Genomic DNA, 53,746 nt, shown 5'->3' with positions numbered 1-53,746 from the left:
CCGCGGCCGCCTCGTTCATCGCACGTCCCTGTCGATTCGGCGTCATGGTGGCCCCGGCCGGGGCCACCGCCGCCCCGGCACGGACCGCTGCCCGGTACGCGTACCGCGGCCCTGTTCACGGTAGGCCGCCGGCCCGCGCGGCACATGCGTCCACCGTCTGATCGCGCCGGGCCGGGATACGCCCGCAGGAGGAGTCCCGATACCTCCCGTGGTCGCAGTGCGGCCGCCGATCCGGCGTGCTCGACTGCTGCCGCGGTCGTACGGGGATGTTGCGCGGTTTGCGACCCCGGTCGCCCACGGCGGCGACCCGTGATCGATGCGGCGGCGCACGCCCGGCGCCGAGCATGGCCGGGTGACCGAGAACATCGCGGGACTGCCCATGTCCCCCCTGGAGATCCTCGCCCTGCTGGGTGCCGTCGCGCTGGTGGCGGCGCGCTGGCTTCCCCCCGCCGCCCGCCCGCGCGTGACGATCGCGGCGGGGGCGCTCCTCGTGCCGTCCGCGCTCGCGCTGGCCGTGACGGGGATCCGCTGGCAGCTGCTGCCGGTCCTGGCCGGCGCCGCCCTCGCGGCGCCGTTCGCCCTCTCCCCCCTGCTGCGGCGCCGGCGCCGTACCGGCCGGCCGGCGTGGCGGGCCCGCTGGTGGCTGGCGCTGCCGGGATCGGTGGCCTGCGCCGGCCTGATCGCCACCGGCCCGGTGGCCGCCTGGGCCTTTCCCGTGCCCGTGTTCCCCGAACCGTCGGGCGCCTTCGCGGTCGGCACCCGTGTGCTGCAGTGGACCGACCCGCGCCGCCCCGAGACCTTCACCGCCGATCCGAACGACCTGCGCACCGTCGTGGTCCAGCTCTGGTACCCGGCGCGGAAGAGCCCCGCGGGCACGCGGCGGGCCCAGTACCTGGGACGCACCGAGCGCGAGGCGCGCACCGTCTCCGAGGCCCTCGCCCGCGGCGTCGGCCTGCCGGGCTTCCTGGTCGACGGTGTTCCGCGGGCCCGCAGCCGTTCGGTCTTCGACGCCCCGGTGGCCGGCGGTGGCGAACGGTTCCCGGTCGTGCTGTTCTCCCCCGGGTCGGGCGGGGTGCGCACCCAGAACACCGCCTGGGCGGAGGAACTGGCCAGCCACGGCTACGTGGTCGCCGCCCTCGACCACCCGTACGACTCCGCCGCCGTCGTCCTCGCCGACGGCCGGACGGTCACCACCGAGACCGCCTCCAGCGGCGACCGGGACAAGGACGACGAGCTGGCGGCCGGCTGGACGGCGGTGCGGGCCGCCGACCTCGGCTTCGTCCTCACCCAGCTGGACACCCTGGACCGGGGCGGGATCGCCGACCCCCTGACCGGACGCCTGGACACCGGCCGGGTCGCGGTGAGCGGCCACTCCATGGGCGGCGCCGCCGCCCTGCAGGCGGCCCGGCAGGACCGCCGCTTCGCCGCCGTCCTCGACCTGGACGGCTACCCCCACGGCCCCACCACACCCGCCCTCGACCGGCCCACGCTCGCACTCACCCAGGCCCTCACCCCGGGAACCGACCCGCGCTACCTGCCCCGCCTCACCGAGGCACTCGACTCCAGCACCGCGACGAGCTACCGGCTCACCGTCCCCGGCGCCGCACATCTCACCTTTATGGACGGCCCCCTGTACCTGCCGCCCGTGCCCTCGCTCGTCGGCTCCCTGGGCCGCACCGAGAGCCCGCGCGTCGTCGCCGCGGCCACCCTCGCCTTCCTGGACGCCGTTCTGCGGGACCAGCCCGGCGACCCGGCTGGCGCCCTGCGGGCCTACGGCGACCTGAGCGTCCACCGCCCGGGCGGCCATGGGTGAGGCCGGGTGACGGGCGGCCCGGCGTCGGCCCGGTGACGGGTGGTTCAGCGCCGGCCCGGTGACGGGTGGTTCAGCGCCGGCCCGGTGCCGGGTGGTTCAGCGCCGGCCCGGTGCCGGGTGGTTCAGCGCCGTACGGGTGAACGAGCCGGGCGGCCCGCTCAGTGCCGGGCGACCGGTTCGGCCGTGAGCGCGCCGAGGAGGCCGAGCGCCTCCTCGGCCCGGCTGCCGGGCGCGGCCGTGTAGACGACCAGCAGGTGGTGCGCGGTGCCGGGGGCACGGAAGGTCTCGTAGTCGAGGGCGACCTCCCCGACGGCCGGATGGTGGAAGCGCTTGCGGCCGTGGCTCTTCTCGTGCACATGGCGCCCGGCCCACAGGGTGCGGAACTCCTGGCTGCCGAGGGAGAGTTCACCGAGCAGGCGGACGAGTTCGGGATCGTGCGGCCGTCGCCCGGCGGCCATCCGCAGGATGCCGACGGTGGTGCGGGCGGCCTCCGCCCAGTCGAGGTGGACCTCGCGCGCGTCCGGGTCGAGGAAGAGCCGGCGGGCCATGTTCCGTTCGCGCGGCGGCAGACGGGGGAAGTCGGCGATCAGCGCGGCGGCCATCCGGTTCCAAACCAGCACGTCGTTGCGGTCGTTCATGACCAGGGCGGGGGTGTCCGCCATCGCCTCGACCACCCGCCACAGCGCCGGGCGCAGCGCCTCCGAGCGCCCCGCCGTCCGGCCCACCGCCCGCCCCGCCGAACGCCCCGCCGCCCCGCCCGCCGCCCGGCGCGGCGGGCCGTCCAGGGGCAGGTGGACCCGGCCCGGCGGGAGGCGCTGGCGGCCGGGTTCACCGGGGCCCTGCACGTCCTGGGGGTCGTCCTGGCGGTGCTGTCCGCGGCGGGGGCGGTGCTCACCCACCGGGCTCTGCGGGAGCGGGGCGGGCGGGATTCGAAGGTGCGCCGGGGGTGAGCCGGGGGTGCGCCGGGGCGGTGCGCCGGACGGGCCGATGCCCCGTTGACGGCCGTGCCGCGCCCCTCTACAACGGAGCACAGGCCCCGATCCGCAACGGAGCACCGGCCCCGGACAGGCCGGCCCCGCCGCGGGGCACCACCGTCCACCGGGGCGGGCCCGACAGGTCCCGAGAGTTCCTGAGAGTTCCCGATTTCCCGACAGGTCCCGAGAGTTCCTGAGTTCCTGAGTTCCTGAGTTCCTGAGTTCCTGAGAGCTCGTGAGGAGCAATGCCATGGCTCCAGACGACAGCCGCTGCCCGGTGCTGGACATGACCGCCCGGCGCGTCCACCAGCAGAACGCGGAGCTGCGCGCCGCCGGACCCGCCGTACGGGTCGAACTCCCCGGCGGCATCATCGCCTGGTCCGTGACCCGCAGCTCGGTGATCCGCGCCCTGACCGGCGATCCCCGGATCTCCCGCGACCCGCGCAGGCACTGGCCCGGCCTGGCCTCGGTGCCCGAGGGGTGGCCGATGGGGCCGATCGCGTTCCAGCAGAACTTCTTCAACCTCTACGGCCGCGAACACCGCTCGGCACGACGGCAGATGGCGCCCTCCTTCTCGCCCCGCCGGGTGTCCGGGCTGCGGCCCCGGATCGAGGCGACGACCGCCGCCCTCGTCGGCGCGTTCCGCGGCCTGGGTCCCGGCGAGGCCGTGGACGTCCGCCGGGCCCTGTCGCTCCCGCTGACCATGACGGTGATCTGCGACCTCTTCGGCGTGCCCGCCGACATGCGGCCGCGGATCGGCACGTCGATGGACGCCCTGCTGACGACGACGGCCACGGCCGAGCGGATGACCGCCTCCCGGGCGGCGATCAACGTGGTGCTGACCGACCTGCTGGAGCTCAAACGGCGCTCCCCCGGGCCCGACCTCGCCACCGACGTGGCCGCCGTCGACACCGGCGACGGGACGGGCCGCAGCGAGGAGGAGTCCCGCGACATCCTCTTCCTGATGCTGGGCGCCGGGTACGAGACCGCGGTCAACCTCATCACCAGCGCCGTCCAGGCGCTCCTCACCCACCCCGGCCACCTGGCCCGGGTCCGCGAGGGCGGCCTCGGCTGGGGGGACGTCATCGAGGAGACCCTGCGCCACGAGAGCCCGGTGATGCACATCCCGCTGCGCTACCCGCTGGAGGACATCGACCTCGGCGAGGGCGTGGTCGTCCGGCGGGGCGAGCCGATCCTGCTCGGCTTCGGCGCGGCCGGCCGGGACCCGGAGGTCCACCCGCAGCGGCCGGACGACTTCGACCCGACGCGCCCCGACAAGGAGCACCTGTCCTTCGGCCACGGGCCGCACTTCTGCCTGGGCGCGCCGCTGGCCCGCCTGGAGGCCGAAGTGGCCCTGGAGGGGCTCTTCGGCGCCTACCCGGGCGCCGTCCTGGACCCGTCCAGGGCGGCGCCGGCCCGGTTGGAGTCCGTCATCATCAACGGCCCGTCCGAGCTCTGGATCGTCCCCACGCCCGCCCCGGCCGCCTGACCTCTGCCGCGAACGCCCGTTGTGCGCACGGTCGTTGCGGTACGGGCCGGCCGGCCCGGGAACCGGCCGAGGAAGGACTACGGGGTCACGGGTTCACGGGGCCGAAGATCGTGGTCGGCCTCGTCTGCTTCGGGGTCTCCAGGCTCTGCAGGCAGAGGGTGTACTTGGTGCTGCTGCGCTTGTAGGTGAAGTAGCCGTCGGCGGTGGAGAACTTCCTGCACGCGGCCTCGCCGTCGTCGGTGTCCTCCTCGCGGCCCACGACGCGGGCCTCGGCCTTGGGGTCGGAGCAGGGCACCACTTCGACGTCGGGGTTCTTGTCGACGAGGCCGGGCAGGGCGGCGGCGATCGGGTTGTTGTTGTGGATGCAGTCGCCGGCCTTGGCGAACTCGGGGTCGCGCTTCGCGACGAGGTAGATCACCGTGATCAGCAGCGCCGGGATGAGCACGCCGAGGATCGTGGGCCGCAGGTACACCGGCTTGCCGGGGTCCATCGGCGGGCGGGGCGCGCCGGGCAGCGGCTCCGCCAGCTTGTCGACCTTCAGGCGCTGCGGGATGTTGATCAGCATGATGATCGGGTTGACGATCATCGAGGGGATGCCCCACCAGCCCTGCCAGAGGCTGTCGGAGGTCATCTCGCGGTGGGTGGCGATGCCGCAGCTGCGGCAGAACGGCCCCCGGGTCTTCAGGTACTTCAGGATGATGATGAGGCCCAGGTGCCCGCGGAAGGTCGCGTCCACGGCCGGGACGGATCCGCAGTGCCGGCAGCTGAGCTGCCCCTCGCCGTAGCCGGGCAGGCCCGGGCCGGGTGCCGGGGCCTCGGAGGCGGGCTCGGTGGGCGCAGCGCTCTCGGGCAGCTCGGCAGACTGAGTGGAAATGGTGAAATCCCCCGTGACGGTCACGAATATGTGCGTCGGGAAACCTACCGCTGCCGGGGAGCCGGGAGGACCGATTTATTCACCGGCCGACGGAAGGTCGCCGAACCGTGATCACAAACCGGCCGATCGATGCCGAAACCTCCCCGGTCGGGCGTCCGACCGGCCCTGTCGGTGGCCCCGCGTACGGTCGTCCCATGGATGACCAGCAGGAATCGCACACGGCCGGAACTCCGGCGCACGGGGCGGCGCACGGGCCGGGAGACGACGTACGGCGGGCGTGGGGCCGGGTGACGGGGTGGCTGGAGCGGCACGACCCGGCGGTCTTCGCCTCCCTCGGCGGCCCGGCGAGCCGGGAGGACGTCGACCGGGCCGAACGGCGCATGGGCCTGACGCTGCCGCAGGAGTTGCGGCAGTGGCTGCTGGTGAACGGCATCGACGCCGGCACGCAGCCCGACATGCCCTCGTGCCTGGTGACGCGGGCCTGCGCCGTGCCCCTGCCCGGCGGCCACATCCTGCTCGGCCTGACGGACATCCAGCGGGTCCACCTCAGCCGGACGGCCCTGGAGGAGGCGGAACCGTCCGAGGACCCCGACTGCCCGTTCTGGCGCCGTACCTGGGTGCCGGTCGCCGCGGAGCGCGACGGGCTCTACGGGACGTTCCTGGACACGGCCACCGGAGCCGTCGGCACGTGGGCGGAGGCGTACTGCCCCGAGGAGGGCGTGTACGCCTCGCTGTCCGCGTTCTTCCACCATGCGGCGGACTGGCTGGAGGGAGCCCCCACGGGAGATTGGACCGGCCCCGGCAGGCCCGCCGCCTCCCGCGAGCCCGACCCCCGGCCGCAGGACGAGCCGATCCGCCGCTGGGCCCGCGCCCACGGCTTCCTCGTCAACGACCGCGGACGCGTCCCCTCGACCGTCCGCGAGGCCTACGAGGCGTCCCGGCGGTGAGCGGCCCCGCCGCCCCGCCGATGGCGCGGCGGCGAGGCGGTGCAGCCGTCGGCCGTGGCACCCGGTGGTGTGCGGCGCACGGAAAAAGAGTGAATCGGCGACCCTCGGTGGTGCCCGAACTGGCCTCGTGCGCGGCCTCAACGGCGCCCTGGCCGCACCTCGGTGGCCGTCCGGGATCCCTGGGGCGGGCGCCTGCCGGCAGGCGCCCACGCGGCCGTCCACGCCCTCATCAAAAGGGCTCTGACCTGGTGTTATTCCGAAATTCGCCTAGGCTGTGGAGTTCTGCCGGGACACCTTCGGAGGGGACACCGTGTGCCAGGAATCCAGCAGTTACGACGCCGCCCGCATCCAGGTGCTGGAGGGGTGGGAAGCCATTCGCAGGCGGCCCGGGATGTACATCGGCTCGACCGGTGAACGCGGCCTGCACCAGATGGTGTTCGAGGTCGCCGACCGGGCGGTGAAGGAGGTCCTGGCGGGCCGCGCCGGCCGCGTCGAGATCACGCTCGGGTCCGACGGTGGCGTGTGCGTCGCGGACGACGGCCCGGGCGTTCCCGTCCACGACGAGGGGGCTGCCGGCGAGCCCGGCCTCGGAGCCCTGCTGACCCGTATGCACGCCGGAGCGGGGATCCGCGGCGGCCGCCACGACGTGATGCTCGGCTACAACGGCGTCGGGCCCACCGTCACCAACGCCCTGTCGAGCCGGCTGACCGCCGAGGTGCGGCGCGAGGGGGTCCGCTGGGAGCAGGTGTTCGAGCGCGGTGTCGCGGTCGCCCCGCCCACCGAGGCGGGCCCGGCGACCGGCAGCGGGACCGTCATCACCTTCTGGCCGGACACCGGGATCTTCGGTGCGGCCGAGTGCTCGTTCGGTGAACTGGCGGACCGCTTCAGGGAACTGGCCCTGCTGAACCGGGTCCTGGACATCTCGCTGACCGACCGGCGCGGCCCGGGCGAGCCGCGGTCGGTCCGGTTGCGCTTCCCCGGCGGGACACGGGACTTCGTCGCCCTCCTCGACGACCGGGACGCGGCACCCGCTTCCACGGACATCATCGGCTTCGAGGGCGAGGACCCGCGGATGGCGGGGACGGTGGAAGCGGCCTGGCGGTGGCGCGGTCGCGGCGAGGAGAGGATCCGGAGTTTCGCCAACGGCCGGCCCACGCCGCGCGGTGGCACGCACGAGGCGGGCTTCCGGGACGGGGTGGCGGCCGCGCTCGACGCGTATGCGCGCAAGGGGCTCCTGTCGGCCGCGCCGGACCCCGTCCTGACCGCCGAGCAGGTCTGCGCGGGCCTGACGGCGGTCGTGTCGGTGAAGCTCGACGCTCCCGAGTTCCACGGCTCCACCTGGGACGTGCTCGGCGACGACACCGTGCGTGCCTGCGTCGCGCAGGCCGTCCGGGACCACCTGGGCACCTGGCTGGAGCAGCACCCGGAGCAGGCCGCGGCCGTCCTCGGCCGCCTCGTCCACGGCACCTGAGCACCCGGCCCCGCCGCCTCCCTCGAAGCGGCGGGGCCGGGGCGTTCGACAAGGTGTCAGGCGGGGCGGATGCCCGGGTTGCCGGCCTCGGTGGTGAAGGAGGCGGCGGTGGACAGGGTGCCGCCGGGGCGGGTGATGTGGGAGACCACCCGGTAGTCGGCGCGGACGCGGTGGCGGTCCAGGGTGAGGACGGTGTAGCCGCGGCGCCCGTCGTAGAACTTCATGTGCGGGTTGGCCGACATGAGGTTGTTCCAGTTGGAGGGCTTCTCCTCGCCGTCGCCGTCGCTGCTGATCGAGGTGCCGACGAACTCCACGCCCACGGTGCGGGAGCCGGGGTCGTCGAAGTTGCGCTTGACGTCCAGGGCGTAGGCCACGTGCACGTCGCCGGTGAGCAGCACGAGGTTCTTGACGCCGGAGCGGTCGACGGCCTGCAGGAAGCGCTCGCGGGCGGCCGGGTAGCCGTCCCAGGCGTCCATGGAGAGCTTGGAGCGCTCGGCGGTGGTGTTCTTGCGGCGGGAGAAGACGACCTGCTGGGGCACGACGTTCCAGGTGGCCCTGGAGCGGCGCAGGCCCTCGGCGAACCAGCGTTCCTGGGTGGCGCCCATCAGGGTGCGTCCGGCGGCGTCGGACTCCGGGGTGGGGTACTGCCAGCCGTCGCCGTTGGCCTGGTCGTCGCGGTACTGGCGGGTGTCGAGGATGTCGAACTGGGCGAGCTGGCCGAAGTGGACGCGCCGGTAGAGGGTCAGTTCGGTGCCGTGCGGCTGGGGCATGCGCAGCGGCTGGTTCTCCCAGTAGGCGCGGTAGGCGGCGGCGCGGCGGGCGACGAAGGGGGCCGGGTCCTGGTTCTTCTCCGGGATGCCGGCGGCGTAGTTGTTCTCCACCTCGTGGTCGTCCCAGGTGACGTACCAGGGGTGGGCGGCGTGCGCGGCCTGGAGGTCGGGGTCGTTCTTGTAGAGGGAGTAGCGCAGCCGGTAGTCCTCCAGGGTGGTGGTCTCGTGGTTGAAGTGGGCCGCGAGGGTGCGGTCGGTGTACTTGCGGTCGCCGCCGGCGGCGTCGATGCCGTATTCGTAGATGTAGTCGCCGACGTGGAAGACGGCGTCCAGGTCCTCGTTCGCGAGGTGGCGGTAGGCGGTGAAGTAGCCGTCCTCGTAGGCCTGGCAGGAGACGAGGGCGATGCGGGCGCTGTCGAGCTTCCGGCCGCGCGGCGGGGCGGTGCGGGTGCGGCCGACGGGGCTGGACCAGGAGCCGACGGTGAAGCGGTACCAGTACTCGCGTCCGGCGTCGAGGTCGTCGACGTCGACGTGGAGGGCGTAGTTGAACTCGGCGTGGGCGCGGGCGGTGCCGCGGCGCTCGACGCGGCGGAACTTCTCGTCGCGGGCGATCTCCCAGGCGACCTTGACCGAGCCGGTGGGCGGCAGGCCGGCGCCGGGCTCCAGGGGGCGCGGGGCCAGGCGGGTCCACAGCACGACGGCCTCGGGGGTGGCGTCGCCGGAAGCCACGCCGAGGGTGAAGGGGTTGTCGCCGATGGCGCGCGGGGCGATCTCGTTGTCGGCGGCGTGCGCGGAGGGCAGGTTGACGCCGAAGGCGAGCGCGGCGGCGGCCGAGGTGACGGTCAGGAAGCGGCGCCGGTCCAGGCGGGCGGCGGCCTCGCGCAGCATCCGGTCGGGCGTGGGGTGGTCGGCGGGGCGGGTCATCGGCGTGGTGGCCTTTCGCAGCTCGGGGGTGTGCGAAGGGAATTGGAGTGGACCGCCCCGTACGGCGGGGGTCGGGATCACGGCAGCAGAGTGATCATCCGGTGGGAGAGCGGTGAAGGTCCGGCACTTCACCCCGAACCGGACGGAAGGCCGCATTCCGGTTGCGTTCGCCGTGTCCCGACCGGCCCCGACCGGCCCCGGCCGGCCCCGCCCCGCACCCCGCGGGCCCCGGCACCCGCCCGTGCGCCCGGTGGGTGCGGCCCGCGCAATGGGCAGGTCAAGGCGCGCGGGCCGGACGCCTTCGGGCGGGCGGGCCCGGGCCGGACGCTCAGACGACTTCCAGGTTGGCCATCATCCCCATGTCCTCGTGCTCGGCGTTGTGGCAGTGGAAGAGGTAGCGGCCGCGGTAGCCGTCGAAGCGGGTGATGATCTCCGCGGACTCCCCCGGGCGCAGCGAGACGGTGTCCTTGAGGCCGGCGTCGTGGGGCAGCGCGGGCCTGCCGCCGCGGGTGAGGATGCGGAAGCCCACCAGGTGGAGGTGGACGGGGTGGTGGACGTCGGCGATCAGGCGCCAGATCTCGGTGTCGCCGAGGGGGACGGTGACGTCGGTGCGGGCGGGGTCGAAGGGGCGGCCGCCGATCAGCCAGCCGTGGCCGCCGTTCATGCGGCCGGCGCGGAAGGCGAAGTCGCGGGTGCGCACGGCGTCCTGGCGGCTCCATTCGGGCAGGTCGGTCGACAGGACGGGTGGGATGCGGCTGTCGTCGGCGGCGGGGCGGCGGGTGATGCGGAAGGCCATGATGTCGCGGGTGCGGCCGGTGCCGAGGCGGTTGACGAGGCGGACCAGGGAGCCGACGGGGGCGGCGGCGAAGTCGACGACGAGGTCGTGGCGTTCGGCGGGGGCCAGGGGCAGGGACTGGTGGGTGACGGGGGTGGCGAGCAGGCCCTGGTCGGCGCCGACCTGGACGAGGTCGAGGCGGCGGCCGTCCTCGGTGCGGGCCTCGATCTCGTAGTGGCGGGCGTTGGAGGCGTTGAGCAGGCGCAGGCGGTGGCGGGCGGCGTCGGTCTCGTGGACGGGCCAGGGGGCGCCGTTGACGAGGACGACGTCGCCGAGGACGCCGGCGAGGTGGGGTTCGGTGACGCCGGGGCGCTCGCGCAGGGTGGGGTCGAGGGAGGGGTAGGTCAGGGCGCCGTCGGCGGTGAAGGCGCGGTCGGTGATCATCAGGGGGATCTCGCGGGGGCCGGCGGGCAGGCCGAGGGCTTCCTCGGCGTCGTCGCGCACGATGTGCAGGCCCGCGAGGCCGCGCCACAGGGCGGGGGCGGTGAAGTCCATGCGGTGGTCGTGGTACCAGAGCAGGGTGGGGCGCTGGTCGTTGGGGAAGGTGTAGTCGCGTGTGCGGCGGCTGGTGACGGCGCGGGGGTCGGTCATGGCGCCGCCCATGCCCGGCATGCCGTCCGCGCCCTGCATGCCGGGCATGACGTGGGGGGTCTCGGGCCAGCCGGCGGGCAGGACGAGGTCGGTGGGGTAGCCGTCGGAGTCGGCGGGGGTGTGCCCGCCGTGGAGGTGGACGACGGTGGGTACCGGCAGTTCGTTGCGGTGGGTGACGGTGACGGGCCGGCCGCGGCGGGCCTCGATGGTGGGGCCGGGGAAGGTGCCGCCGTACGTCCACAGCCGGGTGGTGAGGCCGGGCAGGATCTCGGCGTCGGTCTCGCGCTGGACGATCTCGTAGCGGTCGGCTCCGCCGTCGGTGGACAGGGGCTTGGCGACGGCGGGCAGCGGCAGCGGCACCTGGTAGGGGGGTGGCAGGGCGGCGGTGCTGCGCAGTTGGGCGCCGGTGGTGGCGGGGCGGCGGGCGAGGGTGGCGGCGGTGGCGAGGCCGGTGGTGGTGAGCAGGCCGAACGCGCCGCCGATGCCGAGGATCTGACGGCGGGTCATGCCGAGCGGGCGGCCGGGGCGGGGTTCAGTCACGGTCGCCCTCCCGGCGGGCGGGGCGGCGGGCGGGCAGCGGGGTGCGCCACAGGGCGATGGTGAGGACGACGGTGGCGGCGATGGTGGCCACGCCCAGGGGCAGGTGCAGCCACAGGGCGCCGTCGCGTCCGGCGAAGTACTGGACGGTCTCGGCCGCGACGACGGCGAGGGTGGCGGCCGCCGGCCAGCCGCGGCGCAGCCGGATCCACACCACGAGGGCGGCGATCAGCTGGAGGTAGCCGAGGGAGGTGACGGCGTTGGCGCCGGCGGCGTGCCAGGAGAGGGCGTCGTAGTCGCCGCTGAGGTAGACGCCGGCGAAGACGGGCTGGCCGAAGACGGCGGCGGTGTGGGCGGCGGCCAGGGCGCGCAGGGTCCGTCCGGCGGGCCCGGTCCGCTCCCCCGCGGCGGACCGGGCCCTCGGCTCCGGTGGGGTCCTGTCGGCGGCGATGGCCATGGGCGTCCTTCCTCGAACCGTTGCCGGGCCGCGCTGTGTGCCGGTGCGCGGCCCCGCCCATGACGCTATGACCGTCCGGTTATCCTGTCTAAGATCAATATTGCTATGGCGTTATGACGCCTCGGGCATGGGGGCGCCGGTGGACCTGAACACGCTCGCGCAGTTCCTGGCGGTGGCGCGGCTGGAGCACCTGAGCCGGGCCGCCGAGGAACTGCGCGTCGCCCAGCCGTCGTTGAGCCGCTCCATCGCCCGGCTGGAGGCCGAGCTGGGCACCCCGCTGTTCGAGCGGGGCGGGCGGCTGCGGCTGAACGCGGCCGGGCACCTGTTCCGCGGCTACGCGGAGCGTTCGCTCGGTGAACTGGAGGCGGGCCGACGGGCGGTGGCGGAGGCCGCCGGGCAGGGACTGGGCACGGTGCGCCTGGCCTCGGAGACGTTCCTGGCCTTCAGCGGGCCGCTGGCGGCGTTCAAGCGCGGCCACCCGGGGGTGGAGATCGAGCTGCACCAGCTGTCCGCGCAGGAGGCGGCGCGGCGGCTGCGGGCCCAGGACGTCGACCTCGCCGTCTTCTCCCAGCCCGTCGCCGCCGAGGGCCTGGAGTCGGTGCCGCTGCTGGACGAGGAGGTGGGGCTGGCCGTCCCGGTGGGCGACCCGCTGGCCGGCCGCACCTCGGTGGGCGTCGAGGAGCTCGCCGAACGCCCGTTCATCGCCGCCCGCCCCGGCCACTGGCAACGCCGCCTGCTGGACCGGCTGTTCGCCGCCCGCGGGCTGGTGCCGCGGATCGTCTGCGAGAGCGACGAGGCCGGCGCCATCGCCGAACTGATCAGCGCGGGCCTGGGCATCGGCCTGGTGCCCGCCGTCGCCCGGCGCACCGCCACCCGCCTGCCGCTGGTGTGGGTCGGCGTCGACAGCCCCGACTGCCGGCGCTCCCTGACCCTGTTCTGGGACGCGCGGGCCCGCCTGCCCGCCGGCGCCCGGCTGCTGCGCGAGGCGATCGCGGGCTGGGACTGGGCGGGCGGCGGTCGGACAGAGGCCGGCGGGCGGGCTGCCGGCGGCTTCTGACGGCCGGCAGGCGGACGGCGGGCGGACGGCGGCTTCTGACCGCCTGCCCCGTTCGAGTGCCGCTACAGCTTCGCGGCCGAGAAGGTGTCGCACTGGGCGAAGTCGCCGCTGCGGTAGCCGGTGGTGAACCAGGCCTTGCGCTGCTCGGCGGAACCGTGCGTCCAGGCCTCCGGGTTGATCCGCCCGGTGGCCTGCTGCTGGATCCGGTCGTCGCCGACCGCCGCCGCCGCGTCCAGGCCCTGGGCGATGTCCTGGTCGGTGAGCGAGGCGATCAGCGGACGGCCGGTGGAGGGCTGCGGGGTGGTCGTCGCGTGGTGCGCCCACACCCCGGCGTAGCAGTCGGCCTGCAGCTCCAGGCGCACCGAGCCGCTGGTGGCGCCCTGGCGGTCGTTGCCGACCTTCTGCATGGCGCCGGTGAGGTTCTGGATGTGGTGGCCGTACTCGTGGGCGACGACGTAGGACTCGGCGAACGGGCCGCCCTTGGCGCCGAAACGGGCGGACAGCTCGTTGAAGAAGCCCAGGTCGACGTAGGCCTTCTTGTCGCCGGGGCAGTAGAACGGGCCCACCGCCGAGGTCGCCGCCCCGCAGGCGGTGGAGACCTGGCCGGTGAACAGCACCGTCTCGGCGTTCTTGTACGGGACCTTGGCGGCGCGCGGCAGCTCGGTGCGCCAGAACTCCTGGAGGCTGTTGGTGACCGCCACGATCCGGCAGTCCTGGCGCTTGTTGGCGTCCGCCCCGGTCTTGCAGGCCTGCTGCGCCTCGCCGGCGGTGCGCACGCCGGAGGAGTTGGAGGAGGAGCCGGAGCCGGAGGACAGGCCCAGCAGCTGCGGGTCGACCCCGAGGACGACGGCGAACAGCACCGCGATCAGGCCCAGGGCCCCGCCCCCGATGGCGATCTTCCCGCCCGGGATGCCGCGCCGGTCGTCCACCTGCGAGGTATCGAGGTCGCCCTGGTCGTCGAACTGCATGTGCCCCTGCCTGCCCGCTTCTGTCGCGTTCCGCCCTACTGGTGACGGTCTGTACCGTCGACGGCCCGGCCCAGCCTACGGGCCCCGCCCCGGATCGCGCCGCAGCGGGTCCCGGCTGCCCCGACCGGCGGTCCCGCCCGGCGGTCCTGCCCCGGCGGCCCGGGCGCGGTCGGGCGGGCGCGGTCAGGCGGGCGCCGGGGCGCCGACGACGCGCAGCAGCTCCAGACGGGAGGCCGACTCACCGCCCGGCGCGGCGGTGTGCACCAGCAGCAGCTGGTCCTCGCCGCCGGCGGCCAGCACCTCGCACTCCAGCTCCAGCGGCCCCACCACCGGGTGCAGCACCCGCTTGCGGCCGCTGCGCCGCCGGGCGACCTCGTGGCGCTCCCAGCAGGAGGTGAACTCCTCGCCGCTGGCGAGGAGTTGCTCCAGCAGTTCGGCGGCGCGCCGATCCCCGGGGCGGGCGGTGCGGGCGGCGCGCAGGGAGGCGACGTGGGCGCGGGCGAGGTCCTCGTGGTCCTCGGGCGGGAACAGCGCCCGGACGCCCGGTTCGGTGAACCAGCGCAGCAGCAGGTTGCGCCGCTCGGGCGCCAGGGCGGTGACGTCGCCGAAGACGGCGGTGGCCATCGGGTTCTGCGCGAGGACGTCGCCGAGGTCGGAGACGACCTGGGCGGGCGTGTCGTGCAGCCGGTCCAGGATCAGCAGCAGCCCGGGCCGCACGTGCCCGAGCGGCCCGTGCCGGCGCGGCGGCTCGTGCCCGGCGAGGCGGAACAGGTGGTCGCGCTCGTCCTCGCTCAGCCGCAGCGCCCGCGCCAGCGCCGCGAGCAGCTGCGGCGAGGGCTGCGGGCCGCGCCGCTGCTCCAGGCGCGCGTAGTAGTCCACCGACAGCCCCGCCACCTGCGCCACCTCCTCCCGGCGCAGCCCCGGTGTGCGCCGCCGGACCCCGGGCGGCAGCCCCAGGTCGGCGGGGGCGAGCCGGGCCCGGGTACGGGTGAGGAAGTCGGCCAGTGCCGCTCGGTCGATCATGCCCCCAGCATGGCCCGCCGGAGCCCGCCGCCACCAGGGACCGGCGGTCCCCCGCTCGCGGACGCCGTCACCCGTCGGCGCGCGGTGGGTGTCCGCGGCGCCGGGCCCGGAACAGGACGTGGCCGCTGTCGCCCTCGGGCACGAACTCCTCGTGGACCACGTCGAAGCCGGCGCTCACGAGCCACCCGCGGCTGGTGGCGGCGTCGGCGTGGCTCCACCACATCGCGGCCCCGCCGCCGAGCCAGTTCTCGTCGGTGCCGGTCCAGGCCCGGTGCCCGGTGGTGCTCAGGAACCAGCCTCCCGGCCGCAGCCAGTGGGCGATCCGCCCCAGCAGGGCCGGCTGTTCCTCCACCGGCACATGGATCAGGGTGTACAGGCAGACGACGGCGTCGAAGCGGCCCCGGGGAAGCTCCACGGTCGTAGCATCGGCCCGGATGAAGTCGGCGCCCGGCACGAGCTGCCGGGCCCTGCGGACCTGGACCTCGCTGATGTCGACCCCCGTCACCCGGTGGCCCGCCGCGACCAGGGACCGGGCCACGGGAACCCCGGTGCCACACCCGATGTCCAGGACGGCCGCGGCCCCGGGGAGCCGGCCGAGCAGCTCCTCGATCCACGGTCCGTACTTCGTCCCGCTGCCGAACGCCCGCTCGTAGTGCTCCGACAGCACGTCGTACCCGCGCCGGACCACTTCCTTCGGATTCTCGTCGTCCACGCGCGCACGCTACGGCGCGCCCGCCGGGAGCGCGACCGCTTTTCACCCGGCCCCGGCCGGCCCTGCGCCCCGGGCCGTGCGAGCGCCAGGGCCGAGGGCACGCGGCCCCAGCCAGGGATCGGCGGTCCCTGGATCGGGAGGTCTCTGCCGCACCGCTCGGGGCGCGGGCAGGGTGGTGGGTGTCGAAGGTGATCAACTCTCCTGGAGGAGGCGGACGATGGCGACGATCCTGGTGACGGGCGCGACGGGTTCGGTGGGCAACAGGCTGGTGCCGCGGCTGGTGCGGTGGGCGGAGGCGGACGGGTCCTCGGTGCGGGTGCTGGTGCGGGACGCCGCGAAGGCGCGGGCCCTGGACGGGGTGGAGGTGGTGGTCGGCGACCTGTGCGAGGAGGCGGACCGGGCGCGGGCGCTGGAGGGCGCCGAGGTGGTGCTGAACGCGGCGGCGGCGCTGCGCGGGGTGCCGGACGAGGCGGCGTGGGCGGTCAACCGGGACGCGGCCGTCGCCCTGGGGCGGGAGGCCGCGAAGGCCGGGGTGCGGCGGTTCGTCCACACCAGTACGAACCTGGTGTACGGGCGGGGGCTGGGGCGCCCCGCCGTGGAGGGCGACCGGCTCGCACCGGATCCGGCATGGGGGGTGTACGCGGCGTCCAAGGCGCAGGCCGAGGCGGGGCTGCGCGCCCTGGGGGACGAACTGCCTCTGGTGGTGGCCCGGTTGGCGTTCGTGTACGGGCAGGGCGATCCGCACCTGGCGCAGTCGCTGCACTGGGCGGCGAACTGGCCCGCGCACCAGCGCCTGGCGGTGGTGCACCACGCGGACGTGGCGCGGGCGCTGTGGCGCGCGGTGGTGACGCCCGGCATCGAGGGGCGCACGTACAACGTCGGCGACGACGCGCCGCTGACGGCCTGGGACCTGTACGCGCTCAACGGTCGGACGCACCCCGGCAGTTCACCGTCCGAGGCGGCCGAGCCGGCCGAGCCGTTCGACCCGTGGGAGGGACAGGTGTCCACGGCGGCGGCGCGCCGGGAGCTGGGCTGGCGTCCGCTGTACCCGTCGGCGTGGGCGGCGGCCGACGCCGGGGCGCTGTAGCGGACGCCGTCCGGCCCTCCCGGTACGGGGAGGGCCGGGCGACGCCGCACAGCCGGCCGGCGCCGCTCAGCCGGCCCGCGCCGCTCAGCCGGCCCGCGCCGCTCGGCCGGTCCGTGCCGCTCAGCCGGCCGGCGTGGGCGCGGGGGCGTAGCCGGCCGGGCGGGTGGTGAAGGTGCCGCGGCCCTGGGTGCGGCCGCGCAGGCGGCCCGCGTAGCCGAACAGTTCGGCCAGCGGCACCAGTACGCCGACCCGGGCGGTGGCGCCGTGGCCGGGTTCGGTGGAGCGGACGTGGCCGCGGCGGGCGGCGAGGTCGCCCAGGACGGTCCCGAGGGCGTCCTCGGGCACGGTGACGCTCACTTCGGCCAGCGGTTCCAGCAGGTGCATCCGCGAGGCGCGCAGGGCCTCGCGCAGGCCGAGGCGGGCGGCGGTGCGGAAGGCGAGCTCGGAGGAGTCCTTGGGGTGGGTGGCCCCGTCGGTGAGGGTGACGGCGACGCCGGTGACCGGGTGCCCGCCGAGCGGGCCCTCGGCCAGGGCGTCGCGGCAGCCGGCCTCGACGGCCTGCACGTACTCGCGCGGCACCCGTCCGCCGGTGACGGTGGAGGTGAACGCGAACTCCCCCTCGGTGCCCGCCGGCAGGGGGTGGACGTCGAGGACGAGGTGGGCGAACTGCCCGGCGCCGCCGTCCTGTTTGGCGTGCCGGTAGGTGAAGCCGGTGACGCCCTCGGTGAGGGCCTCGCGCAGCGCGACGCGCGGGCGCCCGACGACCGCTTCGACGCCGGCGTCGCGCCGGACCTTCTCCACCGCGACCTCCAGGTGCAGTTCGCCCAGGCCGGACAGGGTGCGCTGGCCGGTCTCCGGGTCGGTGGCCACGCGCAGCGAGGGATCCTCCTCGGCCAGGCGGGCGAGGGCGGCGGCGAGCTTGTCGGTGTCGGCGGCGCGGCGGGCCTCGACGGCGACGGTGACGACCGGTTCGGCGCTCACGGGGGCCTCCAGGACGATGGGGTGGTCGGCGTCGCACAGGGTGGCGCCGACGCGGGTGTGCTTGGGGCCGACGACGGCGACGATGTCGCCGGCGCGGGCCGTGTCGGTCTCGGTGTGGCGGTCGGCCAGGACGGTGAGGATGCGGGCGACGCGCTCGCGGCGGCCGGTGGCGGTGTCGAGCACGGTGGCTCCCTTGTGGAGGGTTCCGGCGTACAGGCGCAGGTGGGTCAGGCGCCCGGTCGGGGCGGAGGTGACCTTGAACGCCAGGGCGGTCAGGGGCTGTTCGGGGTCGGGGTCGCGCTGCTGGGCACGGTCGGCGGAGCGGGTGGGCGGGACGTCGAGCGGGGAGGGCAGGTAGGCGACGGCGGCGTCCAGGAGCGGTTCGATGCCGCGGTTGCGGTAGGCGGAGCCGCACAGCACCACGACCACCTCGCCGGTGCGGGTGAGGTCGCGCAGGGCCGCGGTGAGGGTGTCGGCGCCCAGGGTGGCGCGGGCGCAGAACTCCTCCAGGGCTTCGGGGTGCAGTTCGGCCACCGCCTCCTCCAGGGCGCGGCGGCGCTCGGCCGCCACGGCTTCGAGGCCGGCCGGGACCGGGCCTTCGTGCAGGGTGCCGTCCTCGTCCCAGGTGAGGGCGCGCTGGCCGACCAGGTCGACGACGCCGGTGAACGACTCCTCGGCGCCGATGGGCACGTGGACGGCCAGCGGGCGCGGATGCAGGCGTTCGCGGATGGCGGCGACGGCGGCGTCCAGGTCGGCGCCGGCGCGGTCGAGCTTGTTGACGAAGGCGATGCGCGGCACGCCGTGGCGTTCGGCCTGGCGCCACACCGACTCGCTCTGCGGCTCGACGCCGGCGACCGCGTCGAACACCGCCACCGCGCCGTCGAGCACCCGCAGGGAGCGCTCGACCTCGTCGGCGAAGTCGACGTGGCCGGGGGTGTCGATGAGGTTGATCCGGTGCCCGGCCCAGGCGCAGCTGACGGCGGCGGCGAAGATGGTGATGCCGCGGTCGCGCTCCTGGGGGTCGAAGTCGGTGACGGTGGTGCCGTCGTGGACCTCGCCGCGCTTGTGGGTGGTGCCGGTGAGGTAGAGGATCCGCTCGGTGACGGTGGTCTTGCCGGCGTCGACGTGGGCGAGGATGCCGAGGTTGCGGACGGCGGCGATGCCGGCGGTCGCGGCGGCGGTGGTGCCGGTGGCGGTGGTGGTGCCGCGGGTGGTGCTGCGGGTGGTGGTGTGGGTGCGCATGGCCCGGGTGCCTTTCGAGGCGGTTCCGCTCATGGGGTGGGCGCGCGATTCCAGCAGTGCCGACGGATCGTCGGATTCATGACCACGGAATGGGGTTACGGCCGGACAGGCCGGTGTCAGACGGTGGCGGCACTGCTCCGGTGCCGGCCGCGCAGCGGGCACCGGAAGGCCGAGGACACCAGGATCACCTCGTACCGCGACGCGGGAGAGGGGGCGGCGGCGCTCTGCTTCGGCATGGCCGCCCGCCCCCTCTCTCGTCCCGTTCGTCGTCGCGGTCGTCGCGTTGTCGCGGCGGGCCGCGCGTCGGGGCGCGGCCGCGTGGCGAGTGTAGGGAAGGCGGGCCGGCCGGTGCGACGGGTTTTACGGTGCCGGGTTTTACGGTGCCGGGTCCTACGGCGCCCGGAAGCGCAGCACCGGCTCCGACCAGCCGTCGTCGCGCACCCCGGCGTCCAGGGCGGCGCCGATGGCCCGTTCCTCGTACGCGAAGTGGGAGTCCATGATGGCGGCGAGTCCGTCGAGTTCGCGTCCGATCGCCTCCAGGTCGGCGCCGGTGGCGCCCTGGACGCCGGCGTCGGACTGCCCGGCGGCCCGGTCGGCGAGGTGGCGCACCCGGGCGAGGATGTGGGTGATGAAGCCGTGGTCCTCGACGAGTTTGCCGATGGTCGGTGCCAGGTCGGGGCGTTCTTGCAGGAGTTGGGCGAACAGGCCGGTGTCCTCGCCCTGGTGGTGGTTGGTCAGGGCGGTGCAGAAGGCCAGGCAGTGGGTGAGGAGTTCGTTGCCGTCGCCATCCGGGCGGCGGGGCCGGCCGAGGTTGGTGCGCAGGTCGGCGAGGCGGCGGCGCAAGTCCTGGTGCGCGCGGGAGAGTTGCAGGCTGAGGGCGGCCGTACGGCCGGTGGAGGGGGAGGCCACGGGTGGCGGTCCCTTCGGTTCCGCACCTCCATGCCTGACGCAGTCCGTCACCGGCACGCGATGCTCGCGCCATCGGATCACGCGCCCCGGCCGGAAGGCAAGCGGGGCTCCTGCGCCCCGGGTGGTGTCCCGGGGCCGCCGTCACGCTCCGCCGGCGAGGTCGTGCAGGGTCGCCCCGGCCTTCGGGGTCAGGACGAGCGGGCCCCGGCCGCTCGTCCACACGGCCCGCACGTCGAGGCTTCGGAGGCGCCAGCCGTCGGGGGTGCGCACCGCCTCGCCGGTGAACGTGCCGCCGACGTCGAAGTGGCCGCCGGGTTCCTCGCCGCGCGCCTGCTGGGTCGAGGCGAGGTGGACGTGCGCCATGACGGCGTTCCAGCGCACCGCGGCCCGGTCCCCGTCCAGCTCGATCATGTGGTTGGCGCCCACGTGCTGGGTCCGCTCGAACTTCCCGAGGGTCGCCTGCTCGGACTCGGCCAGCCCGTCGATGCCCTCGTGGTCCCCCACCGGCGTGGTGATCCGCACGTCGGGGGTGAAGTAGCGCCGCGCCCACGCCTCGTCGAACCGCCCGCCGCCGCGGGGCACCGTGTCGAGGCTGAGCAGGTAGCCGTCGATGAGGCCGGTGATGTCGGCGCGGTCGGTGAGGGCCTGGACCCGCCGTTCGAGCGCGGCGAGGTTCGCGGTGGTGGTGACGGTGGTCATGGCCCTGGCTCCTCGGGATCGCTGTGCGTGCCGCGTCCGGTCCGGCCGCGCACCACGGAGGCTAGGACCTCAAGTCGACTTGAGATCAAGGTCCCGGTCCGGAGTCCGGCGGGCCCGCCCGGCGGCGGGTTCGGCGGCCGCGCCGGCGCGCGGGCGTCCGAGCAGGATGCCGGCGAGCACCAGCGCCAGTCCCGCGCCCTGGCGCACCCCGAAGGGGTCGCCGTCCAGCGCGGTGCCCAGCAGCACGCCGGTGAGCGGGTTGAGCAGTCCGAGCAGGCCCACCGTGCCGGCCGGCAGGTGGCGCAGCCCGGCGAACCAGCAGGTGAAGGCGAGCGCGGTGGCGACCACGGTGGTGTAGCCGAAGGCGAGCAGGGTGGGCCCGTCCGCCGGTGGGGGCGCGCCCTCGGCGACGACGGCGAGCGGCAGCAGCACCAGGCCGCCGGCGGTCAGCTGCCAGGCGGTGGCGGTGAGCGGGTCGGCGCCCTCGCGCCAGCGGGCGGCCAGCACGTAGCCGACGGAGGAGACGAGCATCGCGGCCGCGGAGGCCGCCAGCCCGGCCCAGCCGATCCCCTCCCCCGTTCCGGCCAGTGCGAGGGCGACCCCGGCCAGGCCCACCACCGACCCCGCCAGGTGCGCGCGGCGCGGCCGCTGCCCGGCCAGCGCCCAGGCGGTGAGCAGCAGGGCCAGCGGGGAGGCGGCCATGAGGGTGGCGGCGGCGCTGGTGGGCAGCAGTTGGGAGGCGAGGTAGAGCAGGACGAAGAAGGCGGCGGTGTTGAGCAGGCCGAGCAGGGCGCTGCGCCACCACCAGGCGCCGTGCGGGCGGCGGCGGGCGAGGGCGAGCAGCAGCAGTCCGGCGGGCAGGGCGCGCAGGGCGGCGCCCCACAGGGGGCGGTCGGCGGGCAGGTGGGCGTGGGTGACCCAGTAGTTGGCGCCCCAGGCGACGGGGGCGAGGGCGGTGAGCAGCACCCAGCGTTTGGTGGCTTCCATGGAAGGCAATATAGCTTCCTGGGAAGCTACTGGCGTAGGGTGGTGTCCATGGAGCCCGACCAGCACGAGGACCGGCACGAAGAGCGGCACGAGGACCGGTGCGAGGAGCGGTCCCCGGACCACGTCGCCCAGATCCAGGCCGCGTGGCGGCGCGAGCGCCCCGACCTCGACGTCTCCCCGCTGGCCGTCATCGGGCGCCTGCACCGCCTCGCCGCCCGCCTGACCGCCGAGCTGACCCTCGTCTACCAGCGCTACGGCCTGGGCGAGGGCGAGTTCGACGTGCTCGCCGCGCTGCGCCGCGCCGGCGCCCCGTACGAGCGGGCCCCGGGCGAGCTGGCCGCGCACACGATGGTGACCACCGGCGCGATGACCAAGCGGATCGACCGGCTGGAGCGCGCCGGGCTGGTCACCCGCCGCCCCGCCATGGACGACCGGCGCGGGCGCGTGGTCGCCCTCACCGACGCCGGCCGGCGCCTGTTCGACGAGGCGTTCACCGCCCACCTGCGCAACGAGCACCGCCTGCTGGCGCACCTGAGCACCGAGGAGGCCGCCGCCCTGCAGGGCCTGCTCACCGCCTGGCAGCACCGCCTGGACGGCACCGGGGACGCGGGTGGAAGCCGCACCGGTGGAAGCGGCGCCGGGGGCACCGGGGACGCGGGCCGTACGGAGCGGGGCGGTGACGGCGGACCGTGAGAAGCTGACGCATGGCCAGCGAGACTCCCCCGCCCGACGCCCCGCCGCCGCACCACCGGCACTCCTCCGCTCCCCCGCCCGGCTGGCGGAACCCGGAGGTGCGGGCCGCCCGGCGCCTGGTGGAGATGCTCCAGGAGCTGCGGGTGCTCCAGACCGGCGTGCAGATCGTCTTCGCGTTCCTGCTCGGCGTCGCCTTCACCCCGCGCTTCCCCCAACTCACCGACGCCCAGCAGGACATCTACATCGTCACCCTGCTGCTGTCGGTCGTCTCCTCGGCCGTCCTGGCCACCCCCGTCGCCCTGCACCGCGGCCTGTACCGCCACCCCGGCAAGGCGCGGATCGTCGACGTCTCCGCCCGCATCGCCCAGGTGGGCCTGCTGCTGCTCGCCTGCGCGCTGACCGGCGCCGTGCTGCTGGTCCTCGACGTCGTCCTCGGCACCGTGCCGGCGGTGCCGATCACCTGCGCCATCGCGCTGGTCTTCGCCGTGCTGTGGTTCGTCCTGCCCTGGGCGGTGCGCCGCTCCGCCACCCACCACCGGGCCTGACCCGACGGCCACCGTCGCCCTCGCCACCGCCGCCCTCGCCACCGCCGTCTTCGCCACCGCCTTCGCCATCGCCGCCTTCGCCGCTGCCGCCGCCCGCAGCGGGGTTGCACGGGCGGCGGACCACGGACCGGGCCGGGGCCGGCTGCCGGGCGCCGGGGGCCGGGCCGGGAGGCGCCCGCCGGGCCGCCTCCCCCACCCCACAGAGCCCACCCGCACCCCGGACCGCTTACCGTGCCGGTATGCATACCGACGAAAGCCCGTGGGACGTCCTGCTGATCGGCGGCGCGTCCGGCCTCGGCAAGAGCCGCGCCGCCGCCCGCCTGTCCGCCCGGCACGGCGCGTTCGTGGTCGAGTTCGACGACGTCGTGGCCGCCCTCCAGGCCGCCACCACCCCCGCCGGCCACCCCGGCCTGCACCACTTCGCCACCGTGCCCGACCCCGACGCGCTGCCCGCCGACCGCGTCCTGGAGCTCCAGATCGCCACCGCCCGCGCCCTGGACGACGCGCTGCTGGGCGTCGTGCGCAACCGGCTCACCGTGGACGTGCCCGCGATCGTGGAGGGCGACTACCTCACCCCGGCCGCCGCCGCCCGCGCCGTTGCCGAGGCCGCCGGGCAGGGCCGGCGCGTGCGCGCGGTCTTCCTGCACGAGGACGACCCGCGGCGCATCGGCGCCAACTACGCCGACCGCGAGCCCGGTTCGGGCCCGCAGCCCGAGCGCGCCGCCGTCAGCGCCCGCTACAGCACCTGGCTCGCCGACCAGGCCCGCGCCCACGCGCTGCCCGTGGTCGACTGCCGCCCGTACGCCACCCTGCCCGAGCGCCTGGCCGCGGCCCTGGCGTGACCCCCGCGAGGGCGGAGGCGGCGGCGGGACGGCGGGTGGCGTGACGGCGGATCAGGCGTCCTCGATGTCCGAGATCAGCTTGGTACTCAGGTCGCTCTGCACCGCCAGCCGGGTGTGCCCGGCGTCGGGGCCGGTACCCCAGGTCAGGGTGACGGTGGTGAACAGGTGCCCGGCGCCCGAGTCGTGGTAGAGCACCTCCCAGCGGGTGGGCACGTCCTGGGCGCGCAGCACGCCGTCGGCGTGGTTGGCCTCCTCCCAGGCCGCCAGCCGCTGACGGAAGTCCTCGGTGAGGTAGTGGGAGCGCAGCTGGTCGCCCAGGTCGTCGGTGCCGTCGGAGACGGCGTCGATGTAGGCGCCGTAGAAGTCGGCCACCCGGTCCACCGCGGAGTCCGGGCTGCCGCTGCGGACCGCGGAGCCCGCGGCGGTGTCGGCGTCGGCGTCGGTCATGACATCCCCATCCGTCAGGGCCGGGGGTGGCACGCTCCCGCCCCGGCCGGTCGGTTCGACCTGTAGACCCAACGAGCCTGCCCACCGGAGGTTGCGCCCCGGTCCGCCTCCCTCACCGGCCGGGGGCGGCGTTCGGGTCAGCCCGGTGCCTGGTGCCCGTCGTCGTACGCGGCGCGCGCCGCGAGCACCTGCGGCATGTGGCACTCGGCCCAGGCCTTGATCTGCCGCATGAGCGGCAGCAGGTCGCGCCCGAGCGCGGTGAGCGCGTAGTCGACGCGGGCCGGCACCCCGGCGGTGACGGTGCGCCCGACCAGGCCGTCGCGTTCCAGGGCGCGCAGGGTCTGGGTGAGCATCTTCTCGCTCACCCCGGCCAGGCGCCGGCGCAGGCCGCTGTAGCGCAGCGGTCCGTCGGCGAGGGCGTTGACGACGAGGCTGGCCCACTTGTCGCCGATCCGGTCGAGGAGTTGGCGGGCCGGGCACTCGGCGAGGTAGGCGTCGTAGTCGGCGGCCTCGGCGGCGCGGCGCTGGGCGGCGGTCGTGGTGGGCACCGGCCCACTCTCCTTTCCGTACGGTACGCACCTTCGGGTGCGTCCTTCCCCGTGGAGAGTAACTCTCCTTAGGTTGGGTGGAGTTGCCGATGCGTGAGCCGACGGCGCGAGCCGAGGCGCGAGGGGTGTGGGTGCGATGCGTGCCGTGGTGGTGCGGGGGTTCGGTGGTCCCGAGGTGCTGGAGCTGGTGGAGGTGGCGCTGCCGCAGCCGGGCCGCGGGCAGGTGCGGGTGCGGGTGGCGGCGGCCGGGGTCAACCCGGTGGACGCGGTCACCCGTTCCGGGGTGCTCGCCGGGGCCGGGCTGATGGCGCCCCGGGCGGTGACCGGGATCGGCTGGGACGTGGCCGGGACGGTGGACGCCGTCGGCCCCGGCGTGACGCGATTCGCCCCCGGGCAGCCGGTGGTGGGCCTGCGCGACCGCCTGGACACCGACCTCGGCACCTACGCCGAACAGGTCGTCCTGGACGCGGACACCCTGGCCCCCGCCCCGGCGGGCGCCACCCTCGCGCAGGCCGCGACGCTGCCGCTGAACGGCCTCACCGCGCTGCAGGCCCTGGACCTGCTCGACCTTCCGGCCGGCTCCACCGTCCTGGTCACCGGCGCCGCGGGAGCGGTCGGCGGCTTCGCCGTCGAACTGGCCGTCCTGCGCGGCCTGCGGGTGGTCGCACTGGCCGGGGAGGGCGACGAGCCGCTGGTGCGCGGGCTGGGCGCCGAGTGGTTCGTGCCGCGCACGGCGCCCGATGCGGCCGCCGCCGTACGGGAGGCGGTGCCCGGCGGGGTCGACGGCGCGATCGACGCCGCCCTGCTGGGCGTGCGGGCGCTGGGCGCGGTGCGCGGTCGCGGCGCCTTCGTCGCGGTCGCGGCCGGCAGCGCCCCGCCGGCCCTGCGCGGCATCCGGGTCGCCAACGTGTGGATCACCGCCGACGGCCCCGCCCTCACCCGCCTCTGCGCCCTCGCCGCCGACGGCCGCCTCACCCTGCGGGTCGCCGACACCCTCCCCCTGGCCCGCGCCGCCCACGCCCACCGCCGCCTGGAGGCCAGCCACCTGCGCGGCCGGCTGGTCCTCACCCCCTGAGCCGCCGCCCCCGGGGAACGGAAAGAAGGCCTGCTCCCGTTACGGGGCAGGCCTTCTTCGATGTGATCCGCGTCACGGCGGGACTGCGGCAACAGCGCTCCGCCCGGGGAGACCGTCCGGGTTGAGGGGAAGGGCTCTCGGGTTGCACTGTGGCAGCCGGCGGGGCTCCGACCAAGCCGGCCGGACGACTTCGGACACTCCCGGACGCCTTCGGACGCCCGAACGCCCTGAGCAGGCGCGATCCCGCGACTGCGCCCGCAGGTACGCGGACGGCTTCGGACGGCCCCGGACGCGCGGGCCCCGGTGCCGGCGCGGCGGTGTCCGAAGGTGTCCCGAAAGCCCGTCACATCACCTCTTCCGAAGCCGTGTTGCTTCCGGCAGCGCCCGCGGACACGAACTTGCACCGGCCTTCGCGGCCCGCGCATGATCTGACCCAGCCGCCCGCCGGGCGGCCCAGGGGACGGCAATCCCCACGTCCGGGTTGAGAGTTCAGAAAGGGATCACTGTGCTGTTCGAGTTCCGTTGCGCGGTGCGGCGCACACCGCCGCCCGCCCAGTACGCCGGGAGCCACGACCTGCGGCGCGCCGCGCCGTCCGCCGCGTTCCTCGCGGTCGCCCTGGCCGGCGTCATCGCCCTGATCGTCCTCGGGTACACCGTCGAGGCGCTGGTGACCGTCGTCGTCACCGCCGCGGTGGAGGCCTCCGGCACGGCCGCCCGGGGGCGGCGATGAGCACGCCGGATCGCACGGGGATCCCTCCCGCCCGCGCCCGGCTCGTCGCCGAGCTGCAGCACCAGCGCCTACTGGCAGGCCTGCCGTCCCTGAGCTCGATCGCCAGAGGGAGCGATCTGTCGGTCAGCGCCGTGAGCAGCATGCTCACGGGGAGGCTTCTTCCCTCGGAGCAGGCACTGAAGGCACTGCTGGACGGCATGGGCGTGAGCAGTCGCGACCAGCAGCACGCGCTGCTCCTGCGCGATGCGGCCTCGGCAGCCCGCACCTTCGCTCGGCGCGCCCCCGCCGAACCCCCCGCCGCCGAACCCCCCGCCACCGAGCCCCCCGCCGACGAGCGTCCCGCCCCCGACTGGCGCGTGCCGGTCCCGGCCGCGGGGGAACCCGACCCCGTGCTGTTCTCCACCGTGCGGGAGTTCGTCGCGGGCCTGGAGGACGTCAGGGTCTGGGCCGGCGAGCCGTCGCTGCGCCGGCTGGAGGAGCGCAGCGAGAGGCTTCACCGGCAGCGGCACACGGCGTACGGCAAGGTCCTGCGGCGCAGCACGATCTCCGACATGCTCAACGCCTCGGTGCTTCCGCAGATGGAGAAGGTGCGGCACTACCTGCAGATCTGCGGGGTGCGGGACATCGACGCGTGGGTGTACACGTGGCGGCGGATCCGGACGATCGAGAAGGCCGCCGTGCGCCGGGCGGCCTGACCCTCACGGCCGCGGAGTGGGAAGTCGAGCCCGCCGACTTCCCACTCCGGCTTCCTACTCCGGTTCCTTGCCCGCGGTGGAGGCCGGCTTGGTGTGGAGGACTTCGCGGGCCTGGTCGGCGGCGCGCACGATGCTCTCGCTGATGAAGTCGAGGAAGCGGGCGATGTTCTCCAGGCGGACGGCGGCGGGGGTGCCGGGGCCGAGGACGGTGACGCCCTGGCGGGCGGCTTCGATGACCCGGTCGTTGGCGCGGGCGCTGGCGATGACGGCCTGGTAGTAGAGCTCGTCGTCGACGATGTAGCGGTCGCGGCGGCGTTCGTCGCGTTCGCGGCGCACCAGGCTCTGGCTCTCCAGGAAGGCGATCGCCTTGGAGACGGAGGCCGGGCTGACCTGCAGGCGCTGGGCGAGTTCGGCGGCGGTGAGGCTGCCCGCGTCGGTGGTGGACAGGCAGGTGATCACCCGGGCGCCCATCCGGTTGAGGCCCGAGCCCATCAGGACGGTGGTGAGCTGTTCCTCGTAGGCGGCCACGGCCTCGCTGTCGCGCCCGTGGGGCTGCGGACCGGACTGCTGTGCGCCGGGGGTGGCGGGCCGGCGCCGCTGGGCGCGGTGCTCGGTGGCGCGGTGGGCGAGGTCGGCGCGGTAGGCGAGGGGGCCGCCGTTGCGCATCACCTCGCGGGTGACGGTGGAGGTGGGGCGTTCCAGGCGCCGGGCGATCTCGGCGTAGGGGAGGCTGTCGGCCAGCCCCAGCGCGATCTGTCGGCGTTCCTGCTGGGTGAGCCTGCCTCCGGGCATCGCGTTCTCCTCGGTGGTCGTCGCCGCACGGTTCGCGGCGTGCTTGCCGGTGGGGTCACCGGTCGGCCCCACCATAGCGTTCACCTTTCACCCATTGCAATGGTCGCAACGGTCGCCGTTGCATTCATTGACACATCCGTTGCAACAGTTTCCCGTCATTCACCTGCTGCAACGCTGTTTTGACGCAACGAACTAGTTGCCGAGATCTTGAAAGCAACGTAGCGTTTCCAACGTCGGAAACACCGACGGGGCAGGCCCGGAACCGGGCCGAGCCCGCACCCACCCCCGCATCCACCCAGGAGCGCACCATGCAGAAGTTCGACACCTCCGCCCCGATCACCGTCGTCCTGGACATCCCCGGCGGGCGCGTCCGGTTCATCGCCGCCGAGCGCGGCGACACCACCGTCGAGGTCCGGCCCGCCGAGGCCGGCAAGAACCGCGACGTCCAGGCCGCCGAGCGCACCGACGTCGCCTTCGCCGACGGCGTCCTGCGGATCACCACCGCCGCGGCCGGGAACCAGTTCCTGGGCCCCACCGGCTCCCTGGAGGTCACCGTCCAGCTGCCGGCCGGCTCCGCCGTCCGGGGCAGGGCCGCCGCCGCCGAACTGCGCGTCGTCGGCCGCCTCGGCGACGTCGCCTTCGACGGCGCGTACCGCACCACCAAGGTCGACGAGGCCGCGAGCCTGGACCTGACCGCCGTCGACGGCGACGTCGAGGTCGGCCGGCTCACCGGGCCCGCCCGGATCGCCACCACCCGCGGCGACATCCGGATCACCGAGGCCCGGCGCGGCACCGTCGAGCTGACCACCCAGGCCGGGAGCATCACCGTCGGCGCCGCCGCCGGCGTCCCGGCCGCCCTGGACGCCGGCACCGGCCACGGCCGCATCGCCAACGCCCTGCGCAACGACGGCACCACCGTGCTCGACATCCGCGCCACCACCTCCCACGGCGACATCACCGCCCGCAGCCTCTGACCCCGGCCCCGCCCGGGCCGACACCATCCAGTTCCAGGGGGACACCATGACCGGCAACGCGACACCCACCACCCGTCCGAGCGCGTGGACCGGCATGCTGCCGGTCGACGACACCGCCCTCGCCGTCACCGACACCGGCGGCCCGGGCCTGCCCGTGCTCTACCTCAACGGCCAGTTCGCCACCCAGGGCCACTGGCGCCGCGTCATCACCGAACTCGGCCCGCGGTTCCGGCACATCACCTACGACGAGCGGGCCCGCGGCCGCAGGTCGAAGCGCTCCGCGGACTACTCCTTCGAGGCCGCCGTCCGGGACATCGACGCCGTCCTCACCGCCCGCGGCGTCGAGCGGGCCCTGCTGGTGGGCTGGTCCTACGGGGCGTTCCTCGGCGCGCACCAGGCCTCGCGCAACCCGCGGCGCACCATCGGCGCCGTCCTGGTCGACGGCGCGCAGCCCTACGACTGGCTCACCGAGGAGATGGAGCAGCGCATCCGCAGGCAGTTCCGGCAGTGGGCGCCGCTCATGGCGCTGATGCGCCCCACCGGCCTGACCCCGCGGATGACCCACCGGCAGATGTCCGACTGCAACATCGAACTCGGCAGGATCGGCAGCGCCGGCGCACTGGGCCCGGTGCTGGACGCCGTCACCGTCCCGACCCGGTACGTGGTCGCCTCGGGGGTGTCCCTGGGCAGCAAGGGCGAGGAGCAGGAGATCATCCGCGCGGCCCTGCCCGCGGTGACCGAGCGCAACCCGCACATCGAGATCAGCGCGAAGGTCCCCAGCAACCACGGCGCGATCCTGAAGAAGGACTTCCGCGCCATCGCCGACGCCGTCCGCGAGGTCGCCGCCCTGGACCGCCCCGCCTCCGGCCGCTGACGGCCCCCGCACCCGCACCGGCCGCCACCGGCACAGGCACCGGCCGCCACCTGCCGCCACCGGGCACCGCCGGGCGGCCCGCCGGAACGGCGGCCCTGCACGCCGCGGCTCAGCGCGGAAGCGAGGACTCCTCACCGACGGCGGCCAGCAGCTCGAACGGGAACTCCGGATCGGCCTGGCCGACGGCCAGCGCGAGCCAACGGCCGCCGGACGGCAGCCACCACACGCGCATGGTGCTGGCGACGTTGCACAGGAAGCCCAGCGGCTCCGGAGCCGCCGATTCGGGATCCGGGTCGTCGAACCCGAGATACGGCCACAGTTCGACGGTCGCCGGATCTCCCCAGCGGTCGGCCAGAACGGCCGTCAGCGCGTGGAGATCGGCTTCCAGCTCCCGTTCGGCCCGCCTCGACGATCTCTTCGCTGCGGTCCTCCCAGAAGTCCCGGCTCTCCCCGAGCACTGCCACATGGTGTCCGGGCCCACCCCATCGACGGTCCGTCCCCGGCCGGACCTCCCGCTCGGGAAACGGGAGGATGCTCAGTTCGTCGACGATCGAGAGCTGGGCGGCGGCGAATCCCCTCGATCGGTGCCGGCTCGACATGGGCGGAGCCTATCCACCTCGCCCGCCGCCGTGCCACGGCGGCGGGCGAGGCGCCGTACCGCCGGGCGTTCGACCAGGGTGTGGACGAGGGCCCCGGCGGCCAGGGTCGCGGCGAACGCGGCGAGCGTCAGCGGGACCGCGATCGGGGTCGGGTAGGTGCGGTCGCCGAGGACGAGGGGGCGGCCGTGGAAGAGGACGACGCCCTGGCAGAGGTAGAAGCCGAAGGAGACGCCGCCCAGCCACTGGGCCAGGCGGCGCGGCGCGGGGCGCGGGCCGCCGCGGTGCAGGTCGCGGTGGGCGGCGGCGCAGATGACCAGGGCGATCGGCAGGGCCATCGGCAGGACGAAGTCGTAGGGCGAGGGGACGGCGAGGGTGAGCGCGTAGGCGGGCACGACCAGGAGGGCGGCGGGGGCGAGGGGGATGCGCGGGGCGAGACCGGCGGCCACGGCCCGGGCCAGCAGCATGCCCAGGACGAACTCCGGCAGCCGGGCCGGCGGGAAGAGGTAGCCGAACCACAACTGGTCGAGCGACACCGGCAGTTGGGAGATGCGGGGGTAGGACGGCAGCAGGGCGGCGTCGGCTCCCGCGACGGCCGCGGCCACCAGCAGGACGGCGGCCAGGGCCGGGCGCAGGGCGCGATCGGGCAGACACCGTACGGCGCGGTGCAGGAGCGGGAACAGCAGGTAGAACAGGACCTCGCAGCACAGCGACCAACTGGGCATGTTCATACCCGAGTTGATGTTCGGGTCGGGCGAGTAGGCGTGCACGAGCAGGAGGTTGGGCAGCCAGACCCGCACCGGGCAGGCCCAGGCGAACAGGAGGGCGGCGGCGGCCCACATCGCCAGGTGGCTGGGGTAGATCCGGGCCAGGCGCCGGCGCCAGAACGCGGCGGGGCGCTCGCCGTCCCGCGCGGACCAGGTCAGGACGAAGCCGCTGAGGACGAAGAAGAACGAGACCCCGGCGTAGCCGGCCTTGGAGGTGATGTGGGCGAGGGCGGCGGCGAGGCGGGGGTCGGCAAAGAAGCCGAGCGGGGCCCGCGGGCGCAGCGGGTCGGTGATGAGGAAGGCGTGGAAGAGGAAGACGGCGAGGGCGGCGGCGAAGCGCAGGGCGGTGAGGGTGGGCAGGCGGTGCGGGGGTGGCGGTTCTCCGACGAGCAGAGCATCACTTCGTGCACTCATAACATGACCTTAGGTGACTGTGCGTCAAGTCGGGTCACTGACGGTGTCGCCCGGACGGCGTAAAGCGGGGCGGAACACGGGGGCGGGATGCGCTGGTGGCGAGCGGGGGGCGGGATGCGCTGGTGGCGAGCCGGGGCGGGACGCGGGGGGCGGCGAGCCGGGTGGAAATGGCGGTGCGGGTCGCGCGCCCGCTGGGCACACTGGTTCGATGATCACCGACCACTGGCCCCTGCGGGGGCTGCGCGTGACCTCGCCCCGCCTGGAGCTGCGCCTGCCCACCGAGGACGAACTCGCCGAGGTGGCGGACGTCGCCGCGCGCGGCGTCCACCTGCCCCAGGACCGCCCGTTCCTGACGCCGTGGGGCGAGCTGCCCCCGGCCGAACGCGCCCGGCACGTGATGCAGTCGCACTGGGCACGGCTGGGCCGCTGGAGCGCGCAGCACTGGGCGCTGGACCTGGTCGCCTTCCACGAGGGGCGCCCGGTGGGGATCCAGGACATGCGCGCCAAGGAGTTCGGCGTGCGGCGCGAGATCGTCTCCGGTTCCTGGCTCGGCCTGGAGCACCAGGGCAAGGGCCTGGGCACCGAGATGCGGGCCGCGATGCTCCACCTGGCCTTCGCGGAGCTGGGCGCGCGCTCGGCGACCTCGCTCTCCTTCACCGACAACCACTCCTCCCTGGCCGTCTCGCGCAAGCTCGGCTACCGCGGCGACGGCATCGACCGGGACGTCCTGGACGGGCGGGTGGTGGTCTCCGAACGCCTGCGCCTGAGCCCCGAGGCCTGGGCCGAACACGCCCGCACCCCGGTCACCGTCACCGGCCTGAGCGCCGACTGCCGCACCATGTTCGGCCTCACCGACTGACCCCACCAGCGAACGTCCGGCGGCCAACGCGGCCCGGGGAGTGGGAAGTCGGCCCCATCGACTTCCCACTCCCCCGCAACAACCGCACGCAGCACGGGCCCGGATGGTGAACGAGCTTCGGCCCCCCCGAGCCCCACCTCCCCGCGCGAGAAGTCGGCCCCACCGACTTCCCGCGCGCTCACCCCTCCCCGCCAGCGAACAGCCTGCGGCCAACGCGGCCCGGGGAGTGGGAAGTCGACCCCGCCGACTTCCACTCCCCCACAACCCGCGACAGCCGCGGGAGACGCGGGCCTGCTGACGAGGGCCGGACTGGTCGGCACGGGAATCGCCGTCAGCCGGGGCCCAGGTCGCGGACGAGGGATTCGGCTCCGCTCCATGCCTCGACGCCGGAAGTCGGCCGGGCCGACTTCCGGCGCTCGGCGAACGGTCCCCGCAGTTGGGGTACCGCGTGGCGTTGCGGCCCCGCACGCGGGAAGTCGGCCCCGCCAGCGGGGCGGCTCAGCCGGCGATTCCCGGGAACGGGCCGGGCAGTGGGAAGTCGGCCCCGCCGACTTTCCGTGCGAGGCAGTGGCCGTGCCAGATGCACAGGCAGCGGACCGACCGGCGAACGGACCGTGAGCGGCCAACGGCCAACACGCCCCGAGGAGCGGGAAGTCGGCCCCGCCGACTTCCCACGCGCTCGCCCGGCACCGCCAACGAGCACCGGCACCGGGGCCGGGCCTGGGCCACCAGCCCCGCCCCACCTCCCGCACGCGCCAAAAGTCGGCCCCGCCGACTTTCCATGCGCTCGCCCGGCACCGCTTCTCCTCCCGCGTGCGCCAGAAGTCGGCCCGGCCGACTTTCTGTGTGCGGGGGCGGCCCGGCTCAGGGGTGGAGGGCGGCGGGCAGGGCGGTGAGGGTGTGCAGGACGTGGATGCCGTCGTCGACCGGGGCGGTGCGGGCGGCGGTGCGGTCGAGCCAGAAGGGGTGCAGGCCGGCGTTGCGGGCGCCGAGGGCGTCGAGGTCGTAGTTGTCGCCGACGTAGGCGACTTCGTGCGGGGGCAGGCCGAGGCGGGCGCAGCCGGTCCAGAAGATGGCGGGGTCGGGTTTGGCCTCGCCGGGCCGGTCGGAGCCGACGAGGGCGGTGTCGTCGAAGTGGTGCAGCAGACCGGTGGCGTGGAGTTTGGGGCGTTGCTGGTCGATCGGGGCGTTGGAGACGATCCCGAGGCGGTGGGTGGGGGCGAGGGCGGCGAGGGTGGGGGCGGCGTCGGGGAAGGCGGTCCAGGCGGCGTTGCGGTGGGCGGTGTAGCCGGCGAACCAGGCGGCGGCGGTCTCGTCGGGCATGGTGGTGGTGTCCTCGCCGAGGCGGGCGAGGAACTGGCGGGCGCGTTCGCGCTGTTGTCCGGCGAAGGTCAGTTCGCCGGCCAGGAAGCGGGCGTACTGCTCCTGCATGACCTCGCGCCACAGTGTCACGGCGCTCTGCGGGTCGGGGACGCGGTGCAGCAGGTCGAGGTGGTGCAGGTGGGCGAGGATGCCTGCCTGTTCCGAGCCCGAGTAGTCGAACAGGGTGTCGTCGACGTCGAAGATCACGCCTCTGATCGGCACGGTCCGTCCTTCCGCTGGTTCCGTCCGGGTCCGCCCGGTCACGTACGGACCCTATGCGGTCCGCGGTGCCCCGTCGCCGCCCCCGTCCGCCCCGTCCCCGCGGTCCGCCCCGTCGGCCAGGCGGTGGCGGGCGGCGGCCAGGAATTCCTCGGACAGTGCGGTGTCGTCGCTGGCGCGGGCGAGCAGCAGTGCTCCGACCATGGTGGACAGGTCGGCGAGGGTCTCCTGCCGTCCGGCGCCTTCGGGCAGTGCGGCCAGGGCGTCGACGAGTTCGCGCAGTCCGGCGGTGTAGGCGGTGCGCAGGGGGGAGCCGGGTTCGGTGCGGGCGGCGTCGGCGGCCAGTGCGGCGGCGGCGCAGCCGTGGCCGGGGTGGTCGCGGTGGGGTTCGGACAGGTAGCGGTCGAGGAACTCGGCGCGGGGGGTGCGGTCGTCGCCGGGCCGGTCGGCGGGCTGGTCGGCGAGTCGTTCCATGGCTTCGCGGCGTTCGGTGAAGGCGGCGGCGAGGGCTTGGGCGAGGAGGTCGTCCTTGGAGGCGAAGTGCCGGTAGAAGCCGCCGTGGGTGAGTCCGGCGGCGGCCATCGCCTCGGGGACGCTGACCTGGTCGGGGCCCTTCTCCCGGATCAGGCGGGCGGTGTGGTCGATGACGCGGCGGCGGCTGCGTTCGGCCTCGGCGCGTGAGACGCGGGGCATGCCGCGGCTCCCTTCCTCGTGTCGGACGGCGGTGGTGTTCCCGGGCGGTGCTCCGGGCGGTGCTCCCGGGTGGTGTTCCCGGGGTCCACTTTCCCATCCCGTTTAGATGATGGTAATAATCTAAACGCTGCGGCGCCGCCAGTCACGGCCGGTGCCGCCCCGAGAGCGAGGAGATGCGCATGACCGTGATCGAAGGCTCCACCGTCCTGGTGACCGGGGGCCTGCGCGGCCTGGGCCGGGCGTTCGTCTCGGAGCTGCTGGCGCGCGGCGCGGGGAAGGTCTACGCCACCGCCCGCACCCCCGCCCCCGGCGCCGGCGGCGACCCGCGGGTGGAGGTCCTCGCCCTGGACGTGACCGACGACGCCTCGGTGACCGCCGCGGCCGCCACCGCCGACGACGTCGACATCGTCTTCAACAACGCCGGCGTCCTGTACCCGGGGCCGCTGCTGACCGGTGACCTGGAGGAGGTCCGGGCCACCTTCGAGACCAACGTCCTCGGCCCGCTGCGCGTCGCCCGGGCGTTCGCGCCGGTGCTGGCCGCGCGCGGCGGCGGCGCGCTGGTGGACATCCACTCGCTGCTGTCCTGGGGCGCGGGCGCCGGGGCCTACGGGGCGTCCAAGGCGGCACTGTGGTCGCTGACCAACTCCCTGCGCCTGGAGCTCGCCGCCCAGCACACCCAGGTCCTCGGCGTGCACCTGGGCTTCGCGGACACCGACATGGTCGCGGCCCTCCCGGTCGAGAAGGTCCCGCCGGCCGAGGTCGCCCGGCTCGTGCTGGACGCCCTGGCGCGCGGCGAGAGCGAGGTCCTCGTCGACGACGCCACCCGGGCCGTCAAGGCCGCCCTGTCCGGGCCGGTGGAGGGCCTCACCGTGCGCATCGGCCGCTGACCCCCGCGCCGGGACCGGCGCACCGGGGCCGACACGCACCGACGCACACCGACACCAGCACGCACCGACACCGACACCGAGGAGCACACCCCATGCCGCTGTGGCACGTCTACCACCCTCCCGGCACCTACACCCCCGAGCAGAAGCGTCAACTGGCCGGCGACGTCACGGGGTTCTACACCCGTATCGGGCTGCCGAGGTTCTACGTCATGACCCTCTTCCACGAGATCGCCGCCGACTCCTTCCACGTCGGCGGCGAACCGGCCGACAGCGCGGTGCGCATCGTGGTCGAGCACATCGCCCGCCACAACGCGGACCCGCAGGCGCGCCGGCACACCCGTGAGAGCCTCGCCGCCCTCCTCGCGCCCCACACCGCCGAGCGCGGCCTGTACTGCGAGTTCCACATCGACGAGACGCCCCAGGACCTGTGGATGACGGACGGCATCGCCCCGCCCCCGCCCCGCAGCGAGGCCGAACGCGCGTGGGCCCGCGAGAACCGACCCCTGCCCTACTGACCCCGCCGCACCTCACCGCCCTCACCGCCCTCACCGCCACGGGAGGCGGTACGGCGGAGCGGGAGGCCCACCGGCACGGGCCTCCCGCTCCGCCGCTTCGTCGCGAGCACACCTTGCGCCGGAACCGGTACCGGACCCGGCATCTGACGGGCCGTCCGCCGTGTCGGAGGCGGGCGCCATGGTCCCTCCCGAGATCGCACGACAGCACGGAGGGTTCGGCATGAGCAGCAGGCACGAGGGGTTCTCCGCCGAGGAGCGGGCCGCGATGAAGGACCACGCGCAGGAGCTGAAGCAGGCCGCGCGCCGGGCCTCGCAGGCGGAGAAGGCGGCCGAGGCGCTGCGGGACGTGCTCGCGAAGATCGCGGAGATGCCGCAGGGCGACCGGGCGCCGGCCGAGCGGGTGCACGCGGTGGTCACCGCCACCGCTCCCGCGCTCGCGCCCAAGCTCTGGTATGGGATGCCCGCCTACGCGCTGGAGGGCAGGGCGGTGTGCTTCTTCCAGAGCGCGGAGAAGTTCAAGTCCCGCTACGCCACGCTGGGTTTCAGCGACCAGGCGCAGCTGGACGAGGGGCCGATGTGGCCGGCGTACTTCGCGCTGACGGAGGTGACGGCCGAGGTGGAGGAGCGGATCGCCGAGCTGGTGAAGCGCGCGGTCGGCTGAGGCGGCGGAACAGCGGAGCGACGGAGCGGCGGAACAGGGCGCAGGGACTCGGGCCTCAGGGCCTCAGGGGCTCAGGGGATCAGGCGTCGAAGCGGATCTCGGGCCAGCGGGGCGAGGGGGCGTCGAACAGGGGTGCGGGGACGGCGCGCAGGTGGAGGCCGAAGTAGGCGGTGAGGTAGGCGCGTTGGGCGGCGACGGCGCGCTGGGGGTCGCCGGTGCCGAGGAAGTGTTCCAGCTGGTCGGTGGGCCAGGCGAAGACGCTCTGGCCCTGGGGGACGAGGAGTTGGAGGTCGCAGTAGGACAGGTGTCCTGAGCGGGTGAGGGTCAGGCGGCGGCGCCAGCCGGTCAGGTGCGGCCACAGGGTGTCCCACATGGCGTCGCGGGCGGGGCTGTCCCAGGTGGAGGCCATCAGCAGCAGGGGGCGGTCCTGGTCGGCGGTGGCGCTGGTGCCGAACAGGGGGCCGTCCAGGACGGCGCCGGCGCGGATGCGCGGGTCGTCGTGCAGGGCCTGGGCGGTGGTGGCGCCGCCCATGGAGTGGCCGAACATGCCGACGGCGTCGAGGTCGAGGGCGGTGTGGAGGCCGGCGGGCAGCGGGCCGCTTTCGAGGCGGTCGAGCAGGCAGCGGGCGTCGGCCGCGCGGTAGGCGACGATCTCGGCGTCGGTCATCGCCTGGACGCGGGCCTTGTCGCGCACTTCGAGGCGGTGGCCGGGGAATTCGACCTCGCCGGCGTCGTAGGTGTGGTCGACGGCGGCGACGACGTGGCCGTGGGAGGCGAGTTCCTCGGCGAGGGCGGTGTTGAAGGCGCTGTCGGCGCCGGAGCCGTGGGAGTTGAGGACCACGGGGTGGCGGCGGCTGCGGTCGGCGGGCACGTCCGGGCGGGCGTGGGTGGTGGGCCAGGCGAGGCGGGCGTCGGGGACGGCGAAGTAGGCGGCCTGCAGGTGGGCGGTCTCGGCGGGGCTCATCCACGGCGCGTACGGGCCCCGGGCGCCGGGCGCGGCCGGATACCAGAGGCGGGCGCGCAGTTCGCGCGGGCGCGGCGCGGGGGCCCAGGCGTCGGTGCGGGTGGCGTCGGTCAGGTACAGCAGGGCGGTGCCGACGGGGTGGGGACCGATGGGCGCCGGCAGGCACAGGCGGGGCTCCCCCGCGGCAGCACCCGATGCCGTGCCGCCCGGTGCGGCACCGCCCGGCGCGCTGTCGGCACGCGCGGACCCGGCACCGGTGACGGCGGCGGAGGCGGCGGTGGCGGCGCCCAGGGCGAGCGCCCCGAGGACGCCGCGGCGGCTGAGCGGACGCCCGGACGGGCGCGCGAGAGGACGGTCGGACGGACGGTCGGGCTGGCTTCCGGTCATGGGCGTGGCTCCTGCGGCGGGTCGGGCGGCGGCACGACGGCGGGGTGCGCCGGTGGGCGGTGCGCGCCGGTGGGCGGGGTGCGCGTCCACCGTGCCGACCCGGCCCGCCCGGGCGCGTCCGCCCGCGGCAGGAGCCGCCCGGGGGGCCTTACGTCCGCAGGCCTACGCCTGCGGCGGCAGCCGCGGCGCTCCACCCCCTAGGGGCCAACCCAGGTCTACCGTACGGGAGTTGCCCGGCCCGCCAGGAGCGCGTCGAGCAGGCCGGGGAAGCGGGCGTCGAGGTCGGCGCGGCGCAGGCTGACGAAGCGGTTGCGGCCGGCGACGCGGGTGGTGGTGACGCCGGCCTCGCGCAGCACCCGCATGTGGTGGGAGACGGTCGACTTGTGGAGGTGGTCCAGGCCCAGGCCGCGGGGGTCGCAGGAGTGCTCGGCGTCGTCGGCGTAGCTGAGCAGCAGGGTCATGCGCACGGGGTCGCCGAGGGCGTGCAGGACCGTGACGAGGTCGATGTCGGCGGTGGCGGGCTGGGGAAGCCGCTCGTCGTCGCTCATGGCGCACGCTCCTCGGGGGCCGCGGGGAACCGCGGGGGAAACGGATGGTTTGACAATCATCCACCCATCCCTGAGTGTTTGACGAGCATCAAACAGTTGCATGTCCATCCAACAATTGGTTTTCCTTGCGCCCCGGGGGGCCCTGCCGTGCCCGTACGTCTGCTCCTGCTCGCCCTCGGCACCTTCGCCATGGGCACCGACTCGATGGTCTTCGCCGGCATCCTCGGCCCGATCTCCGCCGACCTGGGGGTGTCGGTGCCGGCCGCCGGCCAACTGGTCACCGTCTTCGCGCTCGGCTACGCGCTGCTGGCCCCGGTGCTGGCCACGCTCACCGCCCGCTGGCCGCGCCGGCGCCTGCTGCTGACCGCGCTCGCGGTGTTCAGCGCGGCCAACGCGCTCAGCGCGCTCGCCCCCACCTACGGGCTGCTGCTGGCCACCCGCGTCCTGGCCGCGGCCGGCGCCGCCCTCTACACGCCGACCGCCAACGCGGTGGCCACCACCCTGGTCGCCCCCGAGCGGCGCGGACGGGCGCTGGCGACCGTGCTCGGCGGGATGACGGTGGCCACCGCGCTCGGCGTGCCGCTGGGCACCTGGGTGGGACGCGCCGACTGGCGGATGACGATGTGGCTGGTCACCGCGCTGGGCCTGGCCGCCCTCGCGGGCCTCGCCCTCCTGCTGCGCGACCTGCCCGTCCCCACCGCCGCCCCCACCCTCAAGGCGCGCCTGGCGCCGCTGGGCCGGCGCCGGGTGCTGGGCGCCGCGGCCACCACGCTGGTATTCTTCCTCGCCTTCCAGAGCGTCTACATCTTCCTGTCCACCGCGATGTCCGGCGCCACCGGCGGCGACGCCGACCGGCTGAGCCTGATCCTGCTGACCAGCGGCGTGATGTCGGTGGCCGGCAGCTGGCTGGGCGGGCGCCTGGTGGACCGGATCGGGGTGCGGCGGGTGCTGCTGGCCGGCTCGGCGGTGGCCGCGCTCGCGTTCGCCGCGCTGCCGTGGCTGGGGCGCAGCATGCCGGGGGCGCTGGGGTACGCGGTGGTGGTGCCGCTGGCGGGGTGGGCGGTGTCGGTGGCGCTGCCGCACCGGCTGGCGTCGATCGATCCGGTGAACGCGCCGCTGCTGATCTCGCTGAACAGCAGTGCGCTGTACCTGGGGACGGCGGCGGGGGGTGCGGCGGGGTCGGCGTCGATCGCGGTGCTGGGCGGGCGGTGGTTCCCGTTCGCGGCGGCGGTGCTGGCGCTGGTGGCGTGCGCGGTGGCGGCGGCGACCACGCGCGACGAGCGCCGGCCCGCTCCGGGCCCGGAGCGGGCGCAGCCGGCGGGCGCCTGAGCGGGCACAGCGGGCCCGCCCGGGCGGGCGCCCGGGGCGTCGTCGCCGACCGGCCGGTGACCGGGATCGTGTCACGGCGCCGGGTTCGCCGTCCGCCACTGCGCCATCTGCCGGCGGAACTTGGGGCATTGGACGATGTCCTCCTGGCCGCATCCGAGGGCGTGGGTCAGGAGCTGGTGGGCGTGGTCGAGATCGACCATGCGCTGCTGGATCTCGGTGATCTTGGCGCGGATCATGACCTCCCGGCGCGGCTGCTCCCGCTGGAACTCCCCGATCTCGGCCAGGCTCAGCCCGGCCTGTTGGAAGGTGCGCAGTATGGTGATCCGTTCGGCGGCCTCGGGCGGGTAGCGCCGCTGCCCGCCCTCGCGCTCGGGCGCGGGCAGCAGGCCGTGGCGCTCCCAGTACCGGATGGCCGAAGCCGGCACCTTGGTGATCTCGGCGAGTCGGCCGATCGTCATGCGCGTGTTCCGCTGCACCTTCCGCTGCTCCTGCTCCTCGTCGGCCCGGGCGTTTGACTTGAACCTTAGTTCAAGCTGAAGAGTGGCCGACACGTGGACGGCGGCGAACAAGAGCCGCCGGCAGCACACTTGGAGGTACCGCCATGAGCGACGGGGATGTCCGCGGACAGCTGGCCGGGCAGCTGGTGGAGGCCGCGGAGAAGCTCTTCGCGGCCGGCGTGATGTCCCACTCGGGGCACGCCAACCTGAGCGCCCGGCTCGACGGCGAACGGCTCCTGCTGACACCGGGGTTCGTCCGCGGCCTGAAGCCCGAACAGCTGGCGACCGTCGGTTTCGACGGGCAGGTCCTCGACGGCGGGCTGCGGTCCGTCAGCGCCGAGATCATCGCCATGCACAGCGCCGTGTACCGGGCCCGCCCGCACGTGGGCGCGATCATCCACACCCACTCGCCCTCCGCGACCGCCTTCGCCGTGGCCCACCGGCCGCTGCCCTGCCGCACGGAGCCGATGCTGCGCTTCGGACAGGCCGAGGAGGTCCCCGTGGTCCCCTGGGGACCTCGCGGATCGGACGTGTCGGTGCGCGGGATCGCCGACGTGCTGCGGCGGCGCCCGACGACGGCCGCCGTCCTGCTGGCCAACCACGGCCTCCTGGTGTTCGGCCCGGACCCGGCGGCCACCGCCCACCTCGTGGTGGCGATCGAGGAGAGCGCCGAGGCCGAGATCGCCGCCGCGGCGATCGGCGGGGCCGTGGACTTTCCCCCGGGTGCCCGGGAGGCCGTGCGCGCCGCGATCGCGCGGGTCGCGTCATGACGGACGACACCCTCGACTCCCGCACGCAGGCCGTGCGCGACCGCTACCGCTCCACCCTCGCGACCGTTCCCGCCGGGGTGCAGGAGCGGCTGCGCCTGGCCCGGGAGTTCGGCCGGCTGCCGACCGAGGAGGCGCTCGCGGAGCTGCGCCACATCGTGCTGACCGACAGTCCGCTGGGATCGCGGGTGCAGCAGCTCGTCCACTTCGGGCAGCTGCTGGCCCTCGGCCGGGCACACCCCGCCCGGATCCACGCCCGGGGCGCGCTCCATGCCGGGGCGGGCATCACCGATCTCATCGGCGTCGCCGAGACCGCGCTGATCACCGCGGGGGTGCCGGCGTACGCACTCGGCACCGAGATCATCGCCGAGCTCCTGCCGCACGCGGGCGACGCCGGCGGGCGGGCCCCGGATCCCGCCGGCCCCGCCCCCGGGCCGGACCGGCCGGAACCCGGCGGTCGCGTCCGCGAGGACGGCGGCGTCCGATAGGAACGCCCGGGAGAACGGCGGCGCCCCGACCCGGCCGGCCCGGGCGGCTGCGCCCGGGAGGTGCCGGGGGTGCCCCGGTCCGGCGGAACGTGCCGGGCCGGGGCCGCCCGGTGCGGGGGGTCAGCCCCGCAGGACCTCGCCGACCAGGGCGCGGGCCTCGTCCTGGACCCGGGCGAGGTGTTCGTCGCCGTGGAAGGACTCGGCGTAGATCTTGTAGACGTCCTCGGTGCCCGAGGGGCGGGCGGCGAACCAGGCGTTCTCGGTGCAGACCTTGATGCCGCCGATCAGGGCGCCGTTGCCGGGGGCCTTGGCGAGGACGGCGGTGATCTTCTCGCCGGCGATCTCGCCGGCGCCGACCCGTTCGGGGGACAGCCGGGCCAGGCGGGCCTTCTGCTCGCGGTCGGCGGGGGCGTCCACGCGGGCGTAGGAGGGGGCGCCGTGGCGCTCGGTCAGTTCGCGGTAGTGGGCGCTGGGGGTGGCGCCGGTGACGGCGGTGATCTCGGAGGCCAGCAGGGCGAGCAGGATGCCGTCCTTGTCGGTGGTCCACACCCCGCCGTCGCGGCGCAGGAAGGAGGCGCCGGCGCTCTCCTCGCCGCCGAAGCCGATCGAGCCCTCCAGCAGGCCGTCGACGAACCACTTGAAGCCGACCGGGACCTCCACCAGGGTGCGGCCGAGGTCGGCGGCGACGCGGTCGAGCATGGAGGAGGAGACCAGGGTCTTGCCGACGCCGGCGTCGCCGGGCCAGTCGGCGCGGTGGCGGTAGAGGTAGTCGACGGCCACCGCGAGGTAGTGGTTGGGGTTCATCAGGCCGCCGTCGGGGGTGACGATGCCGTGGCGGTCGGCGTCGGCGTCGTTGCCGGTGGCGATGGCGTACTCGTCCTTGCGGCCGATGAGGGAGGCCATCGCGGCCGGGGAGGAGCAGTCCATGCGGATCCTGCCGTCCCAGTCGAGCGTCATGAACCGCCAGGTCGGGTCGGTCACCGGGTTGACGACGGTCAGGTCCAGGCGGTGGGTCTCGGCGATGCGCGCCCAGTAGGCCACCGAGGCCCCGCCGAGCGGGTCGGCGCCGATGCGCAGGCCCGCGTCGCGCACCGCGTCCAGGTCCAGGACGGAGGGCAGGTCCTCGACGTAGGCGGTGAGGTAGTCGTGGCGCCCGGTGGTGGCGGCGGCCAGCGCCCGCGCGTAGGGGACCTTCTTGACGCCGCGCAGGCCCTCGCGGATCAGCTCGTTGGCGCGGTCCTGGATCCAGCCGGTGGCCTGGGAGCCGGCCGGGCCGCCGCTGGGCGGGTTGTACTTGAAGCCGCCGTCGCGCGGCGGGTTGTGCGAGGGGGTGACCACGATGCCGTCGGCCAGCGCGCGGGGGCTGCGCCGGTTGTGGGCGAGGATCGCGTGGGAGACCGCCGGGGTGGGGGTGTAGCCGTCGGCGGCGTCGATCAGCACCTGAACGCCGTTGGCGGCCAGCACCTCCAGGGCGGTGGCCCGGGCGGGCTCGGACAGGGCGTGGGTGTCGGCGCCCAGGAACAGCGGGCCCGCGACGCCCTGTTCGGCCCGGTACTCGCAGATCGCCTGCGTGGTCGCGGCGATGTGGTCCTCGTTGAAGGCCGCGTCCAGCGACGAGCCCCGGTGCCCCGAGGTCCCGAACGCCACCCGCTGCCCGGGCTCCTGCGGGTCCGGGTTCAGCGCGTAGTACGCCGTCACCAGCCGCGCCACGTCCACCAGGTCACCGGGCTGCGCCGGCTGCCCGGCCCGTGCGTGTGCCATCCGTCTTCTCCCGCCGAAAGTCGGTACTCGCGATACGTCGTCGCTCCGCGCTCACCGATCGTAGCCAGAACGCGACCGTGCCCCGAACCGCGCGAACGGCCCGGGGCACCACGGACGGGCGGGGACGGGCGGGGCGGCAGGGCTCAGGCGGGCAGTTGCTGGCGGTGGGCCGCCAACTCCTCGGCGGTGGTGGTGGCGAGGAACTCCGTCACCCGGTACTCGGTCAACCCGGCCCGCACGAACGGGTCGGTGGCCACCAGCGCCTCGATGGCGGCCCGGCCCGGTCCCACCGCGAGGATCACCCCGCCGTCGCGCGGCACCTTGCGCCCCGAGGCGAGGAAGGTGCCCGCCGCGTAGTGCTCCCGGAGCCACTCGATGTGCCGGGGCAGCACGGCGTCGATCGACTCCACGTCGGCGGTGTACGTCAGCTCAAGTACGAACATGCGGCCCAGGCTAGACCCGACGCCGTTCGGTCGAGGCGGGTCGGGGTCGCTCCTTCGTGCCGCGCGCGGCGTGGTCGAGCCGATTCCGCGGCACCGCCGAAACACCGGCGCACCGACGGTTCGACGGTTCGACGGTTCGACGGTTCGACGGTTCGACCACGGTATTCCGGCGCCCCGTCGCCGGCCGGAACAGCGGGGCGCATATGACGCCCAGTCATCGGAAAGTCACGCATCTCCGTGCTCGGCGCACACCCGCGAAATTCGCGGCCCGATTCCCGCGGACGGATCTCCGTAGTCGGTTCGTAACACCCCGCATTCGCTCCGCCCGGAATTCCACGCGCGGCACGCGGCCCGCGCGGGGCCTTCCGGACGGTCCTTCGGGCAGGGCTTGGCGGTTTCCAGCGGGCGTTCCGGACGGGGCGCGGACACCCGGGCCGCCGGCCCGGCCTCGGCTAGACGTCGAGAGCGGCCTCGATGCGCTTGAGACCGTGCCGGGCGAGCGCAAGGTTGGCGCGCGAGCGGTCCAGCGCCAGGTAGAGGAAGAGCGAGCCGTGACCGCGGGTCAGCGGGCGGATCAGGTGGTACTGGGTGCCGAGGGTGATCAGGACGTCCTCGATGACATCGTCGATCGACAGCGCGGCCAGGGCGCGTATCTTCGCACGAACGACCTCGGTGTTGGCGGCGGCCGCAATCTCCAGGTCGAGTTGCTGCCCCCCGCCGAGGAACCCGAGCGACATACCGCTCTCGTAGTCGGCCACGGCCACTCCGATGGCCCCCTCGATGGCCATCGCGTCCTTGAGTGCGTCGTCAATGTTCATGCGCTGTTCGTCCTTTGCGTGACTTCCGGGCGGAACTCCCGTGTGCAGGAACAAAGTAGCAAGAAGCCACCGGTTGTGGTCACCTCGTGAAAATGATGGAATAAAGTACGCTGCCGGGGTTCAGAACGTGAAGGGGTACTGGTGCGCGCACTCGAAGCTTCCCTCTCCGATGTGCTCGGCTCCCCCGGAGTGGTCGGTGCCGCGCTCGTCGACGCCGTCACAGGTCTCAGCTACCGGTCCGCCGGGGACCACCGGCTGCTCGGGACCGGGGCCGAACTCGCCGAGCTGACCAACCTGATCGGCGAGCGGCTGTACGAGGCAGGGGCGGAGAGCGAGTTGGAGAGCCTGGTGGTCACCAGCACCCGCCATCACCAGGTCGTCCAGGTGGTGTCCCGGAAGGGCGACCCCCTGCTGCTGGCCACCGTGCTGGACCGGGAACGGACCAACCTGGCGCTGGCCGTCCGCCAGACCGCCGACCGCGCGCAGGACTTGCTGGCATGACCGACCCGTCCCACGACACGGCGCCGCCCGCCGTGCCCGCGGCTCCCACGACGCCGGCTCCGCCCACCGCGCGCAACGTGCCCGCGCTGCTGCTCGCGCTGCGCCGGACGGAGTTCACCGGCTCGGTCACCGTCTCCGGCGCACCGGGCGGCACGATCCACCTGGAGCAGGGTCTGGTCGCCGCGGTCGAGACCCCCGGGGCCCCGACCGCCGAGACCCTGCTGCTGAAGTCCCGGCGCGTCGGCGAGGAGGAGTGGGCGTCCGCCGAGACGGCCGCGTCAATCGGCCGGCCGGCCGACGCTCCCCCGACCTGGGGCGGCGACCTCGGTGCGGCCCTGGTGGCCCAGGGGTCGATCGGCGCCGCCGAGCTCGAAGCCGTCTGCGCCGCCGCCGCCTTCGACGGGGCCTTCGCCCTGGCGCTGAGCCCGCCCGGCAGTTGGGAGACCGCCGAGGCGGCGCCGCCTGCCGGGATCGCGCTGCGCCCGGGCATCGAGCCGGAGCGGCTCTTCGAGGAGACCGCCCGGCGGACGGCCCTGCTGACCCGCCTCTGGGGACCGCCCGGCGAACTGGCCCGCATCCGGATCCGTCCTGCCGCCCGGGCCGAGTCCGGCGCGCTGCGGATCCCGGTCCGCTACCGGGAGATCCTGGCCGCCGCCACCGGCCGCCGCACCGCGCGCGACCTCGGCTTCGCCCTGGGACGCGGCGTGTTCGCCGTGCTCCTCGACCTCGTACGGATGGACGCCCGGCACCTGCTCCACCGGGAACCGGCGCACCCGGCTCCCCTGGCACCGAGCGTGGCCCCGCGCATGCCGACGAGCGAACCGCCGCCGGCCGACACCGGGCCGCTGCCGCGCCGCGTCCGCGGCGGACGCGGCCCGGGTGGTCCGGGTGGTCCGGGCGGCCCGCCCGCCCGATCCGAGGGAGCGGCGGCCGCTCCCGACGGTCCACCGAACGCACACCGCGCCGAGCACACCGCGCGCACCGAGACGACCGAGCAGAGCGAGAAGAGCGCACCATGAGCAGCCAGACACCGACCGCCGTGCTGGTCGACGAGTTGAAGTCCCTCCGCGACCGGGTCATGGGCATCTCGGAGAGCGTCATCTCCACCACCGACGGCCTGCTGGTGGCCGCCGACACGGCCGCCGTCCACCCCGAGTCGGCCGCCGCCCTGTCGGCCGCCATGCTCGGCCTCGGCCGGCGCACCGCGGCCGAGGTCGGCGTGGGCGGCCTGCGCGACGTGGTCACCCGCTGCAACAGCGGCTACGTCGTGGTGCTGGCGATCGGGGAGCAGGCGCTGCTGATGATCCTGGGGGACGAGGGCCTCGACGTCGCCGGCCTGCACCGCGAGTCGCCCGCCACGGTCCGCCGCCTGAGCGAGCTGCTCGGGATGGTCCCCGCGGTCTAGTCGTGCGGTTGCCGGAGCCCGGTTGCACGTGGGTCACGGCCCGCCTCCTCCGGCTCCGCCTCGGGAGCTCGGGCTCGGGAACCCGGGCCCGGGAGTTCGGACTCGAAAGTTCGGCCCCGCGGCGCCCGGCCCGGAGGGTGCCGACCCCCATCCTGCCAGGTCGGGCAAGGGTTCGGTAGGACGCAGCCCACCCTTCTTCCGCCTTGCCGCGCGTCGGTGCGCGCCCGCAGACTCGTGCGCATCCCCTTCCGCATCCCGTGCCGGCCGTCCTTTCCAGGGCGGCCGGCGCGCACGGCGTGCTGCCCCCGCACCGGGGGCGGCGGGCGGAGGAGGGACCACACGAACCACGAAGGGGGACGGGCGCGATGAGCGTGCACGAGGACATGGTGCTGAAGGCCCGGGTACGGCTGCTGAGCCACAACGAGCGGATCCTGCGCGGCGAGGAGGGCCTGTGGGTGTACCGGGCGCTGTTCGCCGTCAGCCCGGCCGCCCACGCCTACAAGCTGGCGTTCGTCCTGCGGGAGGCCGCCGAGGGGCCGCGGGTGGCCCACCTGCCCGGGGCGCGGCAGGCGCTGCTGGACGAGGCGCGGGCGGCGTGCGCGCACGTTCCCGCCCACGCCCCCGCCCACCAGGTGCGGATGTGGGAGTACCCGATGGCCGAGCTGCGGCGCATCGAGCAGCAGATCACCGGTGCACGCCAGTAGGTGATCTCCCGATAGTTGCGGTACAACAATCCCTATTTGACGACTGATCGGAGAAATTCTGATATGAGCAGGTCAGGACTGTCGCGCCGCGCCCTCCTCACCTCGGCCGGCGCCGGGGCCCTCACCGCCGTCATCGGCTGGAACACCGCCACCGCCGCCTGGGCCACCGAGGCCGACGCGGACACCGGCACGGACACCGGCGCCGACATCGCCCGGCTGCCCGCCCTGGACGGCACGGTGACCCTGCGGGGCGAGGGCCTGGAGCGCTTCTCCGGCGACTTCGGACACCTCGTCACCGCCGCGCCCCGGGCCGTGCTGCGCCCCGGCTCGGTGCGCGACGTGCAGCAGCTGGTCGCCTTCGCCCGCCGCCACCGCATCCCGGTGGCCGTCAACGGGCAGAGCGGGGACCTCGCGCAGCTCGGCGAGGCCGGACTGGAGTCGCACTCCAGCTACGGCCAGGCCAACCCCCGCGGCGGCGTCGCCATCGACGCCCGCGGCCTGTCGAAGATCGTCTCGGTGCGCCCGGGGCGCGCCGTGGTCGAGGCCGGGGCGACCTGGGCGCAGGTCACCGAGGCGGGCCTGGCCGCGGGCTGGGTGCCGCCGGTGCTCACCGACTACCTGCACCTGTCGGTGGGCGGCACGCTGAGCGTCGGCGGCATCGGCGGCGGCGTGCAGCGCCACGGCATGCAGGTCGACAACGTGCTGGAGCTGGACGTGGTGACCGGCACCGGCGAGCTGGTCACCGCCTCCCCCGCCCGCAACCGCGAGCTGTTCGAGGCGGTGCTGGCCGGCGGCGGCCAGGTCGGCGTCATCGTGCGCGTCACCCTCGCCCTGGTGCGGGTGCCCGAGCGCGCCCACGTCTTCTCGCTGTACTACGACGACCTGGACGCCTACCTCGCCGACCAGGAGAAGGTGCTGGCCCGGCGCCGCTTCGACTTCCAGGTCGGCGACGTGGTGCGCAGCGCGGACGGTTCGCGCTGGCGCTACAAGGCGGAGCTGGTGGCGTTCGCGGACGCCGGGCAGGCGGTGGACCGGGCGGCGCTGCTGGCGGGGCTGGCGCCGGTGGAGACGGAGGTGGTGGAGCAGAGCTGGCGGGAGTACGCCTACCGGGTGGACGGCTTCTCGGGGTACCTGCGGGCGGCCGGGTTCTGGGCGCTGCCCAAGCCGTGGCTGAGCGTGTTCCTGCCGGCGTCCACGGCGCGGGCGTTCATGGCGCGGGCCGCCGAGGTGCTGACCGCCGCCGACCTGGGGGCGGGGCTGCTGCTGTTCTACCCGTACCTGCGCTCGAAGGTGAAGGCGCCGCTGGCGGTGCTGCCGGGGCGGGAGGAGGTGGGCTGGCACTTCGACCTGCTGGCCTTCCCGGGGCCGGGGTCGGACACGGCGGCGATGCTGGAGCGCAACCGGCTGCTGTACGACCTGGCGGTGGAGCTGGGCGGCAAGCGGTACCTGATCGGGGCGGTGCCGGGGATGACGCGCGCGGACTGGCAGCGCCACTACGGGGGGCTGTGGGAGCGGGTGGTGGCGGCCAAGCGGCGCTGGGACCCGGCGGGGATCCTCACCCCGGGGCAGGGCATCCACGCGTCCTGACGCGCCCTCGGGCCGCCCGCGTCACGGCGGGCGGCCCGGCGGGGGCCGGCTCTCGGGTGATCGGGCTCTCGGGTGGCCGGGTGGCCGGGTGATCGGGTGGCCGGGTGGCCGGGTGATCGGGTGGCCGGGTGATCGGGTGATCGGGTGGCCGGGTGATCGGGTGATCGGGCTCTCGGGTGCTCAGGCGATCTCCATCTGGGCCATCATGCCCATCGCGGAGTGGTCCAGCAGGTGGCAGTGGTAGGGGTAGCGGCCGCGGTAGGAGTCGAAGGCGGCCTGCAGGCGCACGCTCTCGCCGGGCATCAGGCGCACGGTGTCCTTGAGGCCCGACTCCTCGGGGCCGGGGGCCCTGCCGTTGCGCTGGAGGACGCGGAACTGCACCAGGTGCAGGTGGAAGTTGTGCGGGATGTCGGTGTTGGCGTTGTGGACGGTCCAGATCTCCGAGGTGCCGAAGGCGACGGCGGCGTCCACCCGGGCCGGGTCGTACACCTTGCCGTCGATCAGGCCGCGCGGGGCGGCGCCGGCGCCGCCCTCCTCGACCTTGAGCACGACGGTGCGCTCGCGGGCCACCGGTCCCGGCGGCGGCAGGGTGCGCAGCCGGTCGGGGACGGAGGAGGGGTCGGGGGCGGGGCGGCCGACGTCGAAGCGCAGCACCTGGCCGATGTGTTCGGCGGGGCCCGGCGGCATGGAGTTGGTGAGCACGACGCTCGTGCCGGGGCGGTAGCGGGAGAAGTCGATGACGACGTCGGCGCGCTCGCCGGGCGAGAGGTCGACGGTGTCGGTGGTGTGGGGGCGTTCCAGCAGGCCGCCGTCGGATCCGATCCAGGTGATGGGGCCGCCGTCGGCCAGGCGCAGGGAGAAGAAGCGCAGGTTGGAGGAGTTGAGCAGGCGGATGCGGTAGCGGCGGGCGGCGACGTCGACCTTGGGCCAGGGGCGGCCGTTGGCGAGGATGGTGGCGCGTCCGGCGGCGTCGTCCATGCGGTAGACGAGGTTGCCGGAGGCGTCGAAGCGGGCGTCGCGCAGTGCGATGGGCAGGTCGTAGCGGCCCGAGGGCAGCGGCAGGGCGGCCTCGGTGGCGTCGGTGAGCAGGTAGGTGCCGGCCAGTCCCCGGTAGACGTGCTCGGACTCCAGGTGGTGGGCGTGGTCGTGGAACCACAGGCTCGCGTGGGGCTGGTCGTTGGGGTAGGTGCAGGTGCGGGTGGCGCCGGCGTTCAGCAGGTTCATCGGGCCGCCGTCGCTGTCGACGGGGACGGAGGAGCCGTGCAGGTGGACGGAGACCGGGTCGTCCAGCAGGTTGGTCTGGCGCACGATCACCGGCCGTCCGGAGCGGGCGCGGATGACGGGCCCGGGGAAGGCGCCGTTGTAGGTGAGGACGTCGGTGCGGTGCCCGGGCAGGATGCGGGCGAAGGAGCGCAGCATGGTCACCGCGTAGGTGTCGGCGCCGCCGTCGGTGGAGACGGGGCTGAGCACCGGGGGCAGCGGCAGGGCGGTGGTGAACTTCGGGGCGAGCGCGGGGCCGGCGTCGGGGCCCGGGTCGGGGGCGGCGGCGCCCGCGGGGTGGGCGTGCCCCGCGTCCTGCGCGGCGGAGGCGGCTGAAGCGGCGGCGGAGGCGGCCGGGTGCTGGGTGGTGCGCACGAGCAGGACTCCTCCCCCGGTCGCCAGGGCGGCGCCGATCATCCTGCGTCTGGTCACCATCGCGTCTCTCCTCCCGGGTGGGCTCCCCCGGCCTCTCCCGGGTGGGGGCGGCCTTGTCCGGGGGTGATTGCAGCAGCGTCCGCTCGTGCCGCGCTGGGGTCCGGCTGGGGCCGCGGGCGGCGCCCTTCGGGCCGGTGGGGGGCGGTGCGGGTGGGGCCGGCGGGCGCCGCGGTGGGTGAGCTGCGGGTGTTGCGGGCGCCTTGCGCGGCGCCGCCACCGTGGCTGCGGACGCGGTCGAGGAACGCTCAAGGACTCGGCTCGCGGTGAACGCTCGTACTCGCCGGGGGCCCGGCGTGCTGCTCACCCGCGCGCCGGCCCCGTCTGTCGAAGGACTCGAAGGGGAAGGGCCGGAGCGTGGACCTGCGGTACTGGCTGCCGAGGGCGGCCGAGGTGGCCGAGCGGTGGGGCGAGCGGTTCGGACCGCTGCGGCCGCACCCCTCGCACCTGGTGGACGAGGCGGACTTCGCCGCCGCGTTCGAGCGCTTCGCCAAGCGCCTGGAGCACAACTACCCGTTCTTCCACCCGCGTTACGCCGGGCAGATGGTCAAGCCCCCGCACCCGGCGGCGGTCGTGGGCTACCTGACGGCGATGCGCTTCAACCCCAACAACCACGCCTACGAGGGCGGGCCGGCCACCAACGACATGGAACGCGAGTGCGTCGCGCAGCTCGCCGCCATGTTCGCGCTGCCCGCGCACGTGGGCCACCTGACCAGCAGCGGCACCATCGCCAACCTGGAGGCGCTGTACGTGGCGCGCCAGAGCCACCCCGGCCTCGGCGTCGCCCACAGCGCCCAGGCCCATTACACCCACAGCCGGATGTGCCACGTCCTGGGCGTCGAGAGCCACGCGGTGGCGGCCGACGCCGAGGGCCGGATGGACGTCGGCGCGCTGGAGGAACTGCTGCGCACCGGGCGGGTGGGCACGGTGGTGGTCACCTGCGGCACCACCGGGCCCGGCGCCGTCGACCCGGTGCACGAGATCCTCCCGCTGGCCCGCCGCTACGGGGCGCGGGTGCACGTGGACGCCGCCTACGGCGGGTTCTTCGCGCTGCTGGCCGCCGACGACGCGCTCGCGGCCTCGCTCGGGGTGGACACCGCGCCGTGGCGGGCCGTGGCCGGCTGCGACTCGGTGACCGTCGACCCGCACAAGCACGGCCTGCAGCCCTACGGCTGCGGGGCGGTGCTGTTCGCCGACCCCGGCATCGGGCGGCACTTCGCCCACGACTCCCCGTACACCTACTTCACCGACGCCGAACTGCACCTGGGCGAGATCAGCCTGGAGTGCTCGCGCGCCGGGGCCTCGGCCGCCGCGCTGTGGCTGACCCTGCAGCTGCTGCCGCTCACCCCCGAGGGCCTGGGCGCGGGGCTGGCCGCGAGCCGGCGCGCCGCCCTGGCCTGGGCCGAACTGATCGACAACAGCGAGGAGTTGACGCTGCACCAGCGGCCGCAGCTGGACATCCTCACCTACTTCCCCACCGTCCCCGGGACGCCGGCGCCCGCGCTGTCGACGATCGACGCCGCCAGCGAGCACGTCCTGCGCCGGGGCATGGCCGACGAGCGGGACCCCGTCTACCTGAGCGTGCTGCGCGTGGACGCCGCCGACTTCACCCGCCGCCACCCCGGCGTGCGCGCGGACGCGGGCGGGGCCCGGGTGCTGCGCAGCGTGCTGATCAAGCCGGAGGCGGAGGAGTGGGTGGAGCCGCTGCACGCGCGGGTCACCGCCCTGGCCGCCGCGGCCGGTGCGGCCGGTGCGGCCGGTGCCACCGCCGCATCCCGTGCGCCCGACGTGACCGCCGCCCCCGGTACCACCGGTACCACCGGTACCACCGATACGACCGATGTGACCGTTGACCCGCCTTCCCCTTCGTCCGCCCCCTCGTTCGAGGAGAGTGCCCGTTGACCACCACCACCCTGCCCGCCGCCGCGGGCACCGCCCTGCGGCCCGCCCTGCGGCCCGTCGTGCGCCCGGCCCGCCCGGGCGAGGAGGACGCCCTCGCCCACGTGCTCGCCGCCGCCTTCGCCGACGACGCGCTGATGCTCTGGGCCTTCCCCGACCCCGGGCACCGCGCCCGCGTGATGCCCGCCTTCTTCCGCGTCCACGTCGAGCAGTGCCTGGCCCACCGGGGCGCCCTGGTCGCCCACCGGGCCACCGGTGACGACTCCGCGCAGGACGGCGAGCCGCTGGGGGCGCTGCTGTTCCTGCCGCCCGGCCACTGGGACGACCCCGGCCCGAAGGACGGCGCCGCCACCCGGGCCCTCGCCGAGGCGATCGACGCCGCCGGCCACGACGGGCCCGCCCGCCGCCTGGCCGCCATCACCCGCCTGCAGACCCTGCGCCACCCGCGCCACCGCTCCCACCACTACCTCGCCTTCGTCGGCGTGCACCCCGACGCCCGCCGCACCCTCACCGGCCGGGCCCTGCTGCACGCCTTCCTCGCCGAGGTCGACGCCACCGGCCAGGCCGCCTACGCCGAGACCAGCTCCCCCGGCGGGGCCCACCTGCTCGCCGGCGGCGGCTTCACCCGCTTCGGCGAGGCCATCGCCCTGCCCGGCGGCGGCCCCCGCCTGGCCCCGGTGTGGCGGGGGCCCCGATGACCGCCCCCGCCCTGCCCGCCGCCCCCGCCGGCTCCTCGGCGCTGCGCCTGTACAGCGCCGGACAGATCGACGCCGGCCACGCCGCCGAACGCCCCGAGGCCGCCGAGACCCTCGCCTGGGCGCGGGCCTTCCTCACCACCGCCCACCCCGACCTCGGCCGCAGCGGCCCGGTCTGCCCCTACACCCAGCCCTCGCTGCGCCGCGGCCTGTTCCACATCGCCGTCGCCGACGGCTCCCCCGACGGGGACCTGCCCCGCCTGGTCGCCGAACTGCGCGCCCGCTACGACGAGTTGCTCGCCGCCCTGACGGAGGAGTCCGACCGCGAACTGCTCACCGTCCTGCTGGTCATGCCCCAGCTGGACCGCGAGGACTCCACCGTGCTGGACGAGCTCCAGCGCAAGGCCAAGGACGAGTTCGTCGAACAGGGCCTGATGATCGGCCAGTTCCACCCGGTCTGCGAGGAACCCGGCCTGTGGAACCACACCTTCAGGCCGCTGCGCGCCCCCGTCCCGCTGCTCGCGGTGCGCAAGCTCCTGGTCTTCGACCTGCCCTTCCTCGCCGGCGACGAGACCCACCTGAACCACTACCTGGCCCGCTTCGCCCCCGAGGTCCCCGCCCGCATCCGCGCCCAGCTGGTCACCAGCGTCCGCGCCCGCCGGCAGAACGCCGCCGCCTGACCCCCCTCCCCCGCGCGCGCGGAGCCGGCCGGCGCCCGGCTCCGCG

Annotated in this window: 55 protein-coding genes; 29 read left to right on the top strand and 26 right to left on the bottom strand. The window is 75.1% G+C overall.

The genetic code is table 11. The features are described from left to right. The first annotated feature begins 316 nt into the window (after positions 1 to 316). A complete protein-coding gene (locus ACFVHV_RS17055) occupies positions 317 to 1,813 on the top strand; it encodes an alpha/beta hydrolase family protein (RefSeq protein WP_380351835.1) in 1,497 nt (498 codons plus the stop codon). Between the two features lie 158 nt (positions 1,814 to 1,971). Here ACFVHV_RS17055 and ACFVHV_RS17050 read toward each other — a convergent pair whose 3' ends face one another. Beyond that, a complete protein-coding gene (locus ACFVHV_RS17050) occupies positions 1,972 to 2,712 on the bottom strand; it encodes a transcriptional regulator (protein ID WP_380351833.1) in 741 nt (246 codons plus the stop codon). 325 nt (positions 2,713 to 3,037) lie between these two features. Here ACFVHV_RS17050 and ACFVHV_RS17045 point away from each other — a divergent pair, with 325 nt between their 5' ends. After that, positions 3,038 to 4,276 carry a cytochrome P450 gene (locus ACFVHV_RS17045; RefSeq protein WP_380351831.1) on the top strand — a complete coding sequence of 413 codons (1,239 nt, stop codon included), beginning with the start codon at positions 3,038 to 3,040 and terminating at the stop codon, positions 4,274 to 4,276. Between the two features lie 85 nt (positions 4,277 to 4,361). Here ACFVHV_RS17045 and ACFVHV_RS17040 read toward each other — a convergent pair whose 3' ends face one another. Next, entirely contained in the window at positions 4,362 to 5,174 is an 813-nt protein-coding gene (locus ACFVHV_RS17040; protein ID WP_380351829.1) for a hypothetical protein, read from the bottom strand. 170 nt (positions 5,175 to 5,344) lie between these two features. Here ACFVHV_RS17040 and ACFVHV_RS17035 point away from each other — a divergent pair, with 170 nt between their 5' ends. Further along, on the top strand, positions 5,345 to 6,097 hold the full coding sequence (locus ACFVHV_RS17035) for a histone-like nucleoid-structuring protein Lsr2 (RefSeq protein ID WP_380351828.1): 753 nt from the start codon (positions 5,345 to 5,347) through the stop codon (positions 6,095 to 6,097). 310 nt (positions 6,098 to 6,407) lie between these two features. Further along, on the top strand, positions 6,408 to 7,568 hold the full coding sequence (locus tag ACFVHV_RS17030) for an ATP-binding protein (RefSeq protein WP_380351826.1): 1,161 nt from the start codon (positions 6,408 to 6,410) through the stop codon (positions 7,566 to 7,568). A gap of 56 nt (positions 7,569 to 7,624) precedes the next feature. On the opposite strand, the gene ACFVHV_RS17025 is transcribed toward ACFVHV_RS17030, so the two are convergent. The 3 genes from ACFVHV_RS17025 to ACFVHV_RS17015 all read right to left on the bottom strand — a co-directional run bounded on the left by ACFVHV_RS17025 (position 7,625) and on the right by ACFVHV_RS17015 (position 11,682). Beyond that, complete coding sequence (locus ACFVHV_RS17025; RefSeq protein WP_380351856.1) at positions 7,625 to 9,262, bottom strand: alkaline phosphatase D family protein; 1,638 nt, start codon at positions 9,260 to 9,262, stop codon at positions 7,625 to 7,627. 328 nt (positions 9,263 to 9,590) lie between these two features. Further along, positions 9,591 to 11,228 (bottom strand): multicopper oxidase family protein, encoded by a 1,638-nt coding sequence (locus tag ACFVHV_RS17020; RefSeq protein ID WP_380351824.1) that lies wholly within the window; start codon positions 11,226 to 11,228, stop codon positions 9,591 to 9,593. After that, a complete protein-coding gene (locus ACFVHV_RS17015; protein WP_359906441.1) occupies positions 11,221 to 11,682 on the bottom strand; it encodes a hypothetical protein in 462 nt (153 codons plus the stop codon). Before ACFVHV_RS17015 ends, ACFVHV_RS17020 begins: the two co-directional genes overlap by 8 nt. 67 nt (positions 11,683 to 11,749) lie before the next feature. On the opposite strand from ACFVHV_RS17015, the gene ACFVHV_RS17010 reads away from it, so the two are divergent. Next, positions 11,750 to 12,739 carry a LysR family transcriptional regulator gene (locus ACFVHV_RS17010; RefSeq protein WP_380351822.1) on the top strand — a complete coding sequence of 330 codons (990 nt, stop codon included), beginning with the start codon at positions 11,750 to 11,752 and terminating at the stop codon, positions 12,737 to 12,739. Between the two features lie 62 nt (positions 12,740 to 12,801). Here ACFVHV_RS17010 and ACFVHV_RS17005 read toward each other — a convergent pair whose 3' ends face one another. The 3 genes from ACFVHV_RS17005 to ACFVHV_RS16995 all read right to left on the bottom strand — a co-directional run bounded on the left by ACFVHV_RS17005 (position 12,802) and on the right by ACFVHV_RS16995 (position 15,442). Then, complete coding sequence (locus tag ACFVHV_RS17005) at positions 12,802 to 13,707, bottom strand: neutral zinc metallopeptidase (RefSeq protein ID WP_380351821.1); 906 nt, start codon at positions 13,705 to 13,707, stop codon at positions 12,802 to 12,804. Positions 13,708 to 13,890: 183 nt separating this feature from the next. After that, a complete protein-coding gene (locus ACFVHV_RS17000; RefSeq protein ID WP_380351855.1) occupies positions 13,891 to 14,727 on the bottom strand; it encodes a helix-turn-helix transcriptional regulator in 837 nt (278 codons plus the stop codon). A gap of 70 nt (positions 14,728 to 14,797) precedes the next feature. Next, positions 14,798 to 15,442, bottom strand: coding sequence for a class I SAM-dependent methyltransferase (locus tag ACFVHV_RS16995; protein ID WP_380351819.1), 645 nt, complete (start codon positions 15,440 to 15,442; stop codon positions 14,798 to 14,800). A gap of 217 nt (positions 15,443 to 15,659) precedes the next feature. Here ACFVHV_RS16995 and ACFVHV_RS16990 point away from each other — a divergent pair, with 217 nt between their 5' ends. Next, entirely contained in the window at positions 15,660 to 16,529 is an 870-nt protein-coding gene (locus tag ACFVHV_RS16990) for an NAD-dependent epimerase/dehydratase family protein (protein WP_380351817.1), read from the top strand. 120 nt (positions 16,530 to 16,649) lie between these two features. On the opposite strand, the gene fusA is transcribed toward ACFVHV_RS16990, so the two are convergent. The 4 genes from fusA to ACFVHV_RS16970 all read right to left on the bottom strand — a co-directional run bounded on the left by fusA (position 16,650) and on the right by ACFVHV_RS16970 (position 21,347). After that, complete coding sequence (gene fusA / locus ACFVHV_RS16985) at positions 16,650 to 18,752, bottom strand: elongation factor G (RefSeq protein ID WP_380351815.1); 2,103 nt, start codon at positions 18,750 to 18,752, stop codon at positions 16,650 to 16,652. A gap of 390 nt (positions 18,753 to 19,142) precedes the next feature. Next, positions 19,143 to 19,661 carry a hemerythrin domain-containing protein gene (locus ACFVHV_RS16980; protein ID WP_359906423.1) on the bottom strand — a complete coding sequence of 173 codons (519 nt, stop codon included), beginning with the start codon at positions 19,659 to 19,661 and terminating at the stop codon, positions 19,143 to 19,145. A gap of 141 nt (positions 19,662 to 19,802) precedes the next feature. Further along, positions 19,803 to 20,360: a nuclear transport factor 2 family protein gene (locus ACFVHV_RS16975; RefSeq protein ID WP_380351813.1), complete on the bottom strand. Its 558-nt coding sequence runs from the start codon at positions 20,358 to 20,360 to the stop codon at positions 19,803 to 19,805. Positions 20,361 to 20,429: 69 nt separating this feature from the next. Beyond that, positions 20,430 to 21,347, bottom strand: coding sequence for a DMT family transporter (locus ACFVHV_RS16970; protein WP_380351811.1), 918 nt, complete (start codon positions 21,345 to 21,347; stop codon positions 20,430 to 20,432). Positions 21,348 to 21,395: 48 nt separating this feature from the next. Here ACFVHV_RS16970 and ACFVHV_RS16965 point away from each other — a divergent pair, with 48 nt between their 5' ends. The 3 genes from ACFVHV_RS16965 (at position 21,396) to ACFVHV_RS16955 (ending at position 23,427) form a co-directional block, all read left to right on the top strand. Then, positions 21,396 to 22,040: a MarR family winged helix-turn-helix transcriptional regulator gene (locus ACFVHV_RS16965; RefSeq protein ID WP_380351809.1), complete on the top strand. Its 645-nt coding sequence runs from the start codon at positions 21,396 to 21,398 to the stop codon at positions 22,038 to 22,040. An 11-nt stretch (positions 22,041 to 22,051) separates the two neighbouring features. Beyond that, positions 22,052 to 22,585, top strand: coding sequence for a DUF6328 family protein (locus tag ACFVHV_RS16960; RefSeq protein ID WP_359906414.1), 534 nt, complete (start codon positions 22,052 to 22,054; stop codon positions 22,583 to 22,585). A 239-nt stretch (positions 22,586 to 22,824) separates the two neighbouring features. Beyond that, on the top strand, positions 22,825 to 23,427 hold the full coding sequence (locus ACFVHV_RS16955; protein ID WP_380351807.1) for an AAA family ATPase: 603 nt from the start codon (positions 22,825 to 22,827) through the stop codon (positions 23,425 to 23,427). Between the two features lie 51 nt (positions 23,428 to 23,478). On the opposite strand, the gene ACFVHV_RS16950 is transcribed toward ACFVHV_RS16955, so the two are convergent. Continuing rightward, positions 23,479 to 23,874 carry a hypothetical protein gene (locus tag ACFVHV_RS16950; RefSeq protein WP_359906409.1) on the bottom strand — a complete coding sequence of 132 codons (396 nt, stop codon included), beginning with the start codon at positions 23,872 to 23,874 and terminating at the stop codon, positions 23,479 to 23,481. A gap of 137 nt (positions 23,875 to 24,011) precedes the next feature. Beyond that, positions 24,012 to 24,422 carry a winged helix-turn-helix transcriptional regulator gene (locus ACFVHV_RS16945; protein WP_380351805.1) on the bottom strand — a complete coding sequence of 137 codons (411 nt, stop codon included), beginning with the start codon at positions 24,420 to 24,422 and terminating at the stop codon, positions 24,012 to 24,014. Positions 24,423 to 24,558: 136 nt separating this feature from the next. Between ACFVHV_RS16945 and ACFVHV_RS16940 the strand changes: the two genes are divergently transcribed. From ACFVHV_RS16940 to ACFVHV_RS16930, 3 genes are all read left to right on the top strand, one after another. Next, positions 24,559 to 25,497 (top strand): NADP-dependent oxidoreductase, encoded by a 939-nt coding sequence (locus tag ACFVHV_RS16940; RefSeq protein WP_380351853.1) that lies wholly within the window; start codon positions 24,559 to 24,561, stop codon positions 25,495 to 25,497. Positions 25,498 to 26,002: 505 nt separating this feature from the next. Continuing rightward, positions 26,003 to 26,227 (top strand): hypothetical protein, encoded by a 225-nt coding sequence (locus tag ACFVHV_RS16935; protein WP_359906403.1) that lies wholly within the window; start codon positions 26,003 to 26,005, stop codon positions 26,225 to 26,227. After that, positions 26,224 to 26,922, top strand: a complete 699-nt coding sequence (locus ACFVHV_RS16930; protein ID WP_380351804.1) for a hypothetical protein — start codon at positions 26,224 to 26,226, stop codon at positions 26,920 to 26,922. The genes ACFVHV_RS16935 and ACFVHV_RS16930 overlap by 4 nt, the downstream gene beginning before the upstream one ends. Before the next feature lie 54 nt (positions 26,923 to 26,976). Here the strand turns inward: ACFVHV_RS16930 and ACFVHV_RS16925 are convergent, their stop codons facing one another. Beyond that, a complete protein-coding gene (locus ACFVHV_RS16925) occupies positions 26,977 to 27,714 on the bottom strand; it encodes a helix-turn-helix domain-containing protein (RefSeq protein ID WP_359906480.1) in 738 nt (245 codons plus the stop codon). Between the two features lie 308 nt (positions 27,715 to 28,022). Here ACFVHV_RS16925 and ACFVHV_RS16920 point away from each other — a divergent pair, with 308 nt between their 5' ends. Both ACFVHV_RS16920 and ACFVHV_RS16915 read left to right on the top strand, forming a co-directional pair. After that, positions 28,023 to 28,688, top strand: a complete 666-nt coding sequence (locus tag ACFVHV_RS16920; protein WP_380351802.1) for a DUF4097 family beta strand repeat-containing protein — start codon at positions 28,023 to 28,025, stop codon at positions 28,686 to 28,688. Between the two features lie 46 nt (positions 28,689 to 28,734). Beyond that, positions 28,735 to 29,562 carry an alpha/beta hydrolase gene (locus ACFVHV_RS16915; RefSeq protein WP_359906394.1) on the top strand — a complete coding sequence of 276 codons (828 nt, stop codon included), beginning with the start codon at positions 28,735 to 28,737 and terminating at the stop codon, positions 29,560 to 29,562. Positions 29,563 to 29,671: 109 nt separating this feature from the next. Here the strand turns inward: ACFVHV_RS16915 and ACFVHV_RS16910 are convergent, their stop codons facing one another. Both ACFVHV_RS16910 and ACFVHV_RS16905 read right to left on the bottom strand, forming a co-directional pair. Next, on the bottom strand, positions 29,672 to 30,043 hold the full coding sequence (locus ACFVHV_RS16910) for a hypothetical protein (protein ID WP_380351800.1): 372 nt from the start codon (positions 30,041 to 30,043) through the stop codon (positions 29,672 to 29,674). Positions 30,044 to 30,097: 54 nt separating this feature from the next. Next, the gene (locus tag ACFVHV_RS16905) at positions 30,098 to 31,339 is read right to left on the bottom strand and encodes an acyltransferase family protein (protein WP_380351799.1); all 1,242 of its coding nucleotides are present in this window, start codon (positions 31,337 to 31,339) and stop codon (positions 30,098 to 30,100) included. A 208-nt stretch (positions 31,340 to 31,547) separates the two neighbouring features. On the opposite strand from ACFVHV_RS16905, the gene ACFVHV_RS16900 reads away from it, so the two are divergent. Next, positions 31,548 to 32,198, top strand: a complete 651-nt coding sequence (locus tag ACFVHV_RS16900; RefSeq protein ID WP_359906385.1) for a GNAT family N-acetyltransferase — start codon at positions 31,548 to 31,550, stop codon at positions 32,196 to 32,198. Between the two features lie 864 nt (positions 32,199 to 33,062). Here the strand turns inward: ACFVHV_RS16900 and ACFVHV_RS16895 are convergent. Beyond that, positions 33,063 to 33,782, bottom strand: a complete 720-nt coding sequence (locus ACFVHV_RS16895) for an HAD family hydrolase (RefSeq protein ID WP_359906382.1) — start codon at positions 33,780 to 33,782, stop codon at positions 33,063 to 33,065. Positions 33,783 to 33,833: 51 nt separating this feature from the next. Further along, positions 33,834 to 34,472 (bottom strand): TetR/AcrR family transcriptional regulator, encoded by a 639-nt coding sequence (locus tag ACFVHV_RS16890; RefSeq protein WP_359906379.1) that lies wholly within the window; start codon positions 34,470 to 34,472, stop codon positions 33,834 to 33,836. A gap of 179 nt (positions 34,473 to 34,651) precedes the next feature. Here ACFVHV_RS16890 and ACFVHV_RS16885 point away from each other — a divergent pair, with 179 nt between their 5' ends. The 3 genes from ACFVHV_RS16885 (at position 34,652) to ACFVHV_RS16875 (ending at position 36,535) form a co-directional block, all read left to right on the top strand. Continuing rightward, on the top strand, positions 34,652 to 35,359 hold the full coding sequence (locus ACFVHV_RS16885) for an SDR family oxidoreductase (RefSeq protein WP_380351796.1): 708 nt from the start codon (positions 34,652 to 34,654) through the stop codon (positions 35,357 to 35,359). 92 nt (positions 35,360 to 35,451) lie between these two features. After that, on the top strand, positions 35,452 to 35,874 hold the full coding sequence (locus ACFVHV_RS16880; RefSeq protein ID WP_359906373.1) for a tautomerase family protein: 423 nt from the start codon (positions 35,452 to 35,454) through the stop codon (positions 35,872 to 35,874). A 220-nt stretch (positions 35,875 to 36,094) separates the two neighbouring features. After that, positions 36,095 to 36,535, top strand: coding sequence for an iron chaperone (locus ACFVHV_RS16875; RefSeq protein ID WP_380351795.1), 441 nt, complete (start codon positions 36,095 to 36,097; stop codon positions 36,533 to 36,535). A gap of 79 nt (positions 36,536 to 36,614) precedes the next feature. On the opposite strand, the gene ACFVHV_RS16870 is transcribed toward ACFVHV_RS16875, so the two are convergent. Beyond that, a complete protein-coding gene (locus ACFVHV_RS16870) occupies positions 36,615 to 37,886 on the bottom strand; it encodes an alpha/beta hydrolase family protein (RefSeq protein ID WP_380351793.1) in 1,272 nt (423 codons plus the stop codon). A gap of 215 nt (positions 37,887 to 38,101) precedes the next feature. Then, entirely contained in the window at positions 38,102 to 38,434 is a 333-nt protein-coding gene (locus tag ACFVHV_RS16865) for an ArsR/SmtB family transcription factor (RefSeq protein ID WP_380351791.1), read from the bottom strand. Between the two features lie 147 nt (positions 38,435 to 38,581). On the opposite strand from ACFVHV_RS16865, the gene ACFVHV_RS16860 reads away from it, so the two are divergent. After that, on the top strand, positions 38,582 to 39,763 hold the full coding sequence (locus ACFVHV_RS16860) for an MFS transporter (RefSeq protein ID WP_359906361.1): 1,182 nt from the start codon (positions 38,582 to 38,584) through the stop codon (positions 39,761 to 39,763). A gap of 71 nt (positions 39,764 to 39,834) precedes the next feature. On the opposite strand, the gene ACFVHV_RS16855 is transcribed toward ACFVHV_RS16860, so the two are convergent. After that, positions 39,835 to 40,221: a MerR family transcriptional regulator gene (locus ACFVHV_RS16855; RefSeq protein ID WP_380351789.1), complete on the bottom strand. Its 387-nt coding sequence runs from the start codon at positions 40,219 to 40,221 to the stop codon at positions 39,835 to 39,837. A 143-nt stretch (positions 40,222 to 40,364) separates the two neighbouring features. Here ACFVHV_RS16855 and ACFVHV_RS16850 point away from each other — a divergent pair, with 143 nt between their 5' ends. Both ACFVHV_RS16850 and ACFVHV_RS16845 read left to right on the top strand, forming a co-directional pair. Beyond that, positions 40,365 to 41,030, top strand: a complete 666-nt coding sequence (locus ACFVHV_RS16850) for a class II aldolase/adducin family protein (protein WP_380351787.1) — start codon at positions 40,365 to 40,367, stop codon at positions 41,028 to 41,030. After that, entirely contained in the window at positions 41,027 to 41,515 is a 489-nt protein-coding gene (locus tag ACFVHV_RS16845; RefSeq protein WP_359906356.1) for a carboxymuconolactone decarboxylase family protein, read from the top strand. The genes ACFVHV_RS16850 and ACFVHV_RS16845 overlap by 4 nt, the downstream gene beginning before the upstream one ends. A 120-nt stretch (positions 41,516 to 41,635) precedes the next feature. On the opposite strand, the gene pgm is transcribed toward ACFVHV_RS16845, so the two are convergent. The 3 genes from pgm to ACFVHV_RS16830 form a co-directional block, all read right to left on the bottom strand. Continuing rightward, the gene (pgm, locus tag ACFVHV_RS16840; protein WP_359906354.1) at positions 41,636 to 43,276 is read right to left on the bottom strand and encodes a phosphoglucomutase (alpha-D-glucose-1,6-bisphosphate-dependent); all 1,641 of its coding nucleotides are present in this window, start codon (positions 43,274 to 43,276) and stop codon (positions 41,636 to 41,638) included. A gap of 143 nt (positions 43,277 to 43,419) precedes the next feature. Next, complete coding sequence (locus ACFVHV_RS16835) at positions 43,420 to 43,719, bottom strand: YciI family protein (protein WP_380351784.1); 300 nt, start codon at positions 43,717 to 43,719, stop codon at positions 43,420 to 43,422. A 452-nt stretch (positions 43,720 to 44,171) separates the two neighbouring features. Then, positions 44,172 to 44,537, bottom strand: a complete 366-nt coding sequence (locus tag ACFVHV_RS16830) for a hypothetical protein (RefSeq protein WP_359906349.1) — start codon at positions 44,535 to 44,537, stop codon at positions 44,172 to 44,174. A 141-nt stretch (positions 44,538 to 44,678) separates the two neighbouring features. On the opposite strand from ACFVHV_RS16830, the gene ACFVHV_RS16825 reads away from it, so the two are divergent. The 5 genes from ACFVHV_RS16825 (at position 44,679) to ACFVHV_RS16805 (ending at position 48,734) form a co-directional block, all read left to right on the top strand. Next, the gene (locus tag ACFVHV_RS16825) at positions 44,679 to 45,038 is read left to right on the top strand and encodes a hypothetical protein (protein ID WP_359906346.1); all 360 of its coding nucleotides are present in this window, start codon (positions 44,679 to 44,681) and stop codon (positions 45,036 to 45,038) included. Next, entirely contained in the window at positions 45,035 to 46,057 is a 1,023-nt protein-coding gene (locus ACFVHV_RS16820) for a hypothetical protein (RefSeq protein ID WP_380351783.1), read from the top strand. The genes ACFVHV_RS16825 and ACFVHV_RS16820 overlap by 4 nt, the downstream gene beginning before the upstream one ends. Next, complete coding sequence (locus ACFVHV_RS16815; protein ID WP_063350516.1) at positions 46,054 to 46,443, top strand: roadblock/LC7 domain-containing protein; 390 nt, start codon at positions 46,054 to 46,056, stop codon at positions 46,441 to 46,443. The genes ACFVHV_RS16820 and ACFVHV_RS16815 overlap by 4 nt, the downstream gene beginning before the upstream one ends. 365 nt (positions 46,444 to 46,808) lie before the next feature. Then, positions 46,809 to 47,147 (top strand): hypothetical protein, encoded by a 339-nt coding sequence (locus tag ACFVHV_RS16810; protein ID WP_359906340.1) that lies wholly within the window; start codon positions 46,809 to 46,811, stop codon positions 47,145 to 47,147. A 63-nt stretch (positions 47,148 to 47,210) separates the two neighbouring features. After that, positions 47,211 to 48,734, top strand: a complete 1,524-nt coding sequence (locus tag ACFVHV_RS16805) for an FAD-binding protein (protein WP_380351781.1) — start codon at positions 47,211 to 47,213, stop codon at positions 48,732 to 48,734. A 180-nt stretch (positions 48,735 to 48,914) separates the two neighbouring features. Here ACFVHV_RS16805 and ACFVHV_RS16800 read toward each other — a convergent pair whose 3' ends face one another. Continuing rightward, positions 48,915 to 50,429 carry a multicopper oxidase family protein gene (locus ACFVHV_RS16800; protein ID WP_380351779.1) on the bottom strand — a complete coding sequence of 505 codons (1,515 nt, stop codon included), beginning with the start codon at positions 50,427 to 50,429 and terminating at the stop codon, positions 48,915 to 48,917. Between the two features lie 354 nt (positions 50,430 to 50,783). Between ACFVHV_RS16800 and ACFVHV_RS16795 the strand changes: the two genes are divergently transcribed. The 3 genes from ACFVHV_RS16795 to ACFVHV_RS16785 are packed head-to-tail and all read left to right on the top strand — an operon-like array spanning position 50,784 to position 53,700. Then, a complete protein-coding gene (locus tag ACFVHV_RS16795) occupies positions 50,784 to 52,328 on the top strand; it encodes a pyridoxal phosphate-dependent decarboxylase family protein (protein ID WP_380351778.1) in 1,545 nt (514 codons plus the stop codon). Further along, positions 52,325 to 53,023, top strand: coding sequence for a hypothetical protein (locus ACFVHV_RS16790; protein ID WP_380351776.1), 699 nt, complete (start codon positions 52,325 to 52,327; stop codon positions 53,021 to 53,023). Before ACFVHV_RS16795 ends, ACFVHV_RS16790 begins: the two co-directional genes overlap by 4 nt. Continuing rightward, positions 53,020 to 53,700 (top strand): DUF6875 domain-containing protein, encoded by a 681-nt coding sequence (locus ACFVHV_RS16785; protein WP_359906325.1) that lies wholly within the window; start codon positions 53,020 to 53,022, stop codon positions 53,698 to 53,700. Before ACFVHV_RS16790 ends, ACFVHV_RS16785 begins: the two co-directional genes overlap by 4 nt. The last annotated feature ends 46 nt before the right edge of the window (positions 53,701 to 53,746 follow it).

The sequence above is a fragment of the Kitasatospora sp. NPDC127116 genome, from assembly GCF_042677365.1.
GTDB classification, from domain to species: Bacteria; Actinomycetota; Actinomycetes; order Streptomycetales; family Streptomycetaceae; genus Kitasatospora; species Kitasatospora lactacystinica.
This window is presented reverse-complemented; position numbering and strand designations above follow the sequence as displayed.

Coding starts and splice junctions, on each gene's coding strand:
- ACFVHV_RS17055 (WP_380351835.1), top strand. CDS start 317: ATGCGGCGGCGCACGCCCGGCGCCGAGCATGGCCGGGTGACCGAGAAC.
- ACFVHV_RS17045 (WP_380351831.1), top strand. CDS start 3,038: ATGGCTCCAGACGACAGCCGCTGCCCGGTGCTGGACATGACCGCCCGG.
- ACFVHV_RS17035 (WP_380351828.1), top strand. CDS start 5,345: ATGGATGACCAGCAGGAATCGCACACGGCCGGAACTCCGGCGCACGGG.
- ACFVHV_RS17025 (WP_380351856.1), bottom strand. CDS start 9,262: ATGACCCGCCCCGCCGACCACCCCACGCCCGACCGGATGCTGCGCGAG.
- ACFVHV_RS17015 (WP_359906441.1), bottom strand. CDS start 11,682: ATGGCCATCGCCGCCGACAGGACCCCACCGGAGCCGAGGGCCCGGTCC.
- ACFVHV_RS17010 (WP_380351822.1), top strand. CDS start 11,750: ATGACCGTCCGGTTATCCTGTCTAAGATCAATATTGCTATGGCGTTAT.
- ACFVHV_RS17005 (WP_380351821.1), bottom strand. CDS start 13,707: ATGCAGTTCGACGACCAGGGCGACCTCGATACCTCGCAGGTGGACGAC.
- ACFVHV_RS16990 (WP_380351817.1), top strand. CDS start 15,660: ATGGCGACGATCCTGGTGACGGGCGCGACGGGTTCGGTGGGCAACAGG.
- fusA (WP_380351815.1), bottom strand. CDS start 18,752: ATGCGCACCCACACCACCACCCGCAGCACCACCCGCGGCACCACCACC.
- ACFVHV_RS16975 (WP_380351813.1), bottom strand. CDS start 20,360: ATGACCACCGTCACCACCACCGCGAACCTCGCCGCGCTCGAACGGCGG.
- ACFVHV_RS16970 (WP_380351811.1), bottom strand. CDS start 21,347: ATGGAAGCCACCAAACGCTGGGTGCTGCTCACCGCCCTCGCCCCCGTC.
- ACFVHV_RS16965 (WP_380351809.1), top strand. CDS start 21,396: ATGGAGCCCGACCAGCACGAGGACCGGCACGAAGAGCGGCACGAGGAC.
- ACFVHV_RS16960 (WP_359906414.1), top strand. CDS start 22,052: ATGGCCAGCGAGACTCCCCCGCCCGACGCCCCGCCGCCGCACCACCGG.
- ACFVHV_RS16955 (WP_380351807.1), top strand. CDS start 22,825: ATGCATACCGACGAAAGCCCGTGGGACGTCCTGCTGATCGGCGGCGCG.
- ACFVHV_RS16950 (WP_359906409.1), bottom strand. CDS start 23,874: ATGACCGACGCCGACGCCGACACCGCCGCGGGCTCCGCGGTCCGCAGC.
- ACFVHV_RS16940 (WP_380351853.1), top strand. CDS start 24,559: ATGCGTGCCGTGGTGGTGCGGGGGTTCGGTGGTCCCGAGGTGCTGGAG.
- ACFVHV_RS16930 (WP_380351804.1), top strand. CDS start 26,224: ATGAGCACGCCGGATCGCACGGGGATCCCTCCCGCCCGCGCCCGGCTC.
- ACFVHV_RS16925 (WP_359906480.1), bottom strand. CDS start 27,714: ATGCCCGGAGGCAGGCTCACCCAGCAGGAACGCCGACAGATCGCGCTG.
- ACFVHV_RS16920 (WP_380351802.1), top strand. CDS start 28,023: ATGCAGAAGTTCGACACCTCCGCCCCGATCACCGTCGTCCTGGACATC.
- ACFVHV_RS16915 (WP_359906394.1), top strand. CDS start 28,735: ATGACCGGCAACGCGACACCCACCACCCGTCCGAGCGCGTGGACCGGC.
- ACFVHV_RS16905 (WP_380351799.1), bottom strand. CDS start 31,339: ATGAGTGCACGAAGTGATGCTCTGCTCGTCGGAGAACCGCCACCCCCG.
- ACFVHV_RS16900 (WP_359906385.1), top strand. CDS start 31,548: ATGATCACCGACCACTGGCCCCTGCGGGGGCTGCGCGTGACCTCGCCC.
- ACFVHV_RS16890 (WP_359906379.1), bottom strand. CDS start 34,472: ATGCCCCGCGTCTCACGCGCCGAGGCCGAACGCAGCCGCCGCCGCGTC.
- ACFVHV_RS16885 (WP_380351796.1), top strand. CDS start 34,652: ATGACCGTGATCGAAGGCTCCACCGTCCTGGTGACCGGGGGCCTGCGC.
- ACFVHV_RS16880 (WP_359906373.1), top strand. CDS start 35,452: ATGCCGCTGTGGCACGTCTACCACCCTCCCGGCACCTACACCCCCGAG.
- ACFVHV_RS16875 (WP_380351795.1), top strand. CDS start 36,095: ATGAGCAGCAGGCACGAGGGGTTCTCCGCCGAGGAGCGGGCCGCGATG.
- ACFVHV_RS16870 (WP_380351793.1), bottom strand. CDS start 37,886: ATGACCGGAAGCCAGCCCGACCGTCCGTCCGACCGTCCTCTCGCGCGC.
- ACFVHV_RS16865 (WP_380351791.1), bottom strand. CDS start 38,434: ATGAGCGACGACGAGCGGCTTCCCCAGCCCGCCACCGCCGACATCGAC.
- ACFVHV_RS16855 (WP_380351789.1), bottom strand. CDS start 40,221: ATGACGATCGGCCGACTCGCCGAGATCACCAAGGTGCCGGCTTCGGCC.
- ACFVHV_RS16850 (WP_380351787.1), top strand. CDS start 40,365: ATGAGCGACGGGGATGTCCGCGGACAGCTGGCCGGGCAGCTGGTGGAG.
- ACFVHV_RS16845 (WP_359906356.1), top strand. CDS start 41,027: ATGACGGACGACACCCTCGACTCCCGCACGCAGGCCGTGCGCGACCGC.
- pgm (WP_359906354.1), bottom strand. CDS start 43,276: ATGGCACACGCACGGGCCGGGCAGCCGGCGCAGCCCGGTGACCTGGTG.
- ACFVHV_RS16835 (WP_380351784.1), bottom strand. CDS start 43,719: ATGTTCGTACTTGAGCTGACGTACACCGCCGACGTGGAGTCGATCGAC.
- ACFVHV_RS16830 (WP_359906349.1), bottom strand. CDS start 44,537: ATGAACATTGACGACGCACTCAAGGACGCGATGGCCATCGAGGGGGCC.
- ACFVHV_RS16820 (WP_380351783.1), top strand. CDS start 45,035: ATGACCGACCCGTCCCACGACACGGCGCCGCCCGCCGTGCCCGCGGCT.
- ACFVHV_RS16815 (WP_063350516.1), top strand. CDS start 46,054: ATGAGCAGCCAGACACCGACCGCCGTGCTGGTCGACGAGTTGAAGTCC.
- ACFVHV_RS16810 (WP_359906340.1), top strand. CDS start 46,809: ATGAGCGTGCACGAGGACATGGTGCTGAAGGCCCGGGTACGGCTGCTG.
- ACFVHV_RS16805 (WP_380351781.1), top strand. CDS start 47,211: ATGAGCAGGTCAGGACTGTCGCGCCGCGCCCTCCTCACCTCGGCCGGC.
- ACFVHV_RS16800 (WP_380351779.1), bottom strand. CDS start 50,429: ATGGTGACCAGACGCAGGATGATCGGCGCCGCCCTGGCGACCGGGGGA.
- ACFVHV_RS16785 (WP_359906325.1), top strand. CDS start 53,020: ATGACCGCCCCCGCCCTGCCCGCCGCCCCCGCCGGCTCCTCGGCGCTG.